At 64.8% G+C, this 57,671-nt stretch carries 48 protein-coding genes (2 of these 48 only partly in view); 24 read left to right on the forward strand and 24 right to left on the reverse strand.

The genetic code is table 11. From position 1 onward, the window contains the following. Positions 1 to 553: the 5' portion of a zf-HC2 domain-containing protein gene (locus tag XH96_RS27280; RefSeq protein ID WP_061878043.1), read on the reverse strand. The gene continues 143 nt to the left of window position 1, outside the view; only the first 553 of its 696 coding nucleotides appear in the window; its start codon is at positions 551 to 553; its stop codon lies beyond the left edge, outside the window. Then, positions 550 to 1,119 (reverse strand): sigma-70 family RNA polymerase sigma factor, encoded by a 570-nt coding sequence (locus XH96_RS27285; RefSeq protein ID WP_028176705.1) that lies wholly within the window; start codon positions 1,117 to 1,119, stop codon positions 550 to 552. The genes XH96_RS27280 and XH96_RS27285 overlap by 4 nt, the downstream gene beginning before the upstream one ends. Positions 1,120 to 1,551: 432 nt before the next feature. On the opposite strand from XH96_RS27285, the gene XH96_RS27290 reads away from it, so the two are divergent. Continuing rightward, the gene (locus XH96_RS27290; RefSeq protein WP_194388487.1) at positions 1,552 to 2,709 is read left to right on the forward strand and encodes a GGDEF domain-containing protein; all 1,158 of its coding nucleotides are present in this window, start codon (positions 1,552 to 1,554) and stop codon (positions 2,707 to 2,709) included. Between the two features lie 63 nt (positions 2,710 to 2,772). Next, positions 2,773 to 3,876, forward strand: a complete 1,104-nt coding sequence (locus tag XH96_RS27295; protein WP_194388488.1) for a DUF2336 domain-containing protein — start codon at positions 2,773 to 2,775, stop codon at positions 3,874 to 3,876. An 11-nt stretch (positions 3,877 to 3,887) separates the two neighbouring features. On the opposite strand, the gene XH96_RS27300 is transcribed toward XH96_RS27295, so the two are convergent. Together XH96_RS27300 and XH96_RS27305 are read right to left on the reverse strand one after the other, a co-directional pair. Then, complete coding sequence (locus XH96_RS27300) at positions 3,888 to 4,526, reverse strand: NrsF family protein (protein WP_194388489.1); 639 nt, start codon at positions 4,524 to 4,526, stop codon at positions 3,888 to 3,890. A 2-nt stretch (positions 4,527 to 4,528) separates the two neighbouring features. Next, a complete protein-coding gene (locus tag XH96_RS27305; protein WP_194388490.1) occupies positions 4,529 to 5,074 on the reverse strand; it encodes a sigma-70 family RNA polymerase sigma factor in 546 nt (181 codons plus the stop codon). 291 nt (positions 5,075 to 5,365) lie between these two features. Between XH96_RS27305 and XH96_RS27310 the strand changes: the two genes are divergently transcribed. The 4 genes from XH96_RS27310 to XH96_RS27325 all read left to right on the forward strand — a co-directional run bounded on the left by XH96_RS27310 (position 5,366) and on the right by XH96_RS27325 (position 9,721). Continuing rightward, positions 5,366 to 6,034, forward strand: coding sequence for a hypothetical protein (locus XH96_RS27310; RefSeq protein ID WP_194388491.1), 669 nt, complete (start codon positions 5,366 to 5,368; stop codon positions 6,032 to 6,034). Between the two features lie 143 nt (positions 6,035 to 6,177). Continuing rightward, complete coding sequence (locus XH96_RS27315; protein WP_194388492.1) at positions 6,178 to 6,957, forward strand: enoyl-CoA hydratase; 780 nt, start codon at positions 6,178 to 6,180, stop codon at positions 6,955 to 6,957. A 186-nt stretch (positions 6,958 to 7,143) separates the two neighbouring features. Beyond that, positions 7,144 to 8,574, forward strand: coding sequence for a TolC family outer membrane protein (locus XH96_RS27320; protein ID WP_194388493.1), 1,431 nt, complete (start codon positions 7,144 to 7,146; stop codon positions 8,572 to 8,574). Positions 8,575 to 8,758: 184 nt separating this feature from the next. Next, positions 8,759 to 9,721, forward strand: a complete 963-nt coding sequence (locus XH96_RS27325) for an amidohydrolase family protein (RefSeq protein ID WP_194388494.1) — start codon at positions 8,759 to 8,761, stop codon at positions 9,719 to 9,721. Positions 9,722 to 9,724: 3 nt separating this feature from the next. Here XH96_RS27325 and XH96_RS27330 read toward each other — a convergent pair whose 3' ends face one another. From XH96_RS27330 to XH96_RS27340, 3 genes are all read right to left on the reverse strand, one after another. Then, complete coding sequence (locus XH96_RS27330) at positions 9,725 to 12,841, reverse strand: efflux RND transporter permease subunit (protein WP_194388495.1); 3,117 nt, start codon at positions 12,839 to 12,841, stop codon at positions 9,725 to 9,727. 29 nt (positions 12,842 to 12,870) lie between these two features. Beyond that, complete coding sequence (locus XH96_RS27335) at positions 12,871 to 14,115, reverse strand: efflux RND transporter periplasmic adaptor subunit (RefSeq protein ID WP_194388496.1); 1,245 nt, start codon at positions 14,113 to 14,115, stop codon at positions 12,871 to 12,873. 144 nt (positions 14,116 to 14,259) lie between these two features. Then, complete coding sequence (locus tag XH96_RS27340; protein ID WP_194388497.1) at positions 14,260 to 15,660, reverse strand: CoA transferase; 1,401 nt, start codon at positions 15,658 to 15,660, stop codon at positions 14,260 to 14,262. 138 nt (positions 15,661 to 15,798) lie between these two features. Here XH96_RS27340 and XH96_RS27345 point away from each other — a divergent pair, with 138 nt between their 5' ends. Further along, on the forward strand, positions 15,799 to 16,086 hold the full coding sequence (locus XH96_RS27345; protein ID WP_061878054.1) for a hypothetical protein: 288 nt from the start codon (positions 15,799 to 15,801) through the stop codon (positions 16,084 to 16,086). Between the two features lie 200 nt (positions 16,087 to 16,286). Then, positions 16,287 to 17,057 (forward strand): SDR family NAD(P)-dependent oxidoreductase, encoded by a 771-nt coding sequence (locus XH96_RS27350; RefSeq protein ID WP_194388498.1) that lies wholly within the window; start codon positions 16,287 to 16,289, stop codon positions 17,055 to 17,057. A 252-nt stretch (positions 17,058 to 17,309) separates the two neighbouring features. Here XH96_RS27350 and XH96_RS27355 read toward each other — a convergent pair whose 3' ends face one another. From XH96_RS27355 to XH96_RS27365, 3 genes are read right to left on the reverse strand one after another with little or no spacing between them, the layout of a single operon-like run. Then, the gene (locus XH96_RS27355) at positions 17,310 to 20,858 is read right to left on the reverse strand and encodes an error-prone DNA polymerase (protein WP_194388499.1); all 3,549 of its coding nucleotides are present in this window, start codon (positions 20,856 to 20,858) and stop codon (positions 17,310 to 17,312) included. Continuing rightward, positions 20,855 to 22,450: a DNA polymerase Y family protein gene (locus tag XH96_RS27360; protein ID WP_194388500.1), complete on the reverse strand. Its 1,596-nt coding sequence runs from the start codon at positions 22,448 to 22,450 to the stop codon at positions 20,855 to 20,857. The genes XH96_RS27355 and XH96_RS27360 overlap by 4 nt, the downstream gene beginning before the upstream one ends. Further along, a complete protein-coding gene (locus XH96_RS27365) occupies positions 22,347 to 23,135 on the reverse strand; it encodes an ImuA family protein (RefSeq protein ID WP_194388501.1) in 789 nt (262 codons plus the stop codon). The genes XH96_RS27360 and XH96_RS27365 overlap by 104 nt, the downstream gene beginning before the upstream one ends. Before the next feature lie 163 nt (positions 23,136 to 23,298). On the opposite strand from XH96_RS27365, the gene XH96_RS27370 reads away from it, so the two are divergent. The 3 genes from XH96_RS27370 to XH96_RS27380 all read left to right on the forward strand — a co-directional run bounded on the left by XH96_RS27370 (position 23,299) and on the right by XH96_RS27380 (position 27,699). Then, a complete protein-coding gene (locus XH96_RS27370; RefSeq protein WP_194388502.1) occupies positions 23,299 to 24,534 on the forward strand; it encodes a putative DNA modification/repair radical SAM protein in 1,236 nt (411 codons plus the stop codon). Continuing rightward, positions 24,534 to 25,976 carry a UdgX family uracil-DNA binding protein gene (locus XH96_RS27375; RefSeq protein WP_194388503.1) on the forward strand — a complete coding sequence of 481 codons (1,443 nt, stop codon included), beginning with the start codon at positions 24,534 to 24,536 and terminating at the stop codon, positions 25,974 to 25,976. Before XH96_RS27370 ends, XH96_RS27375 begins: the two co-directional genes overlap by 1 nt. 94 nt (positions 25,977 to 26,070) lie before the next feature. After that, positions 26,071 to 27,699 carry an inorganic phosphate transporter gene (locus tag XH96_RS27380; RefSeq protein WP_194388504.1) on the forward strand — a complete coding sequence of 543 codons (1,629 nt, stop codon included), beginning with the start codon at positions 26,071 to 26,073 and terminating at the stop codon, positions 27,697 to 27,699. Between the two features lie 228 nt (positions 27,700 to 27,927). Here the strand turns inward: XH96_RS27380 and XH96_RS27385 are convergent, their stop codons facing one another. Beyond that, the gene (locus XH96_RS27385) at positions 27,928 to 29,100 is read right to left on the reverse strand and encodes a M20 aminoacylase family protein (protein ID WP_194388505.1); all 1,173 of its coding nucleotides are present in this window, start codon (positions 29,098 to 29,100) and stop codon (positions 27,928 to 27,930) included. 174 nt (positions 29,101 to 29,274) lie between these two features. On the opposite strand from XH96_RS27385, the gene XH96_RS27390 reads away from it, so the two are divergent. From XH96_RS27390 to XH96_RS27415, 6 genes are all read left to right on the forward strand, one after another. Next, positions 29,275 to 30,894, forward strand: coding sequence for a GMC family oxidoreductase (locus XH96_RS27390; RefSeq protein WP_194388506.1), 1,620 nt, complete (start codon positions 29,275 to 29,277; stop codon positions 30,892 to 30,894). Positions 30,895 to 30,906: 12 nt separating this feature from the next. Further along, positions 30,907 to 31,785: an alpha/beta fold hydrolase gene (locus XH96_RS27395; protein WP_194388507.1), complete on the forward strand. Its 879-nt coding sequence runs from the start codon at positions 30,907 to 30,909 to the stop codon at positions 31,783 to 31,785. 230 nt (positions 31,786 to 32,015) lie between these two features. After that, the gene (locus XH96_RS27400) at positions 32,016 to 32,960 is read left to right on the forward strand and encodes a metallophosphoesterase (RefSeq protein ID WP_194388508.1); all 945 of its coding nucleotides are present in this window, start codon (positions 32,016 to 32,018) and stop codon (positions 32,958 to 32,960) included. Between the two features lie 25 nt (positions 32,961 to 32,985). After that, on the forward strand, positions 32,986 to 33,309 hold the full coding sequence (locus XH96_RS27405) for a cupredoxin family copper-binding protein (protein ID WP_194388509.1): 324 nt from the start codon (positions 32,986 to 32,988) through the stop codon (positions 33,307 to 33,309). 109 nt (positions 33,310 to 33,418) lie between these two features. Further along, positions 33,419 to 33,967 (forward strand): sigma-70 family RNA polymerase sigma factor, encoded by a 549-nt coding sequence (locus XH96_RS27410; protein ID WP_194388510.1) that lies wholly within the window; start codon positions 33,419 to 33,421, stop codon positions 33,965 to 33,967. After that, the gene (locus XH96_RS27415) at positions 33,964 to 34,731 is read left to right on the forward strand and encodes an anti-sigma factor (protein ID WP_194388511.1); all 768 of its coding nucleotides are present in this window, start codon (positions 33,964 to 33,966) and stop codon (positions 34,729 to 34,731) included. The genes XH96_RS27410 and XH96_RS27415 overlap by 4 nt, the downstream gene beginning before the upstream one ends. A gap of 87 nt (positions 34,732 to 34,818) precedes the next feature. Here XH96_RS27415 and hpnO read toward each other — a convergent pair whose 3' ends face one another. Beyond that, complete coding sequence (gene hpnO / locus XH96_RS27420) at positions 34,819 to 36,210, reverse strand: aminobacteriohopanetriol synthase HpnO (protein ID WP_028176727.1); 1,392 nt, start codon at positions 36,208 to 36,210, stop codon at positions 34,819 to 34,821. 142 nt (positions 36,211 to 36,352) lie between these two features. Between hpnO and XH96_RS27425 the strand changes: the two genes are divergently transcribed. Then, complete coding sequence (locus XH96_RS27425) at positions 36,353 to 37,006, forward strand: DUF2147 domain-containing protein (RefSeq protein ID WP_194388512.1); 654 nt, start codon at positions 36,353 to 36,355, stop codon at positions 37,004 to 37,006. On the opposite strand, the gene XH96_RS27430 is transcribed toward XH96_RS27425, so the two are convergent. Continuing rightward, a complete protein-coding gene (locus tag XH96_RS27430; protein ID WP_194388513.1) occupies positions 36,974 to 39,562 on the reverse strand; it encodes an MMPL family transporter in 2,589 nt (862 codons plus the stop codon). The two genes, XH96_RS27425 and XH96_RS27430, sit on opposite strands and share 33 nt — an antisense overlap. Before the next feature lie 452 nt (positions 39,563 to 40,014). Here XH96_RS27430 and ispH point away from each other — a divergent pair, with 452 nt between their 5' ends. The 3 genes from ispH (at position 40,015) to XH96_RS27445 (ending at position 43,283) form a co-directional block, all read left to right on the forward strand. Continuing rightward, positions 40,015 to 40,941: a 4-hydroxy-3-methylbut-2-enyl diphosphate reductase gene (gene ispH, locus XH96_RS27435; protein WP_194394279.1), complete on the forward strand. Its 927-nt coding sequence runs from the start codon at positions 40,015 to 40,017 to the stop codon at positions 40,939 to 40,941. A 35-nt stretch (positions 40,942 to 40,976) separates the two neighbouring features. Continuing rightward, complete coding sequence (gene hpnH, locus XH96_RS27440; protein WP_194388514.1) at positions 40,977 to 42,137, forward strand: adenosyl-hopene transferase HpnH; 1,161 nt, start codon at positions 40,977 to 40,979, stop codon at positions 42,135 to 42,137. A 197-nt stretch (positions 42,138 to 42,334) separates the two neighbouring features. Beyond that, positions 42,335 to 43,283, forward strand: a protein-coding gene (locus tag XH96_RS27445) for an IS630 family transposase (protein WP_194394098.1) whose coding sequence is annotated in 2 segments (ribosomal slippage) — positions 42,335 to 42,670 and positions 42,672 to 43,283 — 948 coding nt in all. Because the reading frame shifts where the segments join, the coding sequence is not laid out codon by codon here. A gap of 489 nt (positions 43,284 to 43,772) precedes the next feature. On the opposite strand, the gene XH96_RS39255 is transcribed toward XH96_RS27445, so the two are convergent. After that, positions 43,773 to 44,324: a hypothetical protein gene (locus tag XH96_RS39255; protein ID WP_246789761.1), complete on the reverse strand. Its 552-nt coding sequence runs from the start codon at positions 44,322 to 44,324 to the stop codon at positions 43,773 to 43,775. A gap of 114 nt (positions 44,325 to 44,438) precedes the next feature. Then, a complete protein-coding gene (locus XH96_RS27455; protein ID WP_371740178.1) occupies positions 44,439 to 45,116 on the reverse strand; it encodes a sensor histidine kinase in 678 nt (225 codons plus the stop codon). A 602-nt stretch (positions 45,117 to 45,718) separates the two neighbouring features. Between XH96_RS27455 and XH96_RS27460 the strand changes: the two genes are divergently transcribed. After that, positions 45,719 to 46,009, forward strand: coding sequence for a cupin domain-containing protein (locus XH96_RS27460; protein WP_371740180.1), 291 nt, complete (start codon positions 45,719 to 45,721; stop codon positions 46,007 to 46,009). 123 nt (positions 46,010 to 46,132) lie between these two features. On the opposite strand, the gene XH96_RS27465 is transcribed toward XH96_RS27460, so the two are convergent. The 6 genes from XH96_RS27465 to XH96_RS27490 form a co-directional block, all read right to left on the reverse strand. Then, entirely contained in the window at positions 46,133 to 46,882 is a 750-nt protein-coding gene (locus XH96_RS27465) for a phosphorylase (protein WP_194388516.1), read from the reverse strand. After that, positions 46,879 to 48,831 carry a squalene--hopene cyclase gene (shc, locus tag XH96_RS27470; RefSeq protein ID WP_194388517.1) on the reverse strand — a complete coding sequence of 651 codons (1,953 nt, stop codon included), beginning with the start codon at positions 48,829 to 48,831 and terminating at the stop codon, positions 46,879 to 46,881. Before shc ends, XH96_RS27465 begins: the two co-directional genes overlap by 4 nt. A 65-nt stretch (positions 48,832 to 48,896) precedes the next feature. Continuing rightward, positions 48,897 to 50,153: a hydroxysqualene dehydroxylase HpnE gene (gene hpnE / locus XH96_RS27475; RefSeq protein WP_194388518.1), complete on the reverse strand. Its 1,257-nt coding sequence runs from the start codon at positions 50,151 to 50,153 to the stop codon at positions 48,897 to 48,899. Further along, positions 50,153 to 50,992 (reverse strand): presqualene diphosphate synthase HpnD, encoded by an 840-nt coding sequence (gene hpnD / locus XH96_RS27480; RefSeq protein WP_194388519.1) that lies wholly within the window; start codon positions 50,990 to 50,992, stop codon positions 50,153 to 50,155. The genes hpnE and hpnD overlap by 1 nt, the downstream gene beginning before the upstream one ends. Further along, positions 50,982 to 51,866 (reverse strand): squalene synthase HpnC, encoded by an 885-nt coding sequence (gene hpnC / locus XH96_RS27485; protein WP_194388520.1) that lies wholly within the window; start codon positions 51,864 to 51,866, stop codon positions 50,982 to 50,984. The genes hpnD and hpnC overlap by 11 nt, the downstream gene beginning before the upstream one ends. Before the next feature lie 191 nt (positions 51,867 to 52,057). Next, positions 52,058 to 52,291 (reverse strand): hypothetical protein, encoded by a 234-nt coding sequence (locus XH96_RS27490; RefSeq protein ID WP_194388522.1) that lies wholly within the window; start codon positions 52,289 to 52,291, stop codon positions 52,058 to 52,060. A gap of 459 nt (positions 52,292 to 52,750) precedes the next feature. Between XH96_RS27490 and XH96_RS27495 the strand changes: the two genes are divergently transcribed. After that, positions 52,751 to 53,239, forward strand: a complete 489-nt coding sequence (locus XH96_RS27495; RefSeq protein ID WP_194388524.1) for a hypothetical protein — start codon at positions 52,751 to 52,753, stop codon at positions 53,237 to 53,239. 75 nt (positions 53,240 to 53,314) lie between these two features. Beyond that, positions 53,315 to 54,160, forward strand: coding sequence for a hypothetical protein (locus XH96_RS27500; RefSeq protein WP_194388526.1), 846 nt, complete (start codon positions 53,315 to 53,317; stop codon positions 54,158 to 54,160). Positions 54,161 to 54,192: 32 nt separating this feature from the next. On the opposite strand, the gene XH96_RS27505 is transcribed toward XH96_RS27500, so the two are convergent. The 3 genes from XH96_RS27505 to XH96_RS27515 all read right to left on the reverse strand — a co-directional run. Beyond that, positions 54,193 to 56,559 carry an RND family transporter gene (locus tag XH96_RS27505; RefSeq protein WP_194388528.1) on the reverse strand — a complete coding sequence of 789 codons (2,367 nt, stop codon included), beginning with the start codon at positions 56,557 to 56,559 and terminating at the stop codon, positions 54,193 to 54,195. 209 nt (positions 56,560 to 56,768) lie between these two features. Then, a complete protein-coding gene (gene eutC / locus XH96_RS27510; RefSeq protein WP_194388530.1) occupies positions 56,769 to 57,554 on the reverse strand; it encodes an ethanolamine ammonia-lyase subunit EutC in 786 nt (261 codons plus the stop codon). Positions 57,555 to 57,560: 6 nt separating this feature from the next. Beyond that, a protein-coding gene (locus XH96_RS27515) for a B12-binding domain-containing radical SAM protein (protein ID WP_194388532.1) crosses the window boundary here: on the reverse strand, positions 57,561 to 57,671 show its final stretch. Its footprint extends 1,476 nt past the window's final position; the window shows 111 of its 1,587 coding nt (coding positions 1,477-1,587); the start codon falls outside the window, past its right edge; the stop codon is at positions 57,561 to 57,563.

Below are 57,671 nucleotides of genomic sequence, written 5' to 3' on the forward strand. Positions count from 1 at the left end.
AGCTGTCGAGCAGCGCGGTGATGTCGGCGACGCGTGCCTCCGGCGTGAATCGCACCAGCGCGCGCGCCGGGGCGGCCGTGCTGCCAAATTCGCGTGTGATCGGGGCGCTGGTCGAGAGCGAAGCCGTCTGGAAGGTCGCCGGCTGGTTTCTCATCAGCACGGCGCCGATGATACCGGCCTGCAGCACGAGCGCGACAGCGCCGAGGCCCGCCGACCACGCCAGCGTGCGCGGCGACAGGCTCGCGAAGAAGGTCGAGATGCGCGCCGACAGCGGCAACGAGGCGCTCGCCCGCGCCGGCTCAGCGTCGATCGCGGCGAACAGCTTCTGCATCGCCCGCGCCGACGGAGCCCCAAGGCTCTCGTTCAGATGGATGGTCTCTTCGTACTCGCCGCGGATCACGGCATATTGCCTGGCAAGCTCGGGATCGCGCGCCAGCGCTTCCTCGACGCGGCGCGCATCGCGCGCGCTCAGCGTACCGGCGGCGTGCCACGGCAGCAGCAGTTCAATCTCACTGGGCTCTTGCTCCAGCATCTTCTTGCTCAACGCCATCATGGCCAGCCTCGCTCAACGCCGGCTGCCTTCAGCAGTTCGGCCAATTTCTTGCGCGCATAGAACAAGCGCGTCTTCACAGTGTTCTCGGGAATTCCGACGATCCCGGCCACCTCCTCCACGGACTTCTCGTGGTAGTAGACGAGATCAACGATTTCCCGGTGTTCCGGCGAGAGGCCCGTCAGACACTCCCGCAACGCCTCACTGGTGTCCTTCTTCTGCACCACCGTTTCCGGATCGTCGGACGTGTCCTCGATCGCGTTCGCGGCTTCTTCGTCCAGTTCGAAATCCTTCCTGCGCCGGAGCGCAGACAGGGCCTTGAACCGGGTGATTGCCAGCAGCCAGGTGGAAACCGCCGATCGGCCCTCGAACTTGCCGGCTTGACGCCAGACGTCGAGAAACACCTCGCTGATGAGGTCTTCCGCCGCCTGCTCGTCCCGCACGAGCCGCAGTCCGAACCTGTAAACCCTGACATGGTGCCGCCCGTACAGCACCTGCATGGCGAGCCGGTCACCTTGGGCGATCCTGGCAATCAGGACCTCGTCGGAAGCCGCTTGTGTCACACTCAATGGCCGTCTCGCAAAGTTGGTCGGGTCGATGCGGCGGGCGGTTCGACGGGGAAGGCAAAATTGTTCAAACTACCGCAATCATCCGGGGGCAAGTGTGAGCTACCCCACACAGGCGCACTTTTATCGTCCCATCCGCGGCGGTCAGCGGTGTCAATCCAAATCGGTAACATAGTACTGAGATACTTTCCCTGCGGACGGCGTTTCCGGCACAGGCGCCGGCCTAGTCCGGTTCCATAGCAGCCCTGCACCAGGTTTGTCGCACCAAGCCCTGCTTTGGCTCGACCGCATCGCACACGATGGATCGCCGGTAAGATCGCGCGATGGCTGATCATCTTGTTCCGTGCTGCAGGGTTCGGATTCGGCTCCAAAGGATACCAAACCTAAAGGCTTGCCACGTAGATTTTTGCGCTGACATCGACCATTGGCGGGACCATGAGCACGGCCGCGACGTCCTTTCCCGAGAGGAATGCCGCAGAGGCCGCGGACCTCGTCCTCGCGCCTGAGACCGCACCCCCCGAAGTCCGGGCGCGCCGGGCCCGGCAGCGCCGCCAGATGTATATGGGCCAGGTCGCAAGCTACTCGCTTGGCGCCTCGGTCCTGCTGCTCTACGCCTATGACGGCACCATCTCGATGGGCGTTCCGTCGCTGTTCTGGATCGGCGGCCTCATCATCATCGGTACGTTCACGGTGCTGTCCGAAGCCGGCTTCGGCGACCGGTTCAAGGATCATTACCTCACCGTCTATCAGATCTCGGCGCATATGGCGCTGCAGCTGGCGTTCCTGCTCGCGGTGCCGACCGTCGGGGTCGCGTTCCTGGCCGTGTTGTTTCTGATCTTCGCGTTCGGCACGCTGCGTATGACGTCGGGGCAGGCGATGCTCACCTGGGCCCTTGCCACCTGCGGGCTCGCCGCGGTTTTCCTGGGATCGGACCTGCCGATCGGACTGCCGGTCACGACCCGGCTGCAGCGAGCCGCCTCGATGCTCTGCTTCGTGCTGGTGATCGGCCAGTGCGCCTTCCTCGGCCTGTTCGGCGCGACCCTGCGCAAGGTCCTGTACCGGCGCAGCATCGAACTGAAGGCGGCCTATCAGCGCATCGAGGAACTCGCCGAGCTCGACGAACTCACCGGCGCCTACAACCGCCGCTGCATCACGCGGCTTCTCGACGCCGAGATCGAAAAGTCGCGGCAGGCATCCACGCCGTGCGCGATCGCGCTGATCGATCTCGACTGGTTCAAGCGCATCAACGACGCCTACGGCCATCCCGTCGGCGACGAGGTGCTGCGCACCTTCGCGATCACCATTTTCGCCAACATCCGCCCGGCCGACAGTTTCGGCCGATACGGCGGCGAGGAATTCCTGCTGCTGCTGCCGGGCATGCCGGGCGACGCCGCGCAGCGCATGCTGGAGCGGTTGCGCGGCATCGTCGCCGATCTCGACTGGAGCGCGTTCTCTCCGGGCATGCGGGTGACCATTTCCGCGGGCGTCGCGACGCTGCGCGACACTGATACTGCCGACACGTTTCTCGCGCGCGCCGACCGCGCGCTCTATTCCGCCAAGGCGCAAGGGCGCAACTCCATTGTGACGAACTGACCAATCCATTTTCTCCCGGCGCGGCAGAAGCCGTTGCCGGGCCGAACGCTCCAGGACAGGGCAATGAGATCCAGATCCGCAAGACCATCCGAAAACCTGCTCGAGGAATTGCAGGCTGCCCTCGCTCACGGCACCGTTGCGCGCCGGGTCGAGACGCTGCGCCGCGTCACCGATCTCTTCGTGGGCAACGCTGTGGACTATTCCGACGACCACATCCGCGTGTTCGACGACGTGTTCCAATGCCTGATCGGGGAGATCGAGACGTCGGCCAGGGCGCTGCTCGCCGAACGCCTCGCACCGATCGCCGCTGCGCCGCCGAAAATCATCCGCACGCTCGCGCTCGACGAGGTCATCGAGGTCTCCGGCCCTGTGCTGTCGAAATCGGAGCGGCTGGACGAGACGACCCTGCTCGAGATCGCGCGCACCAGGGGTCAGGCGCATCTCAAGGCGATCTCGCTACGACGGATGCTGTCGGAAGCACTGACCGACGTGCTGGTGACGCGCGGCAACGAGGACGTGGTGCAGTCGACCGTCAGGAATCCGGGCGCGCGGCTTTCCGAGGGAAGTCTCACCGAACTCGTCATCCGCGCCGAGCGCGACGACGACCTCGCCAGCTGCATCGGCCTGCGGCCCGACCTGCCGCGCCATCACTATTTGAGACTGGTCGCCAAGGCATCCTCGAGCGTGCGCAGGAAGCTTGCGGCCGCGCATCCCGAGCTTGCGGATGAAGTCGCGAGCGTAGTCCAGCAAGCGGCCCAACGGGTTCGCGCTGCCGCCATGACGAAGCAGACCGAATTGGCCCGCGCGCTGGTGAAATCGCTGCACGACGACGGCCGGCTCAACGAGTTCCAGGTCACAACCTTCGCCGAGCAGGGCAAGTTCGACGAGACCAATGCGGGGCTGGCTGCACTCGCGGGCGTCGCGGTCGAGACGGCCGAGACCATGATGATCGAGAGCCGTACCGAAGGCGTGATGATCCTCGCCAAGGTCGCTGGCATGCAATGGTCGAGCGTGCGCGCCATCATCGCCATGCGCGAGAAGCTCTCCGGCGGGTCGCAGACCGACATTCTGACGCTGCGCGACAGCTATGACGCGCTGCGCCCATCGACCGCGCAGCAGGTGCTGCGCTTCCACCGCATGCAGCTGGGCGCGACGCCGGCGGAGTGAACCCGCAGGATCTAGAATCTCAGAACCTTCGATCCCACCAGCGCGCCGATCGCGGTCACCACCGCGGTCGCGAGCGTGTACCAGGTCGCGACGAACAGGGGCGAGTCGTCGGTGCAGTGCGAGGCATAGAGGGTCGCGGCGAGGCCGGCCGACACCAGCCCGGCAAGCGCTCCGGCGAGCGCGGGGCTTGACGGAGCACCGTGGCGCAGGCCGAACAGCGCCCCCGCAAGCAGCGGCAGCGACATCGCAGGGATCGCGACCAGGCACATCCTGGAGTTCTTGCCCATCAGGCGCATCGTCATCGGCATGGCCGGGGCCATCATCGCCTCGCTGCCGATCGCAACCGCCAGCAGCCCGACCGGCAGCAGCAGCAGCCAGGCCCAGCCGCGCAGCAGGGCTTCGGGACGCGACAAATGCAGGCTGACGATGATCGCGGGGATTGCGAGCGACAGCGTCACCGCGAACTTCATGTCGAAGAACGGATTGTGCATGGCGCTCATCACGTCGGCGCGCACGCCGAGAAATGTCGCAAAAAACAGGATCGAAAACGGCGCGGCCACCAGCAGCGCCATGGTCAGCACAGCGCCGACGCGTGGAGCGCGGTGCGCGTTGTCGGCTGCGAGCGAGCGAATGAGTTGATCGGTGTCCATGACTAATGGTCCCGCAGTTTGGCCGTCAGCGCGGCAAGTCCGCGATGCAGCGCGACCCGCACCGCACCCTCGCTCATCGAAAACTTCGCCGCCGTATCCTTGATCGAGGCGGCCTCGACCGCGATCGATTGCAGCACGTCGCGCTGGCGCTGCGGCAGCGTGCCCAGTTGGGCGGCGACCTCGCCAGCCGACGCGGTCTCCTGCGGCACCTCGCCCGGCAACGTCTCGGCAAAATCGTCGATGTTGACGAATACGCGCTTGCCGCGCCGGCGGAGCGCGTCGATCAGCTTGTTGCGGCCGATCGCAAACAGCCAGGGCGCGAAGGCGGCCTCGCTGTCCCAGGTGTGCCGTTTCAGATGCACCGCCAACAGAATCTCCTGCACGATATCCTCGGCCTGGTCGGGAGGCTGACCTGCCCGCGCCAACCCTCGCCTCGCGGCAGCGCGCAGCACCGGCGTGATGGCCTTCAACAGGCGATGATAGGCCGCGTCATCGCCAGCCATGGCCGACCGCATCAGGCCGGTCCATTCGTCCTCACGTCCGCGCACCCGCGCCCCTCACCATGCAATTCGGCCGCTCTTTCAATTTGTTACGCGGACACCCATCACATCACGAATTCGTGATGCACGGCCGGACGACGCGATCAATGCGGCCGCAGAGATCCCTGACGGCTCATAACACCGATCGGCCCGTACCGCATCCGGAGGCAACAATGCAACGCAATTTGCCCCGTTTTTGCCGGGTCTAGCCCGAAGATTCCCATTTTCTGCCCCGCTGTCGTCACGCCCCGGGGTCTCTGTTCGCTGCCGGGACGGGCGGAAATTGGGGAGATCGTCAACATGATGAAAGCCAGCGCACGCGCGGCCCTGATTGTCTTGGCCGGGCTTTTCTTGCAGTTCGGAGGCATTGCACAGGCGGCGCCGAATTCGGCCGCAAGCAATAAAGCGGACAGCGCGGACCAGCAGGCCGACACGGCCAAGCACCGGCGCCAAGACTCGCGCCGCACCAGCAGCAAGACGACGCAGAAATCCGACGACAAGGCCGACAAGAAGGGCGCCGCGGCACGGGCTGACGAGGCCAGGAACGGCAACAAGAACGACAACAAGGCAGGCAGTGAGGTGCCGGTGTCGAGCCAGATGCCGCCGGAGGTCGCCAATGCCAACGCGCAGCTCGCCACGGATACGCCGACTGCGGCTGCCGCCTCCGCGATGACGAACCGCGCCAACGACAATGTCCAGGCTGCAGCCGATAATACCAACGGCGCGCCGGCCGAAAGCCAGGTCGTCGCGCCCGATCAGCTCAACGACATTGATCGCGCCCTGCAACAGGAGACGCCCGGCCAGAAGGCGGTGATTGCCGCAACCGAGGCGCAGCCGCGGCCTGCGCCGGTGATGGCAAGCAGCCACCAGAGCTCGGCCTGGGACCAGAGCTCCCTGATCGGCAAGATCTTCATCGGCGTCGGCACGCTGCTGACGCTGGCGTCCGCCGCGCGGATGCTCATGGCGTGATTGCCGGCCGCTTCCCGGCCCGAGTCGGCCTGGCGGACCTCTTCCGGAACGCGCCCGTCGTCGCGTTCCGGCGGCCTGCAGCCCCTTGAAGCCCATCGCGCCAGCGGGCACATTGCCCACCCAATCAAAAGCGTGGGTGGAGCATGAGCACGTTCGAACACATCATCGTCGAAAGCAAAGGCGCGGTCGGCATCGTCAAGCTGAACCGGCCGAAGATGCTCAACGCACTCTCTTTCGGCGTCTTTCGCGAGATCGCCGCGGCGGTCGACGATCTCGAGGCCGATGATGCCATCGGCTGCATCGTCGTGACCGGCAACGAGAAGGCCTTTGCCGCCGGCGCCGACATCAAGGAGATGCAGCCCAAGGGCTTCATCGACATGTTCTCGGAGGATTTCGCCGCGATCGGCGGCGACCGCGTCGCGCGTTGCCGCAAGCCGACGATAGCGGCGGTTGCCGGCTATGCGCTGGGCGGCGGCTGCGAGCTCGCCATGATGTGCGATTTCATCATCGCTGCCGACACCGCAAAGTTCGGCCAGCCCGAGATCACGCTCGGCACCATTCCCGGCATCGGCGGTACCCAGCGCCTGACGCGCGCGATCGGCAAGTCCAAGGCAATGGACCTCTGCCTCACCGGCCGGATGATGGATGCGGCGGAAGCCGAGCGCTCGGGCCTCGTCAGCCGCATCGTACCCGCCGACAAGCTCATGGACGAAGTAATGGCGGCAGCCGAGAAGATCGCCGCGATGTCGCGCCCTGCGGCCGCGATGGCCAAGGAAGCGGTGAATCGCGCCTTCGAGACCACGCTCGCCGAGGGCATGAGCGTCGAGCGCAACCTGTTCCACTCGACTTTCGCGCTCGAGGACCGCTCCGAGGGCATGGCTGCGTTCATCGAGAAGCGCAAGCCGGTGAACAAGAACCGGTAAGGCAAACCGGTCAGGCTGGCGTAAGGCTCTGCCGCGTTCCTACAGAATGCTGTGACGGAGCTGCAACAAGCACGGATTTCATGGGGGTTTCCCCCGCGGCAGTTTGCCTGCGGGACCTCGGCTGGTTTAACAGTTAAGAGGACCGCCGTCGGCGGGGGCGGACAGCCGGGAATTTCGCGGGAACATATGATTGGGCGTATCGCCAGAGCTGGTCGCGGGGTGACGCGGCATCGATCGGGCGTGGGTCCCGCGTTTGCGACATGGGCCACGCTGGCGCTCTCGTGCGCCCTGCCCTCCGCCGCCTGGGCCGAAGCCCTGCCGGAGGCGCTGGCCAAGGCCTACCAGACCAACCCGCAGCTCAATGCCGAGCGCGCGCGCCAGCGCGCGACCGACGAGAACGTGCCGCAGGCGCTCGCCGGCTATCGGCCGCAGATCGTGGCCAGCCTCAGCGCCGGCCTGCAATCGGTGCGCAATCTGTTGCCCGACAACACCATCCAGACCGCCAACCTGAAACCCTGGATCATCGGCGTCACCGTGACGCAGACCCTGTTCAACGGTTTCCGCACCGCCAACAGCGTGCGGGCCGCCGAACTCCAGGTGCAGTCGGGACGCGAGGCACTGCGCAATGTCGGCCAGGGCGTCCTGCTCGATGCGGTCACCGCCTACACCAACGTGCTCGCCAACCAGTCCCTGGTCGAGGCACAGCGCTCCAACGTCGCCTTCCTGCGCGAAACACTTTCTGTCACCCAGCGCCGCCTCAACGCCGGCGATGTCACGCCGACCGACACCGCGCAGGCCGAGGCTCGTCTCAACCGCGGCCTTGCCGACCTCAACGCGGCCGAGGTCGCTCTCGCCGTCAGCCAGGCGACCTATGCGCAGGTGATCGGCAACGCGCCATCGCAGCTTCGGCCCGCCGAGGCCGTCGACCGCTACCTGCCGAAGAGCCGCGAAGACGCCGTGACGATGGCGATCCGCCAGCATCCGGCGGTGATGGCCGCAAGCTTCGACGTCGATGTCGCCTCCACCAACATCCGCATCGCCGAAGGCACGCTGCTGCCGAGCGCCAGCATCCAGGGCAGCGCAAGCAAGAGCCGCAACAACGACCCGACGCTAGGCACCTTTGCCGAAGACCAGGCCTCGATCGTCGCCAACGTCACCGCGCCGATCTACGACGGCGGTCAGGCTGCGGCACAGACCCGGCAGGCCAAGGAGATCACGGCACAGAGCCGGCTCGTGCTCGACCAGGTGCGCAACCAGGCGCGCACGGCGGTGGTCAGCGCATGGGTTGCCAATGAAGGTGCCAAGGTCACGGTCTCGGCCTCGGAGTCCGAGGTGAAGGCGGCGACCGTCGCACTCCAGGGCGTGCAGCGTGAGGCGTCCGGCGGACAGCGCACGACCGTGGACGTCTTGAACTCGCAAGCCGATCTGATCCAGGCCAAGGCCCGCCTCATCGGCGCGCAACGCGACCGCGTGATCGCCTCCTACACGCTGCTCAGCGCCATCGGCCATCTCGACGTCAAGACGCTGAACCTGAACACGCCGGACTACCTGCCCGAGGTGCATTACCACCAGGTCCGCGACGCCTGGCACGGCCTGCGTACGCCGTCGGGGCAGTAGCAGCCGACGCGCGGCGTCTGCAAAGCTCTCCGCACCGCTCGCCGTCTCGACGGTGCCCGGTCGGACGGGTTGACGGCTCACGTCCGCTTGCAGGCCTTGTTGAGCAGCTATGCAGCCAGGCGCAGCAGCTGCCCCGGCGGATCTGATACCGTCCTAGCCGCATTTCCAAAGAACGAGGGAAGCCATGCTCAACCGACGCAGCATCCTGCTTGCCTCCCTTGCCGCCGGAGTAGCCATGACCAGAAAAGCCCGCGCCCGTGCGGCGCAACCCGCAACGCCGATCAATTTCGACATCCCGGCGCATGCCTGCGACTGCCACACCCACATTCACGGCGATCCTGAAAGGTTTCCGTTCTTCGCCGGGCGCGTCTATACGCCGGAGCCTGCGAGCCCCGACGAAATGGCGGCGCTGCACAAGGCGCTGCATGTCGAGCGCGTGGTGATCGTGACGCCGAGCGTCTACGGCACTGACAATTCCTCCACCTTGTTCGGCATGAAGGCGCGTGGCGCGACCGCGCGCGGGGTCGCCGTGATCGACGACAAGACCACGGAAGCGGAGCTCGATGCCATGCAGGTGCAAGGCTTCCGCGGCATCCGCATCAATCTGGCGACCGGGAGCATCAACGATCCCAATGTCGGCCGCGCCCGCTTCACCACGGCTGTCGAGCGCATGAAGGCGCGCGGCTGGCATGTGCAGCTCTACACGACGCCGGCGATGATCTCGGCGATCAAGGATCTCGTGCTGGCATCGCCCGTGCCCGCCGTGTTCGACCATTTCGGCGGGCTCGAGGCCTCATTTGGGCTGGAGCAGCCGGGATTTGCCGATCTGGTCACACTCGTCGAGTCCGGCAAGGCCTATGTGAAGATCTCCGGCGCCTATCGCTCGTCGAAGCTCGCGCCCGACTATCAGGACATGGTGCCCTATGCGCGCGCGCTGATCGCGGCCAATGCGGACCGCATCGTCTGGGGCACCGACTGGCCGCATCCGGATTCCAGCCGCGTCGAGGGACGCAAGCCCACCGACATCGCTCCTTTCTATCAGATCGACGACGGCCGCCTGCTCAACCAGCTTCCGGTGTGGGCGCCGGATGCGGAGGTGCGCAAGAGGATCCTGGTCGACAATCCGGCGCGGCTCTATGGATTCTGACGGTCAGCGCGCGCGGCGGGAAAAGAACGAGATCAGGACCGGCAAGGTCACCAGTATCACGAGCGGCGCCAGCATCATGCCGGTGACGACGACGACCGCGAGCGGCTTCTGCACCTGCGAGCCGATGCCTTCCGATAGCGCCGCCGGCAACAGGCCGACGCCCGCGACGACGCAGGTCATCAGCACGGGGCGGAGCTGAAGCTCGCCGGTGCGGACCACCGCGCTCATGCGGTCCATGCCCTCTTCGATGAGCTGGTTGAACTGCGAGAGGATGATGATGCCATCCATCACGGCGATGCCGAACAGCGCGATGAAACCGATTGCCGCGGAGACGCTGAACGCCGTGCCGGAGATCAGCAGGCCCAGCACGCCGCCGAAGATCGCCATCGGAATCACGCTCATCGCGAGCAACGTGTCGGTCATCGAGCCGAAATTGAACCAGAGCAGGACGCCGATCAGCGCCAGCGAGATCGGCACCACGATCGACAGCCGCCGGATCGCGTCCTGGAGATTGCCGAACTCGCCGACCCACTCCATGTGCGAGCCCGGCGGCAGCTGCACCTGCTCGGCGATCTTGTCCTGCGCCTCGCGGATGGCGCTGCCGAGATCGCGCTCGCGCACCGAGAACTTGATCGGCAGATAGCGCTCCTGCTGCTCGCGATAGATATAGGCCGCGCCGGAGACGAGGCTGATGGTGGCGACCTCGCTCAGGGGAATCTGCGTGACGGTGCCGTTGGGCCCGGGCGCGCCGATCCGCAAATTCTGGATCGCCTCGGCACTCCGGCGGTATTCCGGCGCGAGGCGAACGATGATCGGGAAGTGGCGGTCGCTTCCGGGCTCGTAAAGGTCGCCGGCGGTGTCGCCGCCGATTGCGACCTTGATGGTGGCGTTGATGTCGCCCGGCGCAAGGCCGTAGCGCGCGGCCTTGGCGCGGTCGATGTCGATCTGGATGGTCGGCTGCCCCAGCGAGGTGAACACGGCAAGGTCGGTGACGCCCTGTACGGTGGCCAGCACCGATTTGATCTTGTTGGCGGTGTCGGTCAGCGCCTGGAGGTCGCTGCCGAACAGCTTGATCGAGTTCTCGCCTTTCACGCCGGAGACGGCTTCGGAGACGTTGTCCTGGAGGTATTGCGAGAAGTTGAACTCGACGCCGGGAAAGCGGTCGTCGAGCTGCTTGAGCAGTTGCGCGGTCAGCTCTTCCTTGTCGTGCGTGCCGGGCCACTGGCTCACGGGCTTGAGCGGCGCGAAGAACTCGGCATTGAAGAAGCCGGCGGCGTCGGTGCCGTCATCGGGACGGCCGTGCTGCGACACGACGGACTCGACCTCCGGCCGGGCGCGGATCAACTTGCGCATCTCGTTAACGTAGCTGTTGCCTTCGTGGAGCGAGATGGTCGGCGGCAGCGTGGCACGGATCCAGAGATTGCCCTCCTCCAGCTTCGGCAGGAATTCGAGGCCGAGCAGCCGGCTGAGCGCCACCGTCGTCAGCACGAGGCCGACCGCACCGCCGAGGACGATGTTGCGATTGGCGACCGCCCAATGCAGCAGCGGCGAGTACAACCGGTGCAGGATGAGCATTACCTTGGTCTCGGTTTCCTCGACATGCGCGGGCAGGATGATCGCGGACAGCGCCGGCGTGACGGTGAAGGTCGCAAGGAGCCCACCGGCGAGCGCATAGGCATAGGTGCGGGCCATCGGCCCGAAGATGTTGCCCTCGACCCCGGACAGCGTGAACAGCGGCAGGAAGGCCGCGATGATGATCGCCGCGGCGAAGAAAATCGAGCGCGAGACGTCGGCGGCCGCGCTGAGGATGGCATGGCTCTTCATGCCGAACAGCATCTCGGGCGACGTGTGCTCGGATTCCGAGATCGGCGTCGTCTGCGTCAGGCGGCGGAAGATCGCCTCCACCATGATGACGGTGGCGTCGACGATCAGGCCGAAATCGATGGCGCCGACCGACAACAGGTTTGCCGATTCCCCGCGCAGCACCAGGATGATCACGGCGAAGAACAGCGCGAACGGAATGGTGGCGCCGACGATCAGCGCGCTGCGGAGATTGCCGAGGAATATCCACTGCAACAGCACGATCAGCAGGATGCCGACCACCATGTTGTGCAGCACGGTGTGGGTGGTGAGATCGATCAGGTCCTTACGGTCGTAGATGCGTTCGATGCGCACGCCCGGCGGCAGAATGGTGGAGTTGTTGATCTGCTGAACGAGCTGCTCGACGCGCTTGATGGTCGGCGAGCTCTGTTCGCCGCGGCGCATCAGGACGATTCCCTGCACGATGTCGTCGGTTTCGTCGAGGCCGGCGATGCCGAGACGCGGCTTCTGGCCGACGGTGACGGTTGCGACGTCCTTGACCAGCACCGGATTGCCGCCGGTCTGCGCCACCATGGTGTTGGCGAGGTCGTCGATCGAGCGGATCAGGCCGACGCCCCGCACCACGGCCGATTGCTGGCCGATATCGACGGTGTTGCCGCCGACATTGACGTTTGAATTGCCGACGGCCTGGAGCAATTGCGGCAGCGTCAGGCCGTTGGCGACCAGCTTGTTGAAGTCGACCTGGAGCTCGTAGGTCTTGCTCTTGCCGCCCCAGCCGGTGACGTCGATGACGCCGGGCACGGCGCGGAAACGGCGCTGGAGAATCCAGTCCTGGATGGTCTTGAGGTCGAGCACGCTGTAATTGGGCGGGCCGACCAGGCGGTAACGGAAGATCTCTCCGATCGGGCTGAGCGGCGAGATTTGCGGCTGCACGTTGCCCGGCAGCGGCGCGAGCTGCGCCAGGCGGTTCAGCACCTGCTGCAACGCCTCGTCATAGGTGTAGGCGAAGGAGAACTGGAGTTTGACGTCGGAGAGGCCGTAGAGCGAGATGGTGCGGATGGTGGTGAGATTCTTCAGACCCGCGACCTGGGTCTCGATCGGAATCGTGATGTAGCGCTCGATCTCCTCCGCCGACAGGCCCGGACTTTGCGTCACGATGTCGACCATCGGCGGGGTCGGATCGGGATAGGCCTCGATGTTGAGCTGGTTGAACGCGATGAGGCCGCCGATCAGCACGGCGGCGAACATCCCGACCATCAGGAAGCGCCGGTCGACGGCGAAGGCAACGAGACGATCCATTCAGGTCTTCAATTTCTTGGGGTCGTCGATCAGCTGCCGGAGGCTGCACGGTCGATGAACAGGCTGCCTTTGGTGACGATCTGCTCGCCGGGCTTGAGATTGCCGGTGACCTCGACGAGGTCGCCGTTGATGAGGCCGATCCTGATCTTGCGCAGCTCGACCGACTTGTCCTCGCGCGCGACCCAGATGCGGACGTTGTCGGCTTCGTAGATCAACGCCTGCTTCGGCACTGCCGGCGCGGCGCGGTCCCCGGCCGAATAGATCGTGACGTTGGCGAACATCTCCGGCTTCAACAGGCCGTCCTTGTTGTCGATGGTGGCGCGAACCAGAAGGCGGCGGGTGGCGGGGTCGATCGCGGCGGCGACGTAGTTGATCCGGGCGGTGAACGGACGGCCCGGCAGCGCCATCACGTTGACGGTGATGTCCTGCCCGATGCACACCGCGGCCGCGTCGCTCTCGCGCACGAAGGCGGTGAGCCAGACCGTGGAGAGATCGCCGATGACGAAGACCGGGTCGCTGGCGCCGGAATTGACGTACTGCCCGGGGCCGATCTTTCGCTGCACGACCGTGCCGGAGATCGGCGAATAGATCGTGACCTCCCGATTGATCGTGCCCTTGTCCTGGAACGCCTTGATGGTCTCGTCGGTGAAGCCGAGGATGCGCAGCTTGTTGCGCGCGGCTTCCAGCGCCGTCGCCGAGGAGCGCATGTCGTTCTGCGCCTGGACCTGGGTTGTTTCCGCCTGCTGATAGTCCTTCAGCGGAATGGCGTGTCCCTCATAAAGATCCTTGGCGCGCTTGAACTGGATGTCGGAGAGTTCGAGCGCCGACTTCGCCTTGTTCTGAGAGGTCATCGCCGCGATGAAATCGTTCTGGGCCTGCACGGTGTCGGCGGCCTCGATCGTAAACAGCGGTTGACCTTGCTTCAGCATCTCGCCCGGCTTGGCCAGCAGCTTGGTGACCCGGCCCGCATAGGGCGAGAACACCGGCGTCGAGCGGTCCTCGTCGACCGCGACCTTGCCCTCGGTGACATACTCGGCTCGGAAGCTCTTGGCCTTGACCGGCTCGATCGTCAGCGTCGCCCATTCGGACGGCGTGGGCGTGAAGGTCTGCGCATTCCTGCGCGACTGGCTGGAGATCTCGGAGTGCTTTTTTTGCTTTGGCCCGGAAGAAAGGAAGCCATAGGCACCGGCACCTGCAAGAGCAAGTAGAACTACGGATGCGATCACCCGTCGTTTTGTAAGCACCTGCGATCGTTTGGTCTTTTCAACTACCATGGGCCCGGTCGTGTCTGCGACGATCTCGGCAAACGATTGCCTCATCGGTCGCGCTAATAGTGCCGAATTAGGATTTCAAACAACCTAAAAAACGCTGAGCCTCTTGCGGTTTGCGTTAAAGTTTTGCGACGTGTCAGCTTCATGTCAGCTTCGTGCAGGCCATTGTGCAGGGTGACTGCCGAGTGGCATCGCGGGACGGGCCCATTGTACCGGCGTCTTCGACAGCACTGCCGAATGACGCACCGCCTTCAACCTGCCGAAGCCAGATGGCATGTCTTCGATGAACGCAGCATGTACGGTCTCGCCCGTAAGATCCGGGGTATCCAGTCCGCTGTCGAGCCGACCGAGATTCCACAACCATCGCCCGGTCTGCGCCAGCGAGACGCGCACGTGCCAGCTGCCGCCTTCGCGGGCCTGGCGCGCCCTGGCCATCATCGCGCCGAACGCCATCAGATAGCCGGTGGCGTGATCGAGGATTTGCGCCGGCAATTCCCTGGGAGCATCGATGCCGGCGGCCTGGCCTTCGGCATGATTGAAGCCGGTCGTCGTCTGCACCAGCGAGTCGAAGCCGCGCCGCTCGGCCCAGGGGCCGGTGTGGCCATAGGCCGACAAAGTGACATAGACGATGCCGGGATTGATTTGCGCTGCGTCCTCCGGCGCGAAGCCGAGAGCGGCAAGCGCACGCGGACGATAGCCTTGCGAGAAGATGTCGGCGTCCTTCAGCAGTTCGCGCAACTGCGCGCGCCCGTCCTCGCTCTTCAACTCGATGAAGGTGGTGAGCTTGCCGCGGCCGGTGTCGATGGTGAGCCAGGGAATGGCGGGCAGTTCCGGCCCTGACACCAGCAGCACGTCCGCGCCGTGCGCAGCGAGCGTGCGGCCGGCGACGGGGCCCGCGATGACGCGAGAGAGATCGAGCACACGAAGACCTGAGAGCGGACGATCGCCTTTTGGCCACGGCTTCGGCGGCGCCTCGCCGATCCTCTCGATCGAGACTAGCGGCAATTGCGCGAGCGCACGCGCCTGCGGCAAGACGGACCATTCGTCGTACGATCGCAGCAGGGCGACGACACCGCCTGCGGCGTAAGCCGCAGTCTCGAAATCCTCCCCCTTCCAATGCATCAACGCCGCCTGCACCTTCTCGCGCTCCGCAGCGCAGCCGAGCACCTCGCAGACGGCGTCGCGGTGGTGCGGGAAATTGGTGTGGCAGCGGACGAAGCGGCCATCGCCGGTCCTGTAAACGCCGGCGATCGCGTCCCAGGCCGGCGGGGGCGGCTTGTCGTCGACGCGCAAATAGCGCTCGGAACGACATTCGGCGACGGCGTGGCGCATGTCGACGGAGACGTCCTGCACCTCGCCGCTGCGCAGTCGCCAGATTTCGGCGGCGGCGAGCCCCGCGGCAGCTATCGTCGTCTGGCCGGCGACGGCGACACGAAACGAGCATGGGATTTGTGGCTCGGTGCCGGTCAGCCGCACGCGATCGAGCGGACCCGCATCGCCGCCGGCGGAAGTCCAGATATCCTTCAGAATGTCGGCGGGGCTTTGCATGGCCGTGCCCTCCCTTGAAGCTCGAGCATGATCTCCGCGCAAACGCGGTCCGCGTCTGTCGCGATGGAAAACGGCTGCACACCTTTCCGGATCATGCTCTAATTTTCGCGACCATTCATCAGCACAAGAAGGAATGCAATGGCCGCCATCGATCCCCTCACCGCAGGCGCCGTGTTCATCGCGACGGCGGCCACCGACGCGGTCTATGTCATGTTCACCTCGGCGGTGATCGCGCGCAAGCGCGTGCCGGCGGCGAACTGGAGCGCGGTCTGGTACCTGCTCTCCTCCTACGCGGTGATCAGCTACACCGATAACGCGCTCTACGTCGCGTTCGCGGCGATCGGCTCCTGGGCCGGCGCCTATGCGTCGCTGACCTTCCTGCACCGCCCGCCCGGCGGTCCGCCCGTGGGGGCGGCACCGGAGTGAGGTCTCTCCGCGTCATTGCGAGGAGCCCTTGCGACGAAGCAATCCAGACCGTTGCTGCGGATGCAGTCTGGATTGCTTCGCGGAGCCTGTCATCGGGCCGCGCTTTGCGCGGACCCGGTGGCTCGCAATGACGACGTGGAGGCTTCTGGGCGTCTCTCGAAGCAGCTACAGTCCCTGCGATCAATCAAAAGGAGCCAACAATGGATCTCGGTCTCAAAGGCAAGAACGCCATCGTCCTCGGCGGCACGCGCGGCATCGGGCGGGCGATTGCGGCGACGCTGGCCGATGAAGGCGCCAATGTTGCGGTGTGCGCGCGCAACGCCGATCAGGTTGCGGCAACCGTCGCGGAGTTGAAGGCAAGCGGCATCAACGCCACCGGCGGCACGGTCGACGTCACCGACGGCGCGGCGCTGAAGGGCTGGATCGAGGCTGCTGCAAAGGAGCTCGGCGGCGTCGACATGCTGTTCTCCAATGCCGGCGCGATGGCGCAAGGCGGCGATCCCGCGTCCTGGGAGCAGAATTTCCGGCTCGACGTGCTCGGCGCCGTGCATGCGTTCGATGCCGCGCGGCCGTTCCTCGAAGCCAGCGGCACGAGCAGCGGCGATGCGGCCTTCGTGATCATCTCGTCGATCGCCGCGGCGCAGGCGGACACGGCCAGCTCCTACGGCCCGGTCAAGGCCGCGCTGATCCACATGGCCAAGGGACTGGCGCGGCAATATGCGAAGAAGAAGATCCGGATCAACGTGGTCTCGCCCGGCACGGTCTATTTCAAGGGCGGCGTCTGGGAGATGATCGAGCAGAACATGCCCGAGCGCTACAAGGATGCGATGAGCCGCAACCCGACGGGACGCATGGCAACGCCCCAGGAGATCGCGAGCGCGGCGGTGTTTCTGGCGAGCCCCGTGTCGGGATTCACGACGGGATCCAATCTCGTCGTGGATGGCGCGATCTCGAACCGGGTGAATTTTTGAGGGGCACACTGTCATCGCCCGGCTTTGGCCGGGCGATCCAGTATTCCAGAGACGGTTGTGATTGAGCCGAGGGGCCGCGGCGTACTGGATACCCGCTTTCGCGGGTATGACGACTGAGCGTGGGGCGAAAAGTACTTGTAGGGTGGGCAAAGCGAAGCGTGCCCACGACTTTTCGCGATGAACGTGGGCACGGCGCTTACGCGCCTTTGCCCACCCTCGGCAGTTGAGGATGCGGCAGGTCTCCGCGCTCCCTCAATGAAAATCCCGCGAGGGCGGCAGGATGCGGACGTTGCGGGGGTGACGGATTTTTTGGGCCGGCATGTCCGCGAGCGCGCGGGGGTCTTCGTTGAGCGGCTCGACGACGGTGGCGCCTGCCGGCACCGGATGCTTGCGACCGAGCGCATCGTTGGCGAGGCCGATCAGATCGTGCGAGCGGTCGACCATGCGTTGGGCGATGAGATGCGTCACCTTTTCGGGGCTGCTCTGGATATAACCCTCGACCAGGATGAGGCGCGCGCCCATCACCTCCTTGCGGTACTGTTCCATGATCTTGGGCCACACCACGACATTGGCGATGCCGGTTTCGTCCTCCAGCGTCATGAACACGACGCCGCTGGCGCTGCCCGGCCGCTGCCGGACCAGGACCACGCCGGCACAGCGGACGCGGCGCCGCTCGTTCTCGTGGCTGATGTCCTTGCAGGCGACGATGCGCTCGCGCGAAAACATCTCGCGCAAGAATTCCATCGGGTGGCCCTTCAGCGATAGCCGGATGGTCTGGTAGTCCGCGACCACCTGCTCGGCGCGCGGCATCACCGGCAGCGGCTCGGCGTGCTCGTCCGGCTGCTCGCGCGCGGTCGCCGCCTCGAACAGCGGCAGCGGCACGTCGTCAGGCAGCCGCCGCACCTGCCACAGCGCTTCGCGGCGATCGAGCCCGAGCGAGCGGAACGCGTCGGCATCCGCCAGCAGGATCAGCGCCCGCTTGGGCAGGCCGGTGTCGCGGGCGAAGTCCTCGAGCGAGGTGAAGGGACGGCGGTTGCGGGCGGCGATGATGCGGTCGGCCCAGTCCTGCTGAGGCATCGGCGGTGCTACACCTCTCCCATAGGGAGAGGTCGCGCCGAAGGCGCGGGTGAGGGGTGCGGTCTCTCGAGGGACCTGAGCCCCCTCACCCGATTTGCTACGCAAATCGACCTCTCCCCGTTGGGGAGAGGTGAACGGAGCCTGCGGCAAGGCCGGCCCAATCACGGAAAGTTCTTCAGGTAAATCTCGGAATGACAGCTGAGAGCGCTTCAGCCTCTCCTCATCCTCATCGAGCCAGTGAAAGCCGTCGATCTGGCGAAAGCCCAGGCGCACGGCGCAATATTTGCCGCTCCCTTCCTCCAGCGTGTTCTGCCCAAAGCTGTAGGACACGTCGATGTCGCGAACCTCGACGCCGTTCTTGCGGGCATCGCCGACGATCTGCGCCGGCGCATAAAAGCCCATCGGTTGCGAGTTCAACAAGCCGCAGCAGAAGGCATCGGGATGGTAGTGCTTCAGCCACGACGAAATGTAGACCAGTTGCGCAAAGCTCGCGGCATGGCTCTCAGGAAAACCGTAGGAGCCAAATCCCTTGATCTGGTCAAAGCAGCTCCTGGCGAAGTTGGGGTCGTAGCCGCGCGCCACCATATTGCCGATCAGCTTCTCCTCGTATTGGCCGATGGTGCCGACATTGCGGAAGGTCGCCATCGAGCGGCGCAGGCCGTTGGCTTCCTCGGACGTAAAATGCGCAGCCTCGATCGCAATGCGCATCGCCTGCTCCTGGAACAGCGGGACGCCGAGCGTCTTGTGCAGCACCTTGTAGAGCTCGTCCTTGTCGCCATGCTCCGGCGACGGCGAGGGATAGCTCACCTTCTCGAGCCCGTTCCGCCGCCGCAAATAGGGATGCACCATGTCGCCCTGGATCGGGCCCGGGCGCACGATCGCGACTTCGATGACGAGATCGTAGAAGGTCCGCGGCTTCAGGCGCGGCAGCATGTTCATCTGTGCGCGGCTCTCGACCTGGAACACGCCGAGCGACTCCCCGGCGCACAGCATGTCGTAAACCCTGGGATCGTCCTGCGGAACACTCGCCAGCACAAAACGCTCGCCCTTGTGCCGATCGATCAGATCAAAACACTTGCGGATGCAGGTCAGCATGCCGAGCGCCAGCACGTCGACCTTCATCATGCTGAGCGCATCGACGTCGTCCTTGTCCCATTCGATGAAGGTGCGATCGTCCATCGCAGCGTTGCCGATCGGCACATAGGTGTCGAGCCGGTCCTGGGTGAGCACGTAGCCGCCGACATGCTGGGAGAGATGGCGCGGGAATTCGATCAGCTCGGTCGCAAGCTCGACGGCGAGGTTGATCATGGGATTGTTCGGATCGAGCCCGGCCTGCCTGACCTGCATGTCGTTGAGGCCCTTGCCCCAGCTGCCCCAGACGGTGTCGGCGAGCGCGGCGGTGACGTCCTCGGTCAGGCCCAGCGCCTTGCCGACGTCGCGGATGGCGCTGCGCGGGCGATAATGGATGACGGTGGCGATGATCGCGGCACGATGGCGGCCGTAGCGGCGATAGACATATTGCATCACCTCTTCGCGCCGCGAATGCTCGAAATCGACGTCGATGTCGGGCGGCTCCAGTCGCTCCTTGGAGATGAAGCGCTCGAACAACAGATCGACCTTGGTCGGATCGACCGAGGTGATGCCGAGCACGTAGCACACGGCCGAGTTCGCCGCCGATCCCCGCCCCTGGCACAGGATGTTCTGGCTGCGTGCATAGTGCACGATATCGTGCACGGTGAGGAAGTAATGCGCGTATTTCAGCTCGGCGATCAGCGCGAGCTCCTTCTTCAGCGTCGCGCGCAGCTTGTCGTCGATCTTGCCGCCGAAATATTTGTCGACACCGGCCCAAGTCAGATCCTCCAGATGCCCCTGCGCGGTCTTTCCCGGCGGCACCGGTTCGTCGGGATATTGGTATTTGAGCTGGTCGAGCGAGAAGTCGATCTTGTCCGCAAAGCGCATGGTCTCCGCGATCGCATCGGGGAAATCGCGAAACAGCCGCACCATTTCTCGCGGCGGCTTCAGGAACCGCTCGGCATTGGCCTCCAGCTTCCGTCCGATCGCATCGATCGTGGTCTTTTCCCGGATGCAGGTCAGCACGTCCTGAAGGGGACGGCGCGCGGGATGGTGATAGAGTACCTCGTTGGTCGCAAGCAGCGGCACTTGGGCTTTTGCCGCGAGATCATCGAGCCGCGTCAGGCGACGCCTGTCGTCGCCGCGATAGATCAGGCTCGCTGCCAGCCACACGCCCTCGGCGCGGCTCGCCTTCAGCTTTGCGAGCACATCCAGCGCCCGCGCCGCCTCGAAACGATGCGGCAGCGTCAACACCAGGAGCTGGCCTTCCGAGAATTCCAGGAGATCGGCGAAGGTGAGACGGCACTCGCCCTTCTCGATCCGCGTGATGTCGTCGCCGCGCTTGCCCCTTGTGAGAAGCTGGCAGAGCCGGCCATAGGCCGCGCGGTCGCGCGGATAAACAAGAATGTCGGGCGTATCGTCGATGAAGACGATGCGGGCGCCGATCAACAGTTTCGGCTTGTGCAGCACCTTGTCATTGTCGAGTTCCTTGTAGGCCCGCACCACGCCCGCGAGCGTGTTGTGATCGGCAATGCCGATCACCGGAATCTCCAAAGCGCTCGCCTGATGCACATAGGCGCGCGGATCCGAGCCGCCGCGCAGGAAGGAAAAATTGGTGGTGATGCCGATCTCGGCATAAGCGGGACTGTTCATGCGAAGAGACCGTGCACATACCAGCCGGGAGACGCGGGCTTGCCGTCACCGTCGAACACCTCGCCTTCATAAAGACCGTCGCGAAAGATCCAGAAGCGCAGGCCTTCGGCATCCTCGATGCGGAAATAGTCCCGCGTCAGCTGCTTGCCGTCCTGCTGCCACCATTCCATCGCGATGCGCTCGGGCCCCTCCACCCGCACCACCGCATGCAGCGCGCGGCGCCAGGTGAATTGATGCGGCGGACCATCCGGCACGGTCGCGAACGGCACCTTGATCGGCTCCGGCTTGTCGAACAGCCGCAAGGGACGCAGCGGCGGCTCGCTCTCGGTGCGCGCGGGCCATGTGGCCTGCGTGGCGGCGGCAAGATGATGCTGCGCCGATGCAGCCAGCACCGCACGTTCGGGGATATGCGTGTCCTGCGGCAGGTGCACGACGACGCGCTTGCCGCCGATGCGGGCGGCGATGCGGTCGATCAGCGCGGCAAGCTCGTCATTGTCATGGACGTGGGCGTCGAGATCGCGCTGCTCCTGCACCACGATCTCGGTGCGGCTCGCCGACAGACGCACCATGTCGAAGCCGAAGCCGGGATCGAGGGGATCGGCGAGGGCATCGAGTCGCTCGCGGAACAGGCGATCGACAACGGCGCTACGCGTCACGGGACGCCCGGTCTCGACCGTGATCGTACGCACCACGCCGTCGGTGCGGAAGAAGGCGGCTTCCAGCCGCCGCGCGCCCTTGCCCTGCTTTTCCATCGAGGCAATCAACGTGTCCGCCAGGCGCGACAGCGTCATTGCGATCATGGTGTCGGTCGCGATCGGCTCGGCGAAGCGCTTTTCCACGATGTAATCGGGCAGCGGTTTGCGCGGGCTGATCGGCGCATCGCCCTGCCCTAGCGCATGCGCGAGCAGCGTGGAGAACCGCGCGCCGAACCGCGCGGTGATCTCGCCCGGCGCGCGCGCGGCGACATCGCCGATGGTCTTCAGGCCGGCGCGGCGCAAGCCGGTCGTGATCGCCTCGCCCGCCCCGAGTGCGGACACCGGAAACTGGTCGATCGCAGCCGCCTCTCCACCATCTGCAACGATGGTTCCCGTGGCCTGCCGCGTCAGCGTGCGCGCGCAGACCGAGGTCCCGGCAATCGCGGCGCTGACGGCAAAGCCCTGCCGGTCGAGCGCCCGGACCAGCGTCCGCAACAGCGCGGCTTCGCCGCCGAACAGATGCGCGCAGCCGGTGATGTCGAGGAACAGCCCGTGCGGCGGATCGAGCGCCACCAGCGGCGTGAAGCGGTCGCACCAGTCGGCGATGTCGCTGAGCGTCTTCGCATCGGCCACGGTATCGGCGTCGAACACACGCAAGTCCGGACACATCGCCCGCGCGTTGGCGAGCGGCTGGCCGATATACAAGCCAAGGCGCTCGGCGACCTCGTCCAGCGCATGGATCACCAGCGCATTGTTGTCCTTGATGACGACGATATCAGGCTCATGATTGGCTTTACCCAGCCCGGCGCTGCCGAAAAACCGCTGGATCCGGTCGATGGGCAGGCGCGGCAGCCACAGGCTGAGGATACGTCGACGGTTCACTGAACTGGCACTCATCACAATTCCATTCCATGATCCACCGGCCGCACGGGCCATGACGATTGCGCAACAGCTCGGCATCGAAGCGCGGCGCGCCCCAGACATCCCATGCGGAGCCCGGCGGCGAATGCGCCGCACGCAGCATCCATCGCGTTTCCGCGGTCGAGGGCAGCGGCTGCGCGGCCATGCGCAGCATCAGGCCGGTAACGCCGGAGCCCTGCGCGGCCAGCGTCAGCTTGCGGCTCGCCACCAGATCGAACTGCCTGACATCGCCCCAGAGCTCGAGCACGACGGCACCCAGCGCATCGCAGGCGAGCGCATCGGCCGAGGTGCGCAGCGCGCTCTCGACATCGGCGGCGCGCACCATCACCACGCCGCGCGGATCGAGGCCGAGTTCGGCGAGCCCGCTCATCGATAGCGCGCCGGCTTCCACTTCCGAAAAATCCTGCCGCACCCACAGCAGCGGCCGCCGCGCCGAGACGCGCCCCGCGAGACCCATGACGAAACCCGTCGCGGCCGCGCCCTGGCGCCCCTCGCAAAACACCTCGTGGACCGCCGCACGTGCAAGCCCGCCCTTCAACGCGCCGTCGGCCTCGTGATGGCCGAGCGCGACGCGATCGTGCTGATGCACGACCTCCGCGGTCTCAATGCGCTCGATCTGGCCGCGCAGGATCGCAAGCGCGCTCATACGTGCGCCGCTCATGCTTCGCCGCTCCTCAGAAGTGATTGCCGAGATTCTCAAAAAGAAGAACCTGCGGCTGGCTCATTTGTTCATGATATGTTCTAATATAAAGCTAACGGGACCAGAAGAGTCAATCGAATTGGCGCTCGATCGGATTCGTGAGCTGAATCAAAGGGATTCAAGGATGGACGTACAACGCAAGCTGGAAATCCTGGCGGACGCCGCCAAATACGACGCGTCCTGTGCCTCCAGCGGCACCGAGAAGCGGGATTCCAGCGACGGCAAGGGGATGGGCTCGACCGCGCCCGGCATGGGGATCTGCCATTCCTACGCGCCGGACGGACGCTGCATTTCGCTGCTCAAGGTGCTGCTGACCAACGCCTGCAATTACGATTGCCTCTATTGCGTCAACCGCGCGTCCTCGAACGTGCCACGCGCCCGCTTCACCATCGACGAATTGGTCAAGCTCACGCTCGACTTCTACCGGCGCAATTACATCGAGGGCCTGTTTCTCTCCTCCGGCATCATCCGCAGCCCCGATTACACGATGGAGCAAGTGGTGAACGTCGCGCGAAAGCTGCGCGAGGAGCATCACTTCCGCGGCTACATTCACCTGAAGACCATTCCCGAAGCCGACGACGCGCTGATCGCGGAAGCCGGCAAATATGCCGACCGCCTCTCCATCAACATCGAGATGCCTGAGGAGACCAGCCTGCAGCAATTCGCGCCGGAGAAGGACGTGCGCGCGATCCGCCGCACCATGGGCCGGCTGCGGCTGAAGCTGGACGAGGCCGAGGACGGCCGCAGCGCAAAGACCAAGGCCAAGCCGCAGCGCTTCGCGCCGGCCGGCCAGAGCACGCAGATGATCGTCGGCGCCGACGCGGCCTCCGATCACACCATTCTCCATACCAGCGCCAATCTTTATGGCGCCTACCGGCTGCGGCGCGTTTATTATTCCGCCTTCAGCCCGATCCCCGACGCCAGCCGCGCCTTGCCCCTGGTGCAGCCGCCGCTGCTGCGCGAACACCGGCTCTACCAGGCCGACTGGCTGATGCGGTTCTACGGCTTCGATGTCAGCGAGATCGTCGACGACAGCGCGATGCTGCCGCTCGACATCGATCCCAAGCTGGCCTGGGCGCTGCGCCATCGCGACCGCTTCCCGCTCGATGTCAACCGCGCCAGCCGCGAGGAATTGCTGCGCGTGCCGGGCTTCGGCACCAAGGCGGTCGAACGCATCATCGCGACGCGGCGCACCACCACGATCCGTCTTGCCGATCTCGCGCGGCTGCACGTGCCCCGGCACAAGGCGCTGCCGTTCATCGTCCTCAGCGATCACCGCCCCTCGCTCCATCGGCTCGACGCTGCCGGGCTGATCGAACGGTTCAAGCCGAAGGCAACGCAACTCGGATTTGGCTTCTGATGCAGTACATCACCCTCGATGCCGAAACCGATTTCGACGGCTGGCGCAAAGCTGCCCGTACGCTCGTTCTACGTCATGTGGCGCCGCGTGATATCACCTGGACCGTGCGAGGTGGCGAAGCGGAATTGTTCGCGCCGCCCGCGCCGTCTCCGATCCTCGAGGTGAACGACGGCACCTTCAACGTATCAGCAAAATTCGTCGAGCTGGCCAAGGCCGCAATCCTGCACCGCGATGTCGAGCGTTTTGCGATCCTCTATCGCCTGCTCTGGCGACTGAAGGACAATCACGACCTCATCGAGGTTGCGACCGATCCTGACGTCGCGCAGGTCACGGCCATGGCAAAAGCGGTCCATCGCGACGAGCACAAGATGCATGCCTTCGTCCGCTTCCGCGAGATCGGCCGGGAACGCCAGGCGCATTACGTCGCCTGGTTCGAGCCTGAGCATCATATCGTCGAGCTCGCTGCGCCGTTCTTCGCCAAGCGCTTCGCCGACATGCCCTGGTCGATCCTGACACCGGACCTCTGCGCGCATTGGGATGGCCACGCACTTTCGTTCACATCCGGCGTCAGCAGGAGCGAAGCACCGAGCGAAGACCGGTTGGAAGAAACCTGGCGGCGCTACTACGCCAGCATCTTCAATCCGGCACGGCTCAAGGTGAAGGCGATGCAGGCCGAAATGCCGGAGAAATATTGGAGGAACCTGCCCGAGGCTTCGATCATTAAGCCTCTGATCGAAGACGCCGAGCGCATGACCGGTGCTATGATCGCCAATGCCGCAACCGATCCGCACAAGCCTCAGAAGCGGCCGGAGGCCCCGATGAAACGCAAGCTTGCCGCCGACGATCTCGAAACGCTCCGCGAAGAGGCCGCGCATTGCCGCGCCTGCCATCTCTACAAGGACGCGACCCAGACCGTGTTCGGCGAAGGCCCGAAGTCCGCCAACATCATGCTGGTCGGCGAACAGCCCGGCGACAAGGAAGACCTCGCCGGCCATCCCTTCGTCGGTCCGGCCGGTCAGATGCTCGACCGTGCGCTGGAGGAAGCCGGCGTCGACCGCAAGAAGGTCTATGTCACCAACGCGGTCAAGCACTTCAAATTCGTGCCGCGCGGAAAAATCCGCCTGCACCAGAAGCCGAACACACCTGAGATCCGAGCCTGCCGGCAATGGTACGAGCGGGAAGTTGCGGCAATCCAGCCCGATCTCATCGTGGCGATGGGCGCGACCGCCGCGCAAAGCGTGTTCGGCAAGATCACTCCGATCGGCAAGAACCGCGGCCGACTCATCGACCTTCCCGACGGACGCAAAGCACTCGTGACGGTGCATCCGTCCTATCTGCTGCGGCTGCCGGATCCGGAAGCCAAGGTGCTGGAGTATCGGCGCTTTGTCGAGGATCTGAAGATCGCCGCGGCCTTGCAGAAGAAGGCCGCACGGGCTGCCTGAACACTGGAAGACGGCCCTCACGCCTGAGGTGTCATCCGGCCTTCAAATCCATCGCGGACAATACCCTTACCTGAAAGTGAAGGGGCGTCCAGACATGAGCGATGTTGCATTCGACCGAGCAATAGCCGATCCCGCACCGATCCAGCCAGCGTCGCGGCCAAATCTCGACAAGGGCTTCAATCCGCTGACGATGATCCTGTTCTTCGGCATCCTCGCCGCCGGCCTGCTGTTCGTCGCCTACAGTATCTATGTCGACGTCAACGCGACGGGCGTGCGGGTGACGACCTACCTGCCCTACATCCTCCTGTTCGTCGCGCTCCTGATCGCGCTCGGCTTCGAATTCGTCAACGGCTTCCACGACACCGCCAATGCGGTGGCCACGGTCATCTACACCCATTCGCTGCCGGCAGAAGTGGCGGTGATGTGGTCTGGCTTCTTCAACTTCCTCGGCGTGCTCCTATCCTCCGGCGCGGTCGCCTTCGGCATCGTCTCGCTGCTGCCGGTCGAGCTGATCCTCCAGGTCGGCTCCAGCGCCGGCTTCGCCATGGTGTTCGCGCTGCTGATCGCCGCGATCCTGTGGAATCTCGGCACCTGGTTCTTCGGCCTGCCCGCCTCCTCCTCGCACACGCTGATCGGCTCGATCATCGGCGTCGGCGTCGCCAATGCCGTGATGCGCGGCCGCGACGGCACCTCGGGCGTGGACTGGAGCAAGGCGACCGAGATCGGCTATGCGCTGCTGCTGTCGCCGCTATTCGGTTTCATCTGCGCCGCCGTGCTGTTGCTGCTGCTCAAGTTCATCGTGCGCAATCCGGCCCTCTATGCCGCCCCCGAGGGCAACAAGCCGCCGCCGCTCTGGATTCGCGGCCTGCTGATCGCAACCTGCACCGGCGTCAGCTTCGCGCACGGCTCGAACGACGGCCAGAAGGGCATGGGCCTGATCATGCTGATCCTGATCGGCACCGTGCCGACGGCCTACGCGCTCAACCGCGCATTGCCGGAATCCCAGGTCGTCCAGTTCCAGAAGACCTCGGATGCCGCCGCCCAGGTGATCTCCGCGAAGGGCGCCGGACACAGCGTCATCGGCGATCCCCGTCCGGCCGTGACGCAGTACATCACGTTGCGTCACATCAATGAGGGCACCTATCCCTCGCTCTCCGTGCTGGTGAAGGATGTCGGCGACCAGGTCGCCAAATACGGCACGCTGAACAAGGTGCCGGCGGAGGCCGTCGGCAACACCCGCAACGACATGTACATGATCTCGGAAGCGATCCGGTTCCTGATGAAGGACAAGGAAAACGATCTCAACAGGGAAGAGATCGCGACCTTGAATGCCTACAAGGGCTCGCTCGACGCCGCCACGAAGTTCATCCCGAACTGGGTGAAGATCGCGGTCGCCATCGCACTCGGCCTCGGCACCATGATCGGCTGGAAGCGCATCGTGATCACGGTCGGCGAGAAGATCGGCAAGTCCCATCTCACCTACGCGCAAGGCACTTCGGCCGAACTCGTGGCCGCCGCCACGATCGGCGCCGCCGACGTGTTCGGCCTGCCGGTCTCGACCACGCACGTGCTGTCGTCGGGCGTCGCCGGCACCATGGCAGCGAACGGTTCAGGCCTGCAATGGTCGACGATCCGCAACCTGCTGATGGCCTGGGTGCTGACGCTGCCCTGCGCGATCATGCTGTCGGCCACGCTCTATGTGATCTTCTCGCGGATGTTCTGAAGGTGCCGCCTCTCCCTCTCCCCATTCTTGCGGGGAGAGGGCAATTGCTTTTGAACATTCAGCAGACGCCGTCATGCCCGGGCTTGTCCCGCGCATCCACGTTCTTTGTGCTGCGTGGAAAGGCGTGGATGGCCGGGACAAGCCCGGCCATGACGCTGTGGGTACCGTCGGTGCCCCCAAGCCCAAACCTCATACGCGATTGCCCTTCTGCAAGCGGGGCGAGGTGAACTAAGACGCCGCGAGCTGCTCCTCGACCAGCTTCACCCAATAGGACGTGCCGTAGACGATCGCCTCGTCGTTGAAATTATAGGCGGGGTGATGCAAGCCGGCGCTGTCGCCGTTGCCGCAGAAAATGAAGGCACCGGGCCGCGCTTCCAGCATATAGGCGAAATCCTCGCCGCCCATCAGCGGGGCCATGTCGTGCACATTGGCTTCTCCCGCGACCTGCTCGGCGATGCGCCGCGCCACTTCAGTCTCAGCCGCGTGATTGTTCACCACGGGATAATTGCGCTTGTAGCGCAGGTCGATCTTGGCGCCGGTGATCTGCGCCACGCCTGCCACAACTTCACGCACGCGCTTCTCGACCAGCTTGCGCACCTCCGGCGACAGGGTGCGGATGGTGCCTCTCAGCGTCGCGGTCTGCGGAATGACGTTGCGGGCGTTGCCGGCGTGGAATTCGCAGATCGAGATCACGGCCGACTCAAGCGGGTCGACGCTGCGCGCGACGATCGACTGCAGTGCCGTGATCACCTGCGCACCGACCAGCACGGAATCGACGCATTTGTGCGGGCGCGCGGCGTGGCCGCCGACGCCCTCGATCATGATATCGACTTCGTCCGTCGCCGCCATGATCGGACCCGGCCGGATCGCGAACGAGCCGACAGGGATGCCCGGGCCGTTGTGCATGCCGTAGACCTGGTCGATGCCGAAGCGCTCCATCAGGCCGTCCTTGACCATGGCCGCGCCGCCGGCGCCGCCCTCCTCGGCGGGCTGGAAGATCACCACGGCATCGCCGGCAAAATTGCGGGTCTCGGCGAGATAGCGGGCGGCCCCCAGCAGCATCGCAGTATGGCCGTCATGACCGCAGGCGTGCATCTTGCCGGGGATCTTGGAGGCGTAAGGCAGATTGGTCTGCTCCTCGACCGGCAGCGCGTCCATGTCGGCACGCATGCCGATCACCTTGGGCCCCTCGCCGGCCGGCTTGTTGCCTTTGATCACCCCGACCACGCCGGTCTGGCCGAGACCGGTCACGACCTCATCGCAGCCGAACTCCCGCAGCCGGTCCGCGACGAATGCTGCGGTGCGGTGGACGTCGTACAGCAGCTCGGGGTGCTCATGGATGTCCCGCCGCCAGGCCTGGATGTCGGGCTGAAGGTCGGCGACGCGGTTCACGATAGGCATGGAAGGTCCCAAGCTTTGTTAGCAATAGAGGACTGTCTACCATGCAAGCGCTGGTCCACCCAACCGGCGGAGGGTCCAGGGTAGCTCTGTTCTCTCGTCATGGCCGGGCTTGTCCCGATCCGCTGCGTCTGCCTATTAGACGGAACGCAAAGTGACCATCCGGGTGGAAGCAGAATGCCAAGGCGGCTCGAAGGTGAGTTTGACTACATTGTCGTCGGAGTCGGCACGGCCGGCTGCATCGTCGCCAACCGGCTGTCGGCCGATCGCAACAACCGCGTCCTCATCCTGGAAGCCGGCGGCGACGACAATTGGATCTGGTTCCACATCCCGGTCGGCTATCTCTTCGCAATCGGCAATCCCCGCTCGGACTGGATGTTCAAGACCGAGGCGGAGCCCGGCCTGAACGGCCGTTCGCTCGCCTATCCCCGCGGCAAGGTGATCGGCGGCTGCTCGGCGATCAACGCCATGATCTCGATGCGCGGACAGGCCGCCGACTACGATCATTGGCGCCAGCTTGGGCTGACCGGCTGGGGCTATGACGACGTGCTGCCGCTGTTCAAGCGGCTGGAGGATCACTTCCTCGGCGCCAGCGAGCATCACGGCGCTGGCGGCGGGTGGCGCATCGAGGCCCCGCGGCTGTCCTGGGCCGTTCTCGATGCCGTCGGCGATGCCGCCGAGGAGATGGGCATCAGGCGCATCCCGGATTTCAACACCGGCGACAACGAAGGCACGAGCTATTTCCACGTCAACCAGAAGCGCGGCCGGCGCTGGTCGTCGGCGCGCGGCTTCCTCAAGCCCGCACTGAACCGCCCCAATCTGCGGCTCGAGAAGCATGTGCTGGTCGATCGCCTCGTCATCGAGCAAGGCCGCGCCGTCGGCGTCCGCTTCATCCAGAACGGCGAGATCGTCGAGGCGCGTGCGAAACGCGAGGTCATCCTCTCGGCAGGCGCGATCGGCTCGGTGCAGGTGCTGCATCGCTCCGGCATTGGACCCGCCGACTGGCTGTCCCCGCTCGGCATCGACATTGTCATGGACAAGCCGGGTGTGGGGCGCAATCTCCAGGACCACCTCCAGCAGCGCGCGATCTACCGGGTCGAGGGCGTCCGCACGCTGAACGAGACCTATTACAACCTCTTCCGCCGCGGCCTGATGGGTCTCGACTACGCCTTCCGCCGCCGCGGTCCTCTGACCATGGCGCCGTCGCAGCTCGGCATCTTCACGCGCTCGGACGCGACGCGCGCCCGCGCCAACATCCAGTTTCACGTGCAGCCGCTGTCGCTCGACAAGTTCGGCGATCCCCTGCACCGCTTTCCCGCCATCACCGTCAGCGCCTGCAATCTGCAGCCGACCTCTCGCGGCACCGTTCGCTTGCGCGCGGCGACACCTGATGAGAAGCCGATCATCGCGCCGAACTACCTGTCGACCGACGACGACCGCCAGGTCGCCGCCGACGCCATCCGCACCACGCGCCGCCTGATGCAGCAGAAGGCGCTGGCCAAATATCGTCCAAGCGAATATCTGCCCGGGCCCACCGTCGGCGATGACGACGCCTCGCTCGCGAAAGCCGCCGGCGACATCGGCACCACTATCTTCCATCCGGTCGGCACGGCGAAGATGGGAACGGCAAACGATCCGATGGCGGTGGTGGACGAGCGGTTGCGCTTCTACGGCCTCTCGGGCTTACGCATCGTCGATGCCTCGATCATGCCGACCATCACGTCCGGAAACACCAACACACCGACGGCGATGATCGCGGAGAAAGGCGCCACGATGATCCTGGAGGATGCGAAGTAGCATCCGATCACCATGATCAGTCAGCGCTTTTCAATCGGCCCCACTGATGCACAAATCGCCATGTTGCAATGGGGCGAGAGCGGGAAGCCGCCCGCTCTCCTCGTGCACGGCACCGGTTTCGTCGCCGACGTCTGGGACGAGGTCGCGCGCGAGCTTGCATCGACCTACACGGTCTATGCGCTCGACCGCCGCGGCCATGGCGCGAGCCACAAGCCCCGCGCCTATCATTTCCTCGACTTTGCCGGCGACATCTGTCGGGTGATCGACGCGTTGAAGCTGCGCAACGTCTACGGCATTGGCCACAGCGCGGGCGCGACCGATCTGCTGCTTGCGGCAAAGCTGTTGCCCGAATGTTTCACGCGGCTGTTCGTGATGGAGCCGACCATCATGGACCCGCGCGCGGCGCTCTCGGGCGGATTGGACGAAGACTCCCTGGCCCGCGTGCAAGGTGCGTTGCGCCGTCAGGCCGAATTCGACAACTCCGATGCCGTCTTCAACCGCTACCGCGCAGCGCCGGCATTTGCGGATTGGACCGACACCTCGCTTCGGGCCTATGTGCGACACGGCTTCGTGACACTCGACGATGGCAGGGTCCGGCTCTGCTGCATGCCGGAGATCGAGTCGGCAATGCTCCGCCCGATCTATGAGGCGATGGCGCAGGTCTACGTTGGCGATGCCCGCGGCAATCCGTTCGGCTCGCTCGCTGAGATCGATTGCCCGGTACGCGTCACGACTGCCGCGAAGTCAGGGCCGATCTACCGGGAGATGGCGCGACGCGCGGTGTCGCTCATTCCGCGCGCCAGTACGCTGGTCTTTGAAGGCGCCGGACACTGCGTGGCACAGGAAGTGCCCGCGGCCGTGGTGGAAGCGGTCCGAGAGTTCGCAAGATAGGTCTCGTGCCCCAGACGTCGCGCAGCGTGAAACGATGCGCTGCTGAGCCGGGGCCCACCTCACCGCGTGCCGTATCGCGTCTGGGGTCTCGGCTCTTGCGCAGCAGGCGTTGCAGCGCGTCCGGGACACGAGATACCTCCTCACGAAATCGTCATCGCATCCGGGAATAAGCCTCCCCCATCCCCGATCACCTCCCCGAAGCCCAATTCCGGGCGACGTGGAGAGGCGCGATGAGCGGACAGGATCACGGGGATGACGGCGTCAGCCGCCGCAAGGTGCTGGAGTGCATGACCTGGGCCGGCACCGGGGTGCTCTGGACCGTCACGGGCGGCGTGCCGCGCTCGCTCGGCATCATCGATTCCGCTGAGGCCGCAACCGCGGCTGCGCCGGGCATGACCTTCCTCCAGATCAGCGACAGCCATGTCGGCTTCGACAAGCCGGCCAATCCCAACGCGCTCGGCACGCTGGAGGAAGCGGTCGGCAAGATCAACGCGATGCCGGCCAAGCCGTCCTTCATGATCCACACCGGCGACATCACGCATCTGTCGAAGGCCGCCGAGTTCGACAATGCCGAGAGGATCATCTCGCAGACCAAGCTCGACGTGCACTACGTGCCCGGCGAACACGATTTCATCGACGAAGAGGTAAAGCTCTATCGCGAACGCTACGGCCGCGGCACCAAGGGTCACGGCTGGTATTCCTTCGACGCCGGCGGCGTGCATTTCGTCGGCCTCGTCAACGTCGTCGATCTCAACGCCGGCGGCCTCGGCAATCTCGGCGCCGAGCAGCTTGCCTGGCTGGAGGACGATCTGCGCGGTAAGTCGAAATCGACGCCGATCGTGTTGTTCGCGCACATCCCGCTGTGGACGGTCTACCCGCAATGGGGCTGGGGCACCGAGGATGGCGGCCGCGCGCTGGAATACGTCAAGGGTTTTGGCTCGGTCACCGTGCTGAACGGGCACATCCACCAGGTGATGCAGAAGGTCGAGGGCAACATCACCTTCCACACCGCGCGCTCGACCGCCTTCCCGCAGCCGGCGCCGGGAGCGGCTCCCTCGCCCGGGCCGATGAAGGTCGAGGATACAAAACTGCGCTCCATGCTCGGCGTCGCCAGCATCAACTTCAAGCAGAACGAGCAGCGACTCGCGATCATCGACACGCCGCTCCAGGGTTGAATCCAAGATTGAACGGACGCTGACAATGAAGATGCTCAATCGCCGCGACTTCGGCCTCGCCGTGACCGCGGCCATCCTGTCGCCCGTAACTACGGCCCGTGCCGACGACATGGACGTGCATATCGACAATTTCGTCTTCCAGCCGGCCGAGCTCAAGATCAGGACCGGCACCACCGTGACTTGGACCAACCGGGACGACATTCCCCACACCGTAGTCTCGGTCGGCAAGTTCAGATCCAAGACCTTGGACACCAACGACAAATTCTCGTTCACCTTCACCGATGCGGGCGACTACAAGTACTTTTGTTCGCTGCACCCGCACATGACGGGGATGATCAAGGTTGAGTAACGTCTCCAACCAAGGCATCAACGTCCTGCCCGGCCGGTGGTCCCACGCCGGCCGGGCACGCGCGCCTTCGATCATGACGAAAGAAGAAACAGAGGCAAGGCGAGGAGCGATGCCCGCCACCGACGATGTGCAGAAGGCACAGCGCTTCCGCGAGGCCGCGCTGCCCTATCTCGACGACGTCTACACGCTCGCACGCTACCTGCTGCGCGATGCCTCCGACGCCGAGGACGCGGTGCAGGAGTGCTATCTGCGCGCGCTGAAGCATTTCGACAGCTATCGCGGCCCGGCGATGAAGCCCTGGTTGTTCGCGATCCTGCGCAACGTCTGCAACGCCGAATATGCGCGGCGCGCGCATAGACCGAGCGCGATCGAGGATACGCCCGGCGCCGCCGAGCAGACGCCGCTATGGCAGGAAAGCGAGGTGAGCCCTGAAACCGAAGTGCTGCGCAGCCGCGATGCCGGCGCGATCCGCAAGCTGATCGACGCGCTCGCCGAACCGTTCAAGGAAACATTCGTGCTGCGGGAGATCAACAACCTGTCCTATCGTGAGATCGCCGAGGCCGTCGGCGTCCCCGTCGGCACCGTGATGTCCCGCCTCGCCCGCGCCCGCGCCATGCTGCGCGCGGCCTGGACGGCGGAAGAGGAGCAAGCGAAATGACCTGCGACGAAGCAAGGATCCTGCTTCACGCGCTGCTCGACAACGAGCTCGATGCCGGACACGCGCGCGAGGTCGAAGCACATATCGCAAGCTGCTCGGACTGCACCGCCGAGTTTGCCGCCCAGCGCGAGATGCAGCGCGTGCTCGCAGACACCAATCTGCGCTACACCGCGCCGGCAAGCCTGCGTGCTCGCATCGAAACCTCGCTGCCGCAGGCGCAGCACCAGCAGCCGACGCGCCGCTCCGTGCTGCGCGGCTTTGCGATGGGCTCGGCAGTCTCTGCGCTCGCCGCCTCCGGCGTGGTCGCCGTGGTGCTGCGCCAGGACGACCAGCAACGCATCCTGTCGGAGGTCGTCTCCGCGCATCTGCGCTCGCTCCAGGCCGGCCACCTCACCGACGTGGTCTCGACCGACCAGCATACCGTGAAGCCTTGGTTCAACGGCAAGCTCGACGTCGCCCCGCCGGTGATCGATCTCACCGCGCAAGGTTTTACGCTGGTCGGCGGCCGGCTCGACTATATCGACGCCCGCGCCATCGGCGCCGTCGTCTACAAGCGCCGGCAGCACGTGATCAATTTGTTCGTGTCGCAAACCTCGAGCACCGAGCACCGGCCGCCGAAGACCCAGACCATGCAGGGCTTCAACTGCCGCCGCTGGGGCGACCGCGGCCTGAACTTCTGGGCAGTCAGCGATATCGGCGCCGACGAGCTCGCCGAATTCGTCGACAAGCTCGAGGCGGCGATGAAGGCGAATGTGGAGGGGTAGGAGGCTCAGTCGTCATTGCGAGCGAAGCTAAGCAATCCAGACCATCCCCGCAGCGGGACACTGTGATTGCTGAGACCGGTCGCAAACTTAAGCCGACCGTCGCACCGCGTTGTCCACCAGCGTCTTGCCGAGCGACCAGATCGCGCCGGGGACCTTGTGGCTGCCGGCGATGACGTCGTCGAAGGCGCGCTCGATCCAGCTGCAGTCTTCCTCGGTGATCGTGAGCGGCGGCAGCAGCTTGATGGTGTGGCTGCCGTGACCGGCGACCTGAGTGAGGATCTTGTGATCCTTGAACAGCGGCACGGTGATGAGCTGGCAGAACAGACCCTTGTTGGCGGTCTCCAGCACGTTCCAGGAGGCGCGCAGGCGCAGCGATTTCGGCGGGCCGAACTCGACGCCGATCATCAGGCCCTTGCCGCGCACCTCCTTCATCAGCTCGTAGCCGGGCACCATGCGCGTCAATGCGAGGCGCAGCTCGGCGCCGCGCTTGGCGGCGGACTCGATCAGCTTCTCGGACTCCATGACGTCGAGCGTGGCGATGCCCGCGGCCATGGCGAGGTCGTTCTTGGAGAATGTGGAGCCGTGCACCACCGCACGGTCCATCTGGTTGAAGATCTTGTCGAAGATGCTCTTGCGCGTCAGCACGGCGCCGACCGGCACGTGGCCGCCCGACAGCGACTTCGACAGCAGCACCATGTCGGGCTCGACGTTCCAGTGCTCGACCGCGAGAAAGCGGCCGGTGCGGCCCATGCCGGTCTGGATCTCGTCGGCGACGAACAGCGTGCCGTACTTCTTGCAGAGCGCGGCCGCGCCGGGCAGGAACTCGTCGGTGGGCATGTTGACGCCCTTGCCCTGGATCGGCTCGACGACGAAGGCCGCAACCTCGCGCGAGGCCAGAGCCTTTTCCAGCGCGGCCAGATCGTTGAACGGGACCGGGGTGCAGCCCGGCAGCAGCGGCTCGAATCCGGTGCGGAAGTTCGAATCGCCCGTCAGCGACAGCGCGCCATAGGTCAGGCCGTGATAGCCGTGGGCGCAATAGACGATGCCGGGGCGGCCGGTCGCGCCACGCGCAAATTTGATCGCGGCTTCGACGCATTCGGCGCCGGAATTGGCGAAGAACGCCTTGTCGAGATAGGGGACGTATTTCAGCAGCCGCTCGGCCAGCACGCCGGCGAGCGTCGAGACGTCGAACTGGACGAGGTTGGGCAGGTCGGCATCGAGGACGCTCTTGAGCGCATCGCGCATGACAGGATGATTGCGCCCGATCGCGAACACGCCAAAGCCGGACAACAGGTCAAGGTAGCGAGCGCCCTCGCGATCGTAAAGGTACTGCCCCTGCCCCTTCTGGAAGCCGACATCGTAGCCGATAGTCTTGAGAACCCGGACGAACTGCTCGTTCAGATACCGGTTATGCAGGGTGCTGCGCTGGGCCTGACGGTCCGCGAATAGCTGAGACATGTCTGGATTTGGGCTGTGCATCCGCTACATACTTCGATTGGAGGCCGTCTCGTCAACTGAAAACGGACCGCTGCTGAAAACGGTCTGTGCGGCCTTTTGCCCTTTTTCGGACCATCTTCGCAAGCACAGCTTTTAGATCATGTTGCACTGCCAAGGAACCATCATGCGTTTAGCCCTTTACACCGGACTAATACTGGCTGGCGGTTACACCTGCCTGACACCCGCGCTCGCTGCAGACCCGACCGGCGACTGGCGGGTTGCCGACGGCGTCGCCAACATTCGTGTCGCCCAATGCTATGGCAGCATGTGGGGCGCGGTCTCCTGGGAAAAGCAGCCCGGGGGGCGCGACGAGAACAATCCGGATGTCTCGAAAAAGAACAGGCCGACGCTGGGCATGGCAACCCTGATCGATATGAAGAAGAAGCCCGGCATCGATCAGTGGGAAGGACAGGTCTACAACGCCAAGGATGGACAGCTCTACAGCGCGACCATCACGCCGGCTGGTGCCGATCAGCTCGAAATCAAGGGCTGCGTGATGGGCTTCCTCTGCGGCGGCGAGACCTGGACCCGGATCGGCCCGCCAATCCCCTCGAGTCCCGTCAACGCCATGGCCAAGGGCGCACCGAAATCCGGCGGCGCCACGCCGCCGAAGGCTCAAGGTGCGCAGGCAGCTCAAGCCACGACGGGCGCCACGGCACCTGCGCCTGCGCCTGCAGCTCCGAAGGCCGCCAGCGCCGCCAAGGCCGGTCAGAAGGGCACCGCCGACCCCGTCGGCGACATCTGCCTACTCCCTGAGATTGCGGGGTTTGCCCATTAGGGCCGGCTGAAACAGCAGCACGGCGGCAAGCGTTGTCACCAGCGAGAGTGCCAGCAGCTTGCCCATGCTGGATGTGCCGGGATGGCTCGACAGCCACAGGCTGCCGAACGCGGTTGCGGTCGTCAGCGCGCTGAAAAAGATCGCACGCGTGAGGCTGGTCTGGAGCAGGTTTGTTCTGCCCGACCGCCACGCCACGACATAATAGATCTTGAAGGCGACACCGACGCCGAGCAGCAACGGGAACGCAACGATATTGGCGAAGTTCAGCGGCAGCCCGATCAACACGCAGATCTCGAGCGTCACTGCGCCCGCAACCAGAAGCGGCACCAGCGTCATCAGCACGTCGACGAACCGGCGCAGCGTGATCCACAGCAAGAGCCCGATCACGACCAGCGCGTAGATGCCGGCGTGGATGAACGCCTTCACCACGGTGTCGCCGGATTTCAGGATCGAGACCGGTCCGCCGATCGCGGTCGGCTCGGCCGCGAGCACCGCCGCCGCGAATTTGCGCAGCGTGTCGTTGTCGTTGGGATCGCCCTTGGGCAGCGCCTCGACGCGGATGATGCCGTCCTTGCTCTTCCAGGCGTTGACGAGCTCGGGCGGCAGTGACTTCAGGGTGACCGGCTCGGCCTGCATGGCGTTCCTGAGCTGGCCGAACACGATCTTCATCGGCGTGACGAACACCTCCTGCGCCTTGTTGCGCGTGGCCTCGTCGCTATCGGCGAGCTTTTCGAGCGCGTTTGCAAGACGGCGCGAGGCGACCGCACCCGGCCCCTTCGCGTCGCCCGCGGTCCGGCGCAGATTGTCGACTGAAGATTTCAGCGACTCGACATTTTCCTGATCCGACGGCGCCGCATCGATCTGATCGGGGTTCAGCGCGGGGTTCAGCACCTTGGCCGCCTGCGCAAGCAACTTCAGCTTCGGCGGCTGGTCCTGCGGCACGAAGCTGTCGAGAGACATCACCCTGAGCACCTCGGGCACTTTCTCGAGCCTCGCCTCGACCTGCCTCGCCTGCTCTTCCGACGTCGTCATCACGTTGATGGCATTGGCACCGGTATTGGGGTCCTTGCGCAAATCGAGGAAGGTGGCGATCGATTCGGCCTTCGGATTGCGCAGGTTCATCGGATTGAAGTCGAACTTCATGAAGTAGAGCAGCGGCAGGCCGCCAAGCGCGAGCAGCAGCGTGCCGCCGACGATCAGCACGCGATGCTTCTCAAGGAAGTGATCGAGCGGCGCCAGGAAGGCGTAGCCGACGGGCTCCGGCTCGCCGGGCGGGTTCAGAAGCTTGAGCAGCGCCGGCAGCACGGTGATGCTGGACACGAACGCCACCAGCATGCCGACGCCGGCGATCTGCCCGAGTTCCGAGATGCCCTTGTAGTCGGTCGGCATGAAGCAGAGGAAGCCCGCCGCGGTGGCCATTGCAGCCAGCGACAGCGGCACCGCCGAGCGCTTGGCCGCCAGCACCAGCGCGCCCGAGAGGTCATCGTGCTTGTAGCGCTCGGAGCGATAGCGGACGCTGTACTGGATGCCGAAATCGACGCCGAGGCCGACGAACAGCACCGCGAACGCGATCGACAGCAGATTGAGCGAGCCGACCATCATCAGACCGGCCGCGGTCGTGATCGCAAGGCCCACGAAGAGATTGACGAACACCGCAAAGATGATCTTTGCCGAATGCAGCGCCAGCCACAGGATGAGCAGCACGACGAGAACGGTGCCGACGCCGTTGACGACGGCTCCCTCCTGGACGGTCGCGTATTCCTCGTTGGCGATCGGGACCGGGCCGGTCAGGCGCACCCGCGCCTGGTATTTGTTGGGGAAGTCCAGATCGGCCGCCGCTTTCCGGATCGCGTCGGTCGCGTCCTTGCCCGGCTCCAGTGCGTTGTAATCGAGGATGGGCTTGAACTCGATGAAGGCACGCTTGTCCGAATCCTTCAACGGCTCGTCGCTGACGAGCTCGCGCCAGGAGAAGCTGGCATTGCCCTTGTTGAGCACGGTCTCGACGGTCTGCGCGATCAGATTGAAGGGCCGGTCGGTGTTGTCAAGCTTGACCTGGCCTCGCTTGACGCCGGCAAGGCCGGTTTCCAGCGCGCCGGTCAGGCCGCGGATCGAGGGATCGCCGGCCATGATCTCGATCAGGGGCGCGGCGGATTCGAGCTCGCCGGTCGTCTTGGCGACTTCCTCCTTAGGCAGGAACAACAGTCCATTCTTCTCGAAGAACTCGCCGCTACCGAGTTGCTGCATCGACTGGAAGTTGGTCTTGTCGTCTTTCAGCCTTGCATAGAGCGCGTCTGCTGCGGCGCTCGTCATCTCCGGCGTCCGGGCCTCGATCACGGCGAGAATCGTTTCGTTCTGATCGAACGCCTGGTCGAATTGCTGGTCGCGCTTGCGCCAGTCGAGATTCTGGGAAATCAGCGAATTGATGTCGGTGTTGATGGCGAAGTGGCGCGCGGCGTAATAGCCCGCTCCCACCGACAGCAGGAGCCCGAGAAGGACGACGAGGGAGGCAAACCGGGTGCAGGCCCTGACAATGGCAACGACTACGCTTTGCAGCACTTCTTTTCTTTCTGCGGTTAACAGCTTGCCGGAAACGCCCGCTGTTTATCGGAGTTCCCGGGCGAAACCTATTGCTGTTTTGAGTGGTTCTCGCCGCGAGAAGGTTCGAGGTAAACGACGGGAGACCGGGGCAAAATCATGCGGGGCGGCCGGTATAGCCGGGGAGTTGAGGCGGGAAAGTGACGAAGGACGATGCACGAATGTCGCGCATTTGCACCCACCGCAGATCCTACTATGATACCTCAAAAACGGACCCGTAGCGGTCCGACCTTTCCTTGATGCCGATTTTTTGACACAAAGTATTGCGCCTCCATGCGCCGGAGCCCCTCCGGGGGTGGGCGGCTACCGCGTACGCGACCCAATGGTGCGGATATTGCAACTCATTGGTCAGTATCGGGGTGCCGTCGGGACTTACAAAAGCGGATTGGTGGAACTTGCGTAACGAGCGTCCAATGGAAGTTTATCTGGCGCAACCGCGCGGCTTCTGCGCGGGCGTGGTGCGTGCGATCGAGATCGTGGAACGGGCACTGGAGAAATACGGCCCCCCGGTCTACGTGCGCCATGAGATCGTGCATAACAAATACGTCGTCGAGAGCCTGAAGGGCAAAGGCGCGATTTTCGTCGAGGAACTCTCCGAGGTTCCGCCGAAAGCGGTGACGGTCTTCAGCGCCCATGGTGTCGCCCGCAGCGTCGAGGAAGAGGCCGCCGCGCGCGATCTTCCGGTGCTCAATGCCACCTGCCCGCTGGTCACGAAGGTTCACAATCAGGGGAAGCGCTACATCGGCAAGGGCCGCATGCTGATCCTGATCGGCCATGCCGGCCACCCCGAGGTCGAGGGCACGATGGGTCAGGTCCCCGGGCCCGTGCAGCTTGTCCAGAGTGTTGAAGAGGTTAAGGCGCTCACGCTGGCGGCGGATACGCCGGTGGCCTACATCACCCAGACCACCCTGTCGGTCGACGACACCAAGGACATCATCGCGGCCCTGCAGGCCCGCTTTACAGACATTCAAGGTCCGGATATCCGGGATATCTGCTATGCGACACAGAACCGCCAATCTGCGGTAAGGGACTTGAGCAAGCTGGTCGACGTGATCCTGGTGGTAGGCGCTGCCAACAGCTCGAACTCGAACCGGCTTCGCGAAATCGGCACCGAGGCCGGCGTCGCGAGTTATTTGATTGCCGACGGCAGCGAGCTCAATCCGGAGTGGCTGAAAAATGCCAGGACCGTCGGCATCACGGCCGGCGCCTCGGCGCCCGAGGTACTCGTGGATGACGTGATCGAAGCGATGCGGCGGCTCGGACCGGTCAAGGTCTCGGTGTTGCCGGGCCGCGAGGAGAACATCGAATTTCGGCTTCCGGCCCAATTGGCTGCGAGCTGACCCACCCGAATTTCAAGCCCGGAAAGAAACGTGTAATGGCTATCCCCTTCTTCAAGGAAATGCGTATCGGCGGCTATTTGCTCAAGCAGAAACTGCTTGGCCGCAAGCGCTATCCGCTCGTGCTGATGCTGGAGCCGCTGTTTCGCTGCAACCTCGCCTGCGTCGGCTGCGGCAAGATCGACTATCCCGACGCGATCCTGAACCGCCGCATGACGGCGCAGGAGTGCTGGGACGCCGCCGACGAGTGCGGCGCGCCGATGGTCGCCATTCCCGGCGGCGAGCCGCTGATCCACAAGGAGATCGGCGAGATCGTGCGCGGCCTCGTCGCACGCAAGAAGTTCGTCTCGCTCTGCACCAACGCGCTGCTGCTCGAGAAGAAGCTCGATCTGTTCGAGCCTTCGCCGTACCTGTTCTTCTCCGTGCATCTCGACGGCCTGCGCGACCACCACGACAAGGCGGTGTCGCAGAAGGGCGTGTTCGACCGCGCCGTCTCCGCGATCAAGGCGGCCAAGGCGCGCGGCTTCACCGTCAACGTCAACGCCACCATCTTCGACGGCCATCCGGCCGAGGAGATCGCGAAATTCCTCGACCTCACCGTCGAGCTCGGCGTCGGCGTCTCGATGTCGCCGGGCTACGCCTATGAGCGCGCCCCGGACCAGGAGCACTTCCTCAACCGCACCAAGACCAAGAAGCTGTTCCGCGACGTCTTTGCCATGGGCAAGGGCAAGAAGTGGAATTTCATGCATTCCGGCCTGTTCCTGGACTTCCTCGCCGGCAACCAGGAATACGAGTGCACGCCGTGGGGCATGCCCGCGCGCAACATCTTCGGCTGGCAGAAGCCCTGCTATCTGCTCGGTGAAGGCTACGCGAAAACCTTCAAGGAGCTGATGGAGACCACCGACTGGGAAACCTACGGCACCGGCAAGTACGAAAAGTGCGCCGACTGTATGGCCCATTGCGGCTACGAGCCGACGGCGGCGACTGCGGCGCTGAACAACCCGCTGAAGGCGATGTGGGTGTCGCTGCGCGGCATCAGGACCACCGGCCCGATGGCGCCGGAGATCGACATGAGCAAGCAGCGCCCGGCGCAGTACATTTTCTCGGCCGAAGTGCAGAAGCGCCTGTCGGAGATCCGCAAGGACGAGGCCGCCGCCGCCGAACAGAAGGCTGCGCGGAAGGCTTCGACCGCCGCGTAAGCACACTCGCAAGTCACGAACGAAAAAGGCCCAGTCGCCATCGCGACCGGGCCTTTTCTTTTCCGGCGCCAGCGCCTGCGGCAGGCCGGAGTCATTGCGGAGGCTAGAGCGGTTCACGAATTTATTGAATCGGAAGGGATTCCGGATCTGGGGCGAATATGATTCAAGATGCTGGCTGGGCTGGAGGCCAGCATCCGATGGTGCGACCAATTTCCAACGATTTGCGCAAGCGCGCGGTATCCGCTGTTGCCAAAGGTGAGAGCTGCCGATCTGTGGCGGAACGGTTTGGCGTTGCGGTCTCGTCAGTTGTGAAGTGGTCACAGCGTTATCGAGCGACCGGTTCGGTAGCGCCTGGCAAGATGGGGGGTCACCGCAAGCCTGTGCTTGATCCGCATCGCGCCTTCATCGTCGAACGGATCACTCAGACGCCGCATCTGACGCTGCATGGCCTGAAGGCGGAACTGGCAGCCCGTGGGGTCAAGGTTTCACACAACGCGGTCTGGCTGTTCCTACGCCGGGAAGGGCTGCGGTTCAAAAAAAACATTGTTCGCCCTCGAACAGGCTCGCGCCGACGTCTCTCGTAGGCGCCAGCGGTGGCGATCCTGGCAGGCCGGACTTGATCCGGGTCGGCTCGTCTTCATCGATGAGACCTGGATCAAGACCAACATGGCCCCTTTGCGAGGCTGGGGCCCCAAAGGGGCACGCCTGCGTGGCTTCGCCCCGCACGGGCATTGGCGTACCCTCACATTCCTCGGCGCACTCCGCCATGACCAACTCACAGCACCCTGCGTCTTCGACGGCCCCATCAACGGCGAATGCTTCCGCGCTTATGTGAAGCACCTTCTCCTGCCAACCCTGCGCGAGGGGGACATCGTCATTCTCGACAATCTCGGAAGCCACAAGTCGAAAGCCATCAGGCAGATGATCAAGGCTGCCGGCGCCAGGCTCTGGTACCTGCCGCCATACTCGCCCGACCTCAACCCGATCGAACAGGCCTTCTCCAAGATCAAACATTGGATGCGGCAAGCTCAGAAGCGCACCATCGAGGACACCTGGCGCCATATCGGTCACCTCGTCCAGGACATCCAGCCTCGCGAATGCGCCAACTACTTCGCAAGCGCCGGTTATGCTTCAATCAAAATGTGAAACGCTCTAAGCTCTCTGCCCTCATTGCTTGGCTGGCCCGGGAGCTTTCCTGCAAAAAATGAAAAACAACCCCATGCACAGTAGAACCAAGACAGCTGGCGGTCACGGGACCCGTTCCGTCAAGCCATTGCAGCATCGATCAAATCAGCCGCAAACCGGCGGGCATCACGGCACGGGTTATTTTCGCAGCCAGACAGGTCGCCAGCCACCGCGACTCAAAGCCCGCACGAATTCGAATTTTACGAAATCAATTTGACGCGTCGGGCAAAACAGTGGCACTATGCCATCCTGCCCCGCTCGAGAGCGACACCAACCAGTCTCCCTCCGCGACGAGGCGCGCTCGCCGCCGAGCAGAAGACCTCCGCCTAAGCGCGACATCAAGTCAAGACACCAAGGCCCGACCGCCGCCGCGATCAGGCCTTTTCATTTGGCTAAGCACAAGTCAGCGCCTTCGGGACGATTGCGGTGTCACTTTTCGAGGCCCTGGGGTTAGCGCCAATAGTAGGTTCGCGGGGCATGGTAGTAGGCCCAGCGTGCATGGTACCAAGGCACGTAGTAATAGGGGCGCGGGCCATAGACAACCGGGCGGGCCGCATAAACGACCGGCGCGGGCGGATATACAACGGCTGGCGCAACGTATGCCGGGGCGACCGCAGCCGCGCCGACGGCACTCCCCACCGCGAAGCCGGCTGCGACAGCACCCGGACCATAGTAGCGCGGAGCGCCGGCCGATCCCCAGCGGGCCGCCGTGACCTCACGGGTGACGGAATTGCCATTCGGCCCGGTGGTGGTGCGGCTGCCGGTGCAGACCCCGCCGCTGCAGGACACCGTCCCCTGGCGGCTTACGCTGTTGCCGTACGGACCGGTGCGGGTGATTTGCCGTGAGCAGGTTCCGTTGGCACAGCTGCCCGAGGCGTTGACGGACGCCGTACCGCGCCAGCCGGACACCGAGCGGCTGCGCGTCCAAGCATTGGCGTCGGCGACGACGGCCACCGACAGCACTCCTGCAAGCGCGGACATGGTCAGGAGCTTCTTCATCATGGCATTCTCCGTGAACGAGTTGACGGCCATGCGCTGCGGCAGGTCCGTGTCACGGAGAATGCAGGAACAATGTCAGCGCCTTTTGATCCTGATTCATCGTTGCTTGGCGTTTGGTCAACGGCACGTAACGTTCTGTAAGAATCCGGCCCGATGAATCCACTTGTCCCAGGTCCGGCAATCGCCCTCGGCGATGCAATCCTCAGCCTGCAGCAAACACCGGCAGCCGGACGGAGAAGCGCGCCCCGCCTCGACCAGACTGCGAACAACTGCGAGGCCGAGACCCGCCCCGCCTGTGCACCGATTGCGAGACTGCTCCAGGCGCACGAAGGGTTCGAGCAAGATATCGCGTTGACTGAGCGGAATGCCGGGGCCTTCGTCGTCAACCATCAAGAGAACGAAATGCGCCTCTCTTTCCATAGCGAGATGCGCGACGTAGCCGTACTTGAGTGCATTGTCAGCAAGGTTGGCGACGATCCGCCGGCACGCGAGGCGATCACCAAGGATATTGGAACCCTCCACGCCCGGACCGACGCGCAGGTCGATCGCGGCTCCCGCCGCCCGCCTGTCCAGAACTTCGGAGCGAACAATTTCGTCGAACTCCAACAGCTCCTCTTCGAGTTCGCCGGCTCCCGCGCGACTGGCAAGGAGCGAGTCGTCCAGCAGACGGATCATGTCCGCGATTCCGTTGACTGCCCGGTCGCGCTCCGTCGCTTCCGGAATGCAATCGACGCTCAGGCGCAATCGCGTCGCGAAGGATCGAACGTCGTGCGAGATGCCTCCGAGCAACGCCATCCGGGCACGCAGGAGCAGAGCCAGACGTGTCTGCAGCCGGTTGAAGGCCGCGATGACGGCCTGTATTTCGGGCGCGCTGGCCCGTGCCTGTGGCAAAGGCCGCGCAGAAGGCTTCGACCGCTGCGTAAGAGCGGACCACCAACATCGAAACACAAAGGCCCGGTCGCCATCGCGACCGGGCCTTTTTGCTTGTTAGGCGCAAGCGTCCTGCATTCCCTTTGCCGCATCATTCCCGCAAAGCCATTCAACAAGCCGACGCCAGCAGGCGTGCTGTTTCAAGACGACATGTATCCGCAACAGCGTTGCATTGGTAACGACACTGAAGGAGACAGAAATCCTTTTGTAGCGGGCGACATGCATCCACTCCACGGGATGGTCGCCGCCGTCAGCGCCTTTGGCGCATCGGCTATCCGCGACGACTACAAAGGAGACGCAACGTGTCAAAGTTGAATTACCGCGGACTGCCAGGAATTGCAGCGGGCCTTGTTCTGCTTGTTTCGCCGGCCCTGGCGGAAAATGTTCAGGCAGCCGATAGCGCGAAGGCCGTCAAGGTGACTCCGATACTCACGACTTTGAATACATCGAGCGGACAGCCAATCGTGATGCCGCAGAAGGACGTGCAGATCTCCGTTTCAACCTACGACATCCCGGCGGGCGCGAAGCTGCCTGAGCACAAGCATCCGCATCCCCGCTATGGCTACATGCAATCGGGTACGCTGCGGGTGACCAATCTCGACGCCAACAAGACCGAGACTTACAGTGCCGGCAGCTTCATTCTCGAAGCGGTCGATCAATGGCACAAGGCAGAGAACATCGGGAGCGAACCGGTCAAGCTCCTGGTCATCGACGTGAAGCCGAAGGGCGCAGTTGCTACGGTCCTGAAGGCCGACTGAGCGTCTCAAAGCGACGAGGCGGCGCCTGGCCTGCACGCACGCCTGGCTGTCAATGCAAAAAGCTCCGAACTCCAATGGAGATCGGAGCTTTCACCTGTTCCGTCGTCGCTTGTTCTCTTGCGCTCAGGCTGCCTTGGAGACCAGGGCTTCGCTCTCGATCAGCTCCGTCCCGATCAGAAAATCGCGGCAGCCGCGCAAGCTGCGCAGGGCGCGGTTGAAGTCGATGCCAGTCGAGACCAGCGCATGCAGCGTTGTGGGATTTCGCACGATGCCGCGCAGCACGGCGGCGAGGTCGATCTGGCCGTTCGGCTTGATGGCGGCGCGGGCGAGCGCCGGCAGCGCGCGGTGGGCGGGATCGCTGATGACGCGGACCGCGGCAAAGGGCAGCCCGGCCTCGGCGGCGTAGGCGGCCGCGATGTGGCTCTCCATGTCGACGGCGAACGCCCCCGTCTCCGAATGCAGCGCCGCCTTGCAGGAGCGGCCGGTGACCACTTCCTCGGCGCCGGCGAGGCTGCCGCGCACCACACGGCGCCGGCCCGAGGTCAGGCGCTCGATCAGGTCGTCGCCGAGCGACAGGCCGGCGGCCCAGCGGGTATCGCCCGACAGCACCTCGGTCGCCAGCACGACGTCGCCGGACCGCAGCGTCGGGTCGAGCCCGCCGGCCACGCCGAACGAGATCACGCCGCGAATCGTCTCAGGATCCACCACTGTCAGCAGCGCCCGCAACTGGGTCGGGCTGCTGGATGAACAGATGACCGCCATTCCGGGCCCGGCCGCAATGCGGGCCTCCTGAACCAGTCCGGTCACGATCAATATCGGCCGCGGGTCAATGGTATTCCCCGCGGTGAAACAGTCCCCCGTCCCCAAAGTCACATTCCGACCCCTACCACCCTGCTGTTGGTGTTCCGCAAGTTCCGATACCGCGCCAACGCCCACAGCGGAAAGAACTTCGGGTAACCATGATAACGTAGATAGAATACACGGGGGAAGCCTGTGGCGGTGTACCGCTGCTCGTCCCACAGTCCTTTTTTGTTTTGTGTTGCAATCAGGTACTCCACCCCGCGGGCGACGGCCGGGTGATCAACCTCGCCTGCCGCCATCAGGGCAAGCAAGGCCCATGCCGTTTGCGAGGCGGTCGAGGGGGCGGCCTGCCATCCCCGGTAGTCCAGCCGGTAGCTGACGGCGTCCTCGCCCCATCCGCCGTCCTCGTTCTGGATCGAGGCCAGCCAGGCGGCGGCTTTCCGGATCATGGGATCCTTGTGGTCGACGCCGGCCATGTTGAGAGCGCACAGAACCGACCAGGTCCCGTAGATGAAGTTCATGCCCCAGCGGCCGTACCAGGACCCCTCCGGGTGCTGGGTCTTCCTGAGGTAAGCGACGCCGGCGGCCACCTGCTTGCTGGTTGTCGCGGTTTCCCCGAGTTGCGCCAGCATCGAGATGCAGCGCGCGGTGACGTCCTCGGTCGGCGGATCGAGCAGCGCGCCATGGTCCGAGAACGGGATGTTGTTCAGGTAATATTCGAGATTGTTGACGTCGAAGGCCGCCCAGCCGCCGTCGTCGCTCTGCATGCCCTCGATCCACTCGCGGCCACGGGCGATTGCAGTGTCATAGCCGGCGACGCCGTGCTCCCGGCGCATGCGGTCCATCGACATCACCACGACCGCGGTGTCGTCGAGGTCAGGGTAATGGGCGTTGTTGTACTGGAAGGCCCAGCCGCCCGGACGCACGTCGGGCCGCTTCACGGCCCAGTCGCCCTTCACCTCGAGCTCCTGCTTCGGAATCAGCCAGTCGAGGCCACGCTTGGCGGCCGGCACGGCTTGCGCATCGCCCGCCTCCAGCAGCGCGTGGGCGGTCAGGGTCGTATCCCAGACCGGCGAGACGCAGGGCTGGCAATAGGCCTCGTCGTCGTTGATCACGAGCAGCTTGTCGATGCCCCGCCGCGTGATCGCGCGCGGCGGGTAGTTCTCGTCCTTGCCGAGCGCGTCATACATCATGACGATGTTGGCCATGGGCGGATAGATCGCGCCCATGCCGTCCTCGCCGTTGAGCCGCTCCTCGATGAAAGCGAGCGCGGCATCGATCGCGCGCTTGCGCAGGCGCTTCGGAAACAGCGGCTCGATCACGCGCAGGATCGCATCGAGCGAGCGAAACAGCAGGAACCAGGCCATGCTCTGGTGCGGCGCCTTCGCGGTCATGCCGATCGAGCGCGGATCCTGCAGGAACAGCTCGTCGATGCCGACGCCCAGCGGATTCTTCGCGCGCGGCTTCAGCGCGGCGATCACCATCAGCGGCACCATGGTGGTGCGCGCCCAGTACGAAATCTTGTTGAGGTGGAACGGCGACCAGAACGGCAGCAGCACGATCTCGATCGGCAGCACCGGCACCGCGCGCCAGGTCACGACGCCGAACGTCGCCAGCAGGAAGCGCGTGAAGACGTTGCTGTTGATCGCACCGCCTCGGGCATGGATCGCCTCGCGCGCGCGCACCATATGCGGCGCATCGACGGAGTCGCCGATCATCTTGAGCGCGAAGTAAGCCTTCACGCTGGCGCTCATGTCGAACTCGCCCTCGTGCACCAGCGGCCAACCGCCATGGTCTCCCTGCACGCGACGCAGGTAGTTGCCGATCTTGGCTTCGAGCACCGCATCAACGGGCTCTGCGAGATAGTGGCGCAGCAGGATGTACTCGGCCGGAATCGTGCAGTCGGCCTCGAGCTCGAACACCCAATGGCCGTCGGGTTGCTGGAAGCCGAGGACGCCTTCCCTCGCCGACGCAATGCTCGATTCCAGGGTCTCGCGGCTGGTCGCGTTCACGGAATCCATGTCGCTCGATTGCTCCGATAGTCGATTGAAAGTTGACCGGGACATCTGCCCGTCAGGGCCGCCTTTCAGGATCCTTTGGCGGCCAGAACCAGATCGGCGGCGCGATCGCCGGACCGGACCGATCCCTCAATGGTTGCTGGCAATCCCGTAGCAGTCCAGTCGCCGGCAAGGAACAGGTTTTTCAGCGCAGTGACCGGCCCCGGACGCAGGGCATTCTGGGCCGGCGTGGCCGCAAATGTGGCGCGGCGCTCGCGCACGATCTGCCAGGGGGGCAGCTCGCCGGAGACACCGCCCGCCTTGCAGACGTCGTTCCAGATCGCCTGCGCGAGCTCCTCGCGCGGCATGTCGACCAGACGGTCGCCATTGCTGATCGTGACGGATAGCCGGTTGGGGAACGCGAACAGCCATTCCACCACGCCGCCGATCACGCCGAGGATCGGCGCCGAGCCCGGCGGCGGTGTGATGCGGAAATGCGCGTTCACGATGGCGCGGAATTCGGTCGGCGTCTTCAGGCCCGGCAGCAGGCTCGCAGCGGCGCGCGGCGGCACCGCCATCACGACGACGTCGCCCTCGCCGATCTGGATCACATCCTCGCCGCCAAAATTCAGCGCACCAACCTTGCCGTCGGTGGTCGCAAACGAGCGCAGCTCATGGCCGAGCTGAACCGCGTGGCCGCGCTCCTGCAAGAACTTCACGGCAGGCTCGATCAGCACCGCGCTGAGACCGTCGCGCGCGATCAATGGACGGCAGGCCTGCCCGCCCGCGAGCAGCGTCTCGCGCACGATCGCGCCCGCGAGCCCCGCCGAGCCCTCGGGCGGATCGACGTTGAGCGCCGCGAGCAGCAGCGGCTGCACCAGACGCTGGTAGAGGATGCCTTCGCAAGGAATGGACTTGCCGACCAGCGTCTGCTCCGACGCCCAGATCAGCGGCGCCAGCTTCAGATAGTCGGTGAGGCCGGTGTCGGGAACGCGGCGGCTCTCGTCGAGCACCCAGGTCGGCAGCCGGCCAGCGCCGAGATCGATCTGCCAGCGCTGTCCCGTCCTGATGTCGACGAACGGAAACTGCGCGCTCTCGGGGCCGACGAGACCCGCCTCGGTGCCGATTGCGCGCGCATAGGCGCGCGCATGGCTGTTGCCCGACAGCAGCAGATGATTGCCGTTGTCGATGGTGAGGTTGGTGGCGCCGTCGAAATAGGAACGGCAGCGGCCGCCGGCCTGGTGCGTCGCCTCGTGCACGGCGACCTTGAAGCCGGCATTGGCGAGCCGCACAGCGGCGGAGAGGCCGGAAATTCCAGCACCGATGATGTGAGCTGTCTTTTGCATCAGATGAAAGCGTAACGGAGCAGGATCAGGATGCGTGCGATCTTCGACACACGCACCGGCTCGCGCGGCGCGGTGAAGCCGCGCGCGATCAGCAGGTCCAGAATGGAATGATAATATTTCGACATGATCCGCGGCGCGCGCACCGCGCGGCGCTTGTTGCGGTTCATGATCTCGTCCGACTTCTCGAAATGCACCTTCGCGCGCTGCGCCAGCGGCAGGCAGACCTTCGGCAGCGCGCGCTCGGCGATCACGCGGTCCGGATCATCGGAGGTGATGCCGGCATGCAGCAGCGCTTCGCGCGGCAGGTAGAGCCGGCCGAGGCCCGCATCCTCGTCGATGTCGCGCAGGATGTTGGTGAGCTGCAGCGCGCGGCCGAGATGGTACGCGAGCAGGATGCCGTCTTCCTCGGGCATTCCGAACACACGCACCGACAGCCGCCCCACGGCGCTGGCGACACGGTCGCAGTAGAGATCAAGCGTTGCCATGTCGGGCGCGCGGATGTCCTGCGGCACATCCATTTCCATGCCGTCGACGATGGCGAGGAAGTCCTCGCGCTTGAGCCCGAAGGCCTTTACCGAGGCGACGTAGTCCTTCAGCCGCGGCGGCGGATGGCCCTGATAGAGCGCGTCGATGTCGTCGCGCCATTGCTGGAGTGCGGCGAGCCGCTCCTCCCGCGGGCCGTCGGAATCGGCGATGTCGTCGACCTGGCGGCAGAAGCTGTAGATCTGGAACATCGCCTCGCGCTGGTCGTGCGGCAGGATGCGCATCGCGGCATAGAACGAGCTGCCGGATGCGGCCGAGCCGTAATTGGCGCCGGGCGTGGTCGCCTCAAGCGTCATGTGCAGTCCCCGGTCTGGAAATGGCCTTGCGTCCGATCGCTCGGCGACCGACTTCGCCGATCATCCCGGCGAGGCTGAAGGCCAGCAGCTCGAACTTGTTCAGATGAACGCGCTCGCGCAGGGGATCGCGCACCTTCAAGAGGCGCACGATGCGGTCTGCATAGGCCTGGATGACCGAGACATCGACGCCGAGACGGAAATCCCGGATTTCCGCAGCGAGCGACCTGCCCTCGTTGAGCAGCGCTTCATTGCGTGCGGCAAGCGCGTGAAGGCAGGCCAGCATCGCCGGCGGCGACTGCGCAAGCCCGAGCTGCTCGACCGAGGCGCCGTGTGCTGCCAGCGCATCGCGCGGCAGATAGACGCGGTTGAGCTCGCGAAAATCCTTGCCGCAATCCTGCAGGTGATTGTTGATCTGCAAGCCTGCGCAGAGCGCGTCCGATGCGGCCCAGGTCGAAGTGCTCTCGCCATGGACGTCGAGCATGAAGCGGCCGACGGGCATCGCCGAGTAACGGCAGTAGTGGATGACCTCGTCCCAATTCTCATAGCGCAGCTTGGTCACGTCCATGCGGAAGGCGATGAGCACGTCGAGCGCATGGCGTGGGGCCATGCCGCGCTCGGCCAGCGCGCGGCGCAGGGTGACGGCTTCGGCCTGGGTATCGCCCTTGCCAAGCAGTTCCGCCTCGAGCAGGTCGAGATAAGCGAGCTTCTGGTCGGGCGGCAGGGTCGCGTGGTCGGCGATGTCGTCGGCGGTGCGGACGAAATTGTAATAGGCCAGGATCAGGGCGCGATGACGCGGATGAATGATCCAGGACGCGACGGGAAAATTCTCGTCGCGGTCACCCTTGCCGGATCGCAATTCGCTCGCAGAGGTCATCGAGGGCTGGTTTACAATCGTTTGGACAGGAAGGCTTTTTCGCTCGCGCGGGCTCATGCCGACGATGCCGCCGCGGCCCCCATATAGGGGAATACGGCCGCAAAACCAATCCTGTCTGTCGATGGCCGCCCTTTGCGGATCGGACCCCAAAGGCGGCTCCGGGATCCGCCTTCGGGAGCCAATGGCCAAGCTTACTGGTTGTGGTTCTTCAGCACCTGGTCGCAGGCCTGCGAGATCTTGGCCCGGTTCTCCTTGAGACAGGCGAGGATCGTGAAATCGCCCTGATCGATGACCGGACGGCAGAATTTCTGCACATCGCGGGTGCAGGCCTTCTGCTCGGCATCCGTGCCGCGCCCCTGCTGGGCGAGCGCTGCAGTCGAAAGGGAGGCCGACAGCAGGGTGAGAGCGACGAGAAGCTTACGCATTGTATTCCTTCATTCTGACGGCAGAATCATACCGGACCCGGCTGCACAGGGCGAACGACCGGAGCGGATTGTCCTGATGGCAAGTCGCCGCAGGAGTGGCGGCCCAGAGAAGGCACAAGCACCGGCAAATGCGGCCAAATTGGCACCGCACGCGCCGAATCGGGTCTTCCCCGCGCCTTCATTCGCAGATGTAAGAGGTTGATACTACGTCATAATTCAGAACATCTGTGTTTTACTGCATACCTGTTGCAGCGCTGCATCTGTCCGCCCTTGCCTTTCCCGCCGGAAACATGCCGAAACGTGGCAAATCGGGGGATCAAGCCCGGCGCGAGGCGTCGTGACCCGCCATCCCGGGCGGACAGGCTTTGAACCTGATACTGGCTCGGAGCACTAAACTTTCGATGCGGCGAGACGTTCTCAACGGGTAAGCGAACCTCGTTCCAAAATGGGATATTTGCGATGAAATTCTTTGGGCGATCTGGATTGGCAATCAGCATCGGGGCGGCGCTGCTCTTCTCGGTTTCGGCGAGCCATGCTCAGTCGTCCGGACCGTTTGCCGGTTTCGACGGTGCGTGGACCGGCACCGGCACGGTGTCGTTGTCCGACGGTTCCACCGAGCGCATTCGCTGCAAGGCGGACTACAAGGTGGCCGGCAGCGGCCTCAACCTGAAGCAGGCGCTGCACTGCGCCTCCGACAGCTACAAGTTCGACCTCACCAGCGACGTGACGAGCCAGGGCGAGCGCATCTCCGGCAATTGGAGCGAGTCCAGCCGCAACATCTTCGGCAATCTCCAGGGTACCGCTGGCGGCGGCCAGATCGACGTGTTCGTCGAAGCCAACGGCTTTGCCGCCAACCTGTCGCTGCGCACCAACGGCACCAAGCAGACCGTGCAGATTTCCTCCAAGGGCGAGATCCGCGGCGTCAACATCACGATGACGAGGGGCTGACGCCCTCCCCGCTGCGAAAGGATACAGCCTCCGGCTCTCGCGACCCGGGGGCTTTTTGCTGACATCGCTGCAAACGTGAAGCCAACTCGCAGACATTTGCTCAAGGCCATCGGGCTGTTCGCCGCCAGTCCCGCCTTCGCCAACGAGCAACCGCGGGTCCGGCGAGACACGAACATGCGATCCTCGTCAGTGAAGCCGCGTCACGTGCTCTGCTTTCTCGGCAAGGACGAAAGCCTGCTGAATCCGCCGGAGGCGGTTGCCAGGACGATCGCCGATTTCAACTTCGAGATCGACCGTACCTATTCGCAGGCCAAACCCGATCCGCACATGGACCGGTCGTTCGGCGTGTGCTGGGACCGGGTCTTCCCGAAAGCATGGTCCGACACGGACGAAGCTGCCGTGGTCAACCACAAGGCGGTCCTCTACGTGCTGGGCCCGCCCATGGAGCAGCAGAAGACGGTCGCCTATTCGGCTGCCGCTTTGCGCATCGTCGAGGAGATGATCGAGGCCGGGGCGACCGCCGTGAAGGGCGAGAGCGCGGGCGTTGCTCATGGCCTCGGGCGATGGCGCAGTCTCGCCGATCAGGCGCGCAAGGGCGCCAGCACCGGCCAGGGTCTTGCCGTGACCCCCGCCGTCGCCAAGGCATGCCGCCTCGCCTTCGCCAAGCGCCCGCTCGGCGGCGACACCTACAACGAAAGCGTCGGCTTCCACCTCGTCGGACTGCCGGATATCTATGTCGCGAAGGCACGCGGCAGCGACCGGAATGCCGTGAAGCTGATGGACGAGATCGCAGACGCAATGGCCGAGCGCGGCGTCGATGCGACGCTGCGCGATCGCAAGCTCGCGCTGTCGCGGGAGCAGGACTACGCCGAGGGCGACTTCAAGTTCAATCCGTACGGGATCGTCCGTATCGAGGCCTGAGAGCGCTGGCCGCCTTCGCCGACCTGCCGCGCTCAGATCGCGGGCTTGTCGGGGCCCTGAAGCCTGGCGTGCAGATTGATCAGCCACATCGCCGTCGGCCGCAGGATGAAGAGGTCGGCGACAAGGGCCATGACCATCGAGAAGGCGCTGAGCCAGCCGAACAGCCGCAGCGACGGCAGGTCCGAGAACACGGTGACGACGAGGCCGCAGGCCAGCACCACCGTGGTCAGGATCAGGGCCGGGCCGACCAGCACGGTGGCCCGCTCCACCGCGAGCGCCGAGCCGACGCCCGGCTTGCTCTCGAGCCTCAAGCGGTTGAGGAAGTGGATGGTCGCGCTCAAGCCCAGGCCGAACGAGACGGTGAGCGCGACGACGCTGGCGAATTGCAGGCCCTCGCCCATCGCCCAAAGCACCGTTCCCGACATCACCACCGGGAAGATGCCCGGCAGAATGCAGGCGAACATCACCACCCAGGAGCGGAAGGCGAGGCCGATGAAGATCGCGACCAGCGCAAATTCGATGGTGAGGCCGTGGTTCAGCTTCTCGATCATGCTGGCCGAGTTGCGCGCAGCGATGGCGGCAAGACCCGTCACCGCGATCTCGTAGCCGGGATGCTTCTTGCGGACGGCGTCGAGCTCGTGGTCGAGCTTGTCGACGATCGGCAGGAGCTGGCTGGAATCCTTGTCCGGTACGCGGCCGGCGACCACGACGGCATCCTGCGCGGCATCGATGAACCGCCGCACCAGGTGCTCGGGGATGACGTTGACATATTCCTTCAACGTCGCCACGTCGGCGCTGCCCGCCTTCTCGGCCAGCCAGCGGCGCAGCGTCTCCAGCGACCAGACGTTGCCGACACCGGCCGTCTTCTCCACGGTCGCATGCACGTCGGCGATGGTCTGGAGCGTCTCCGGCGAATAGAGCGATTCGCCCTTGGGGAACTGGATCAGCACGTTGACCGGGTTGGCGCCGGTCAGCTTGGCATCGAGCCGGTCGCTGGCGGCGACCGCCTGGCGCTTGTCCGGCACCTGGTCGGCGAGCCGGTAGCGCGGCTCCAGATTGGCATAGATGACGCCGAGGCCGCCGACGAACAGCACTGCGATCAGGCTGAACAGGCCGGGACGGCCGACCATGCGCACCGCGATCCAGTAGCAGAAATTGCGCAGGGCCTGGACGCCGGCATCCGCGCTCTGGAACTTGACGGCGAACACCTTCTCGTTGCGCACGAGCAGGACGCCGAACACCGGCACCAGCGACAGCACCGCGACCAGCGCGATGATGGTGGCGGCGAGCCCAGCCTCGCCGAACTTGCGGATCAGGTCGGAGTCGGAGAATTGCAGCGCGATGAAGGAAATGCCGGCCGTGCCGTGCGTCAGCACGCAGGCGGGTCCCACCACCAGCACCGCGTTCTTGAACGCGGTGAACTTGTCCTGTCCTGCGATCAGCCGGTCGCGCGCGGCGAAGGTGAGCTGCATCGAGTCCGAGAAGCTGATGACCATGATGAGTGGCGTCATCACGTTCAGGAACATGTTGAGGTTGAAATTGGCCCAGCCGAGCGCGCCGAGCGCCAGCAGGATCGCGATCATCGGTGGGAATGCCGCCGCGACCATGAACGAGATCTTGCGGAAGAAGATGATGGCGATGATGCAGCCGGCGAGAATGCCGAGGATGTTGTAGGTCAGCCCGTCGCGCTCGACCGCGTTGCGGATCTCGAGCTGCATCACCGGAACGCCGGAGAGCTGCACGTTGAGCCCGGTGTCGCCGAGGTCCTCCTTCATCAGCGCGCGGATGTCGCCGACGGTCTTGGTCAGCTTGTTGGAGCCGACCACATCAGGATCGAGCGAGAGCACGATCAGCGCCAGCGTGCCGTCCTCCGACAGCAGCTTGCCGCGGATGATCTCGTTGTTCTTGACGGTCTCGATGAACTTGTCATAGGCGGCCCCCTCGGGGAGCTCGGCCGGGAACAATGCCGCCGGCAGCTTGCCCGGGGCCGGCGCCTGACGTGCCGAGAACAGCGAGACCAGTCCGCGCGTGCCATCGACCAGCTGCAGGTCGGTGACGAAGTCACGCAGCTTCTCGAGGTTGCTGCGGTCCAGGAGGGTCTTGCCCTCGACCACGACGAGGACGTCGAACTCCTCGGCCGGGAACTTCTTCGTCACCTCTTCATACTGCTTGAATTCGCGGGTGTCGGAGCGGAAGAGCTGCGACAGCGAATCGTCGATCTTGATCCGGTGGATGCCGAACACGGCGCCGACGATCAGCGCCAGCAGGACGATGCAGGAGACGATCGGCGCCCGAACGGCGATCAGCCCGAGGCGCTCCAGCCCGAAGGCGATCGAGGACGCAGGTCCCTGCTCGACCTTGTCGACATGAACCTCATTCTCGCTGTGCTTTTCGAGCATGCCTTATCCAGTTCCTAAATCGGCTCGGTCTTGAGAGCTTGTTGCGCCCCGCGAACGGCTTGAAAACGCCATACCAATGGGAGGCTTGCCCTTTGAAAATGCGCGGAAAATCGCCGCGAGGGGTTTAGCAGGTCAACAGGTCTTCTCGCAAGCAGGCGAAGCGTGCCCGAATCGATCAAGAAGCGGCGATTTCGGGTCCCGACCGCCTATCATCCCGGCGGCGCCGTGCCAATTCGACGCGGCGCCCGGTCCGTGCTCTCGTCCTTCAGAGCCACGCCAGTGGTCTCCCGCGCGAGCCCCTCACGGACGAGCCAGGCGATCTTGAAGGCGGCCTCGTCGTAGTTCAAACCAGCGTGGTGGATGTTCGACACGCAATTGCGTTCGGCATCGGTCCGGCCGGGCTTCGGTGCGAAGGTCAGATAGGCGCCGAGACTGTCGGGCGCGGACAGGCCGGGCCGTTCGCCGATCAGCATCGCGACCATGCGTGCCCCGAGAATGGCGCCGATCTCGTCGCCGAGCGCGACGCGCGCGCCCGATGCGACAACGACATGGCCGATCGCGACGTCATCCCCCTGCGCAAGCAATGGCAACAGGCGCCTCACCAGGATCGCCGCATGGGCCTGAACCGCCGCCGCAGACAGGCCGTCTCCGATCACAATCGCGAGCTGGCACGGCGCCGGGGCGCTTCGTGCCAGAAGCTGCGCCGAACCGGGTTCAAGCTGTCGTCCCAGATCCGGCCGCCGCAGATAGTCGCTGCGATCGACCGCCCGGCTCCTCACTTCGGTCACGGCAAGTCCGAGCGCGCCGAGGTCGGCGACCAGGCGCGGCGTGTCGAAGGCGGCATGCACGGCATCGCGCGCGCGGGCATGGTCCAGCGTGAAATCAAGCAGCGCCCTCGTCGGCATGCTCGCGCCGCTGCGCCCGAGCGCGACGCGCGCGGGCGTGAACGCCCGCAGATCGAGGGTCGGTCGGCGCGGCAGAGCCGGATCAGACATGTCGCATCATTCGGCCGGAACGGCGGCCTCGCGCAGCCGGATCGAATAGTTCGAGGCGTTCTGCTTGCCGCTGGAGGCCGCGCGCGCAAAGGTGATGAGATGGTGCGCAATCAGCGT

It is taken from the genome of Bradyrhizobium sp. CCBAU 51765, assembly GCF_015291725.1.
Classification (GTDB): domain Bacteria; phylum Pseudomonadota; class Alphaproteobacteria; order Rhizobiales; family Xanthobacteraceae; genus Bradyrhizobium; species Bradyrhizobium liaoningense.

Bases quoted from the DNA above. Each gene is read 5' to 3' on its own strand.
- ispH (WP_194394279.1), top strand. From the start codon at position 40,015: ATGGAAGTTTATCTGGCGCAACCGCGCGGCTTCTGCGCGGGCGTGGTG.
- XH96_RS27350 (WP_194388498.1), top strand. From the start codon at position 16,287: ATGGATCTCGGTCTCAAAGGCAAGAACGCCATCGTCCTCGGCGGCACG.
- hpnC (WP_194388520.1), bottom strand. From the start codon at position 51,866: ATGACCTCTGCGAGCGAATTGCGATCCGGCAAGGGTGACCGCGACGAG.
- XH96_RS27370 (WP_194388502.1), top strand. From the start codon at position 23,299: ATGGACGTACAACGCAAGCTGGAAATCCTGGCGGACGCCGCCAAATAC.
- eutC (WP_194388530.1), bottom strand. From the start codon at position 57,554: ATGTCTGATCCGGCTCTGCCGCGCCGACCGACCCTCGATCTGCGGGCG.
- XH96_RS27360 (WP_194388500.1), bottom strand. From the start codon at position 22,450: ATGAGTGCCAGTTCAGTGAACCGTCGACGTATCCTCAGCCTGTGGCTG.
- XH96_RS27415 (WP_194388511.1), top strand. From the start codon at position 33,964: ATGACCTGCGACGAAGCAAGGATCCTGCTTCACGCGCTGCTCGACAAC.
- XH96_RS27355 (WP_194388499.1), bottom strand. From the start codon at position 20,858: ATGAACAGTCCCGCTTATGCCGAGATCGGCATCACCACCAATTTTTCC.
- XH96_RS27400 (WP_194388508.1), top strand. From the start codon at position 32,016: ATGAGCGGACAGGATCACGGGGATGACGGCGTCAGCCGCCGCAAGGTG.
- XH96_RS27375 (WP_194388503.1), top strand. From the start codon at position 24,534: ATGCAGTACATCACCCTCGATGCCGAAACCGATTTCGACGGCTGGCGC.
- XH96_RS27460 (WP_371740180.1), top strand. From the start codon at position 45,719: ATGCCGCAGAAGGACGTGCAGATCTCCGTTTCAACCTACGACATCCCG.
- XH96_RS27340 (WP_194388497.1), bottom strand. From the start codon at position 15,660: ATGCAAAGCCCCGCCGACATTCTGAAGGATATCTGGACTTCCGCCGGC.
- XH96_RS27310 (WP_194388491.1), top strand. From the start codon at position 5,366: ATGATGAAAGCCAGCGCACGCGCGGCCCTGATTGTCTTGGCCGGGCTT.
- XH96_RS27395 (WP_194388507.1), top strand. From the start codon at position 30,907: ATGATCAGTCAGCGCTTTTCAATCGGCCCCACTGATGCACAAATCGCC.
- XH96_RS27390 (WP_194388506.1), top strand. From the start codon at position 29,275: ATGCCAAGGCGGCTCGAAGGTGAGTTTGACTACATTGTCGTCGGAGTC.
- hpnO (WP_028176727.1), bottom strand. From the start codon at position 36,210: ATGCACAGCCCAAATCCAGACATGTCTCAGCTATTCGCGGACCGTCAG.
- XH96_RS27315 (WP_194388492.1), top strand. From the start codon at position 6,178: ATGAGCACGTTCGAACACATCATCGTCGAAAGCAAAGGCGCGGTCGGC.
- hpnH (WP_194388514.1), top strand. From the start codon at position 40,977: ATGGCTATCCCCTTCTTCAAGGAAATGCGTATCGGCGGCTATTTGCTC.
- XH96_RS27505 (WP_194388528.1), bottom strand. From the start codon at position 56,559: ATGCTCGAAAAGCACAGCGAGAATGAGGTTCATGTCGACAAGGTCGAG.
- XH96_RS27385 (WP_194388505.1), bottom strand. From the start codon at position 29,100: ATGCCTATCGTGAACCGCGTCGCCGACCTTCAGCCCGACATCCAGGCC.
- XH96_RS27335 (WP_194388496.1), bottom strand. From the start codon at position 14,115: ATGGTAGTTGAAAAGACCAAACGATCGCAGGTGCTTACAAAACGACGG.
- XH96_RS27365 (WP_194388501.1), bottom strand. From the start codon at position 23,135: ATGAGCGGCGCACGTATGAGCGCGCTTGCGATCCTGCGCGGCCAGATC.
- XH96_RS27490 (WP_194388522.1), bottom strand. From the start codon at position 52,291: ATGCGTAAGCTTCTCGTCGCTCTCACCCTGCTGTCGGCCTCCCTTTCG.
- XH96_RS27410 (WP_194388510.1), top strand. From the start codon at position 33,419: ATGCCCGCCACCGACGATGTGCAGAAGGCACAGCGCTTCCGCGAGGCC.
- hpnE (WP_194388518.1), bottom strand. From the start codon at position 50,153: ATGCAAAAGACAGCTCACATCATCGGTGCTGGAATTTCCGGCCTCTCC.
- XH96_RS27330 (WP_194388495.1), bottom strand. From the start codon at position 12,841: ATGGATCGTCTCGTTGCCTTCGCCGTCGACCGGCGCTTCCTGATGGTC.
- XH96_RS27320 (WP_194388493.1), top strand. From the start codon at position 7,144: ATGATTGGGCGTATCGCCAGAGCTGGTCGCGGGGTGACGCGGCATCGA.
- XH96_RS27455 (WP_371740178.1), bottom strand. From the start codon at position 45,116: ATGGCGTTGCTCGGAGGCATCTCGCACGACGTTCGATCCTTCGCGACG.
- XH96_RS27325 (WP_194388494.1), top strand. From the start codon at position 8,759: ATGCTCAACCGACGCAGCATCCTGCTTGCCTCCCTTGCCGCCGGAGTA.
- hpnD (WP_194388519.1), bottom strand. From the start codon at position 50,992: ATGACGCTTGAGGCGACCACGCCCGGCGCCAATTACGGCTCGGCCGCA.
- XH96_RS27380 (WP_194388504.1), top strand. From the start codon at position 26,071: ATGAGCGATGTTGCATTCGACCGAGCAATAGCCGATCCCGCACCGATC.
- XH96_RS27405 (WP_194388509.1), top strand. From the start codon at position 32,986: ATGAAGATGCTCAATCGCCGCGACTTCGGCCTCGCCGTGACCGCGGCC.
- XH96_RS27300 (WP_194388489.1), bottom strand. From the start codon at position 4,526: ATGGACACCGATCAACTCATTCGCTCGCTCGCAGCCGACAACGCGCAC.
- XH96_RS27495 (WP_194388524.1), top strand. From the start codon at position 52,751: ATGAAATTCTTTGGGCGATCTGGATTGGCAATCAGCATCGGGGCGGCG.
- XH96_RS27425 (WP_194388512.1), top strand. From the start codon at position 36,353: ATGCGTTTAGCCCTTTACACCGGACTAATACTGGCTGGCGGTTACACC.
- XH96_RS27295 (WP_194388488.1), top strand. From the start codon at position 2,773: ATGAGATCCAGATCCGCAAGACCATCCGAAAACCTGCTCGAGGAATTG.
- XH96_RS39255 (WP_246789761.1), bottom strand. From the start codon at position 44,324: ATGATGAAGAAGCTCCTGACCATGTCCGCGCTTGCAGGAGTGCTGTCG.
- XH96_RS27290 (WP_194388487.1), top strand. From the start codon at position 1,552: ATGAGCACGGCCGCGACGTCCTTTCCCGAGAGGAATGCCGCAGAGGCC.
- shc (WP_194388517.1), bottom strand. From the start codon at position 48,831: ATGGATTCCGTGAACGCGACCAGCCGCGAGACCCTGGAATCGAGCATT.
- XH96_RS27345 (WP_061878054.1), top strand. From the start codon at position 15,799: ATGGCCGCCATCGATCCCCTCACCGCAGGCGCCGTGTTCATCGCGACG.